The 54,816-nt window shown below is 72.2% G+C and carries 53 protein-coding genes and 1 pseudogene (2 of these 54 only partly in view); 29 read left to right on the top strand and 25 right to left on the bottom strand.

Annotated features, from left to right (window positions below; translation table 11 throughout):
• The 4 genes from ACZ6TD_RS18325 to ACZ6TD_RS18310 form a co-directional block, all read right to left on the bottom strand.
• Window positions 1–367: the 5' portion of a PIN domain-containing protein gene (locus ACZ6TD_RS18325; protein ID WP_471355254.1), read on the bottom strand. It extends 35 nt beyond the left edge of the window; only the first 367 of its 402 coding nucleotides appear in the window; its start codon is at window positions 365–367; its stop codon lies off the left edge, out of view.
• A 26-nt stretch (window positions 368–393) separates the two neighbouring features.
• Window positions 394–669 carry a hypothetical protein gene (locus tag ACZ6TD_RS18320; RefSeq protein ID WP_471355252.1) on the bottom strand — a complete coding sequence of 92 codons (276 nt, stop codon included), beginning with the start codon at window positions 667–669 and terminating at the stop codon, window positions 394–396.
• A gap of 170 nt (window positions 670–839) precedes the next feature.
• Window positions 840–2,159, bottom strand: a complete 1,320-nt coding sequence (locus tag ACZ6TD_RS18315; protein WP_471355250.1) for a cytochrome P450 — start codon at window positions 2,157–2,159, stop codon at window positions 840–842.
• Between the two features lie 81 nt (window positions 2,160–2,240).
• Window positions 2,241–2,369, bottom strand: coding sequence for a cittilin family RiPP precursor (locus tag ACZ6TD_RS18310; RefSeq protein WP_218053458.1), 129 nt, complete (start codon window positions 2,367–2,369; stop codon window positions 2,241–2,243).
• A gap of 166 nt (window positions 2,370–2,535) precedes the next feature.
• Here ACZ6TD_RS18310 and ACZ6TD_RS18305 point away from each other — a divergent pair, with 166 nt between their 5' ends.
• Window positions 2,536–3,318, top strand: coding sequence for a GNAT family N-acetyltransferase (locus ACZ6TD_RS18305; RefSeq protein WP_471355248.1), 783 nt, complete (start codon window positions 2,536–2,538; stop codon window positions 3,316–3,318).
• A gap of 92 nt (window positions 3,319–3,410) precedes the next feature.
• Here ACZ6TD_RS18305 and ACZ6TD_RS18300 read toward each other — a convergent pair whose 3' ends face one another.
• The 5 genes from ACZ6TD_RS18300 to ACZ6TD_RS18280 all read right to left on the bottom strand — a co-directional run bounded on the left by ACZ6TD_RS18300 (window position 3,411) and on the right by ACZ6TD_RS18280 (window position 9,596).
• On the bottom strand, window positions 3,411–4,541 hold the full coding sequence (locus ACZ6TD_RS18300; protein WP_471355246.1) for an ABC transporter ATP-binding protein: 1,131 nt from the start codon (window positions 4,539–4,541) through the stop codon (window positions 3,411–3,413).
• Window positions 4,542–4,567: 26 nt separating this feature from the next.
• On the bottom strand, window positions 4,568–5,638 hold the full coding sequence (locus ACZ6TD_RS18295) for an ABC transporter ATP-binding protein (RefSeq protein ID WP_471355244.1): 1,071 nt from the start codon (window positions 5,636–5,638) through the stop codon (window positions 4,568–4,570).
• Window positions 5,639–5,657: 19 nt separating this feature from the next.
• Window positions 5,658–6,635 (bottom strand): ABC transporter permease, encoded by a 978-nt coding sequence (locus ACZ6TD_RS18290; RefSeq protein WP_385204562.1) that lies wholly within the window; start codon window positions 6,633–6,635, stop codon window positions 5,658–5,660.
• A 91-nt stretch (window positions 6,636–6,726) separates the two neighbouring features.
• Window positions 6,727–8,517, bottom strand: a complete 1,791-nt coding sequence (locus ACZ6TD_RS18285) for an ABC transporter substrate-binding protein (protein ID WP_471357830.1) — start codon at window positions 8,515–8,517, stop codon at window positions 6,727–6,729.
• Between the two features lie 71 nt (window positions 8,518–8,588).
• Complete coding sequence (locus ACZ6TD_RS18280) at window positions 8,589–9,596, bottom strand: ABC transporter permease (RefSeq protein WP_471355242.1); 1,008 nt, start codon at window positions 9,594–9,596, stop codon at window positions 8,589–8,591.
• Window positions 9,597–10,119: 523 nt separating this feature from the next.
• Between ACZ6TD_RS18280 and ACZ6TD_RS18275 the strand changes: the two genes are divergently transcribed.
• On the top strand, window positions 10,120–11,376 hold the full coding sequence (locus ACZ6TD_RS18275) for a hypothetical protein (RefSeq protein ID WP_471355240.1): 1,257 nt from the start codon (window positions 10,120–10,122) through the stop codon (window positions 11,374–11,376).
• Between the two features lie 162 nt (window positions 11,377–11,538).
• Here the strand turns inward: ACZ6TD_RS18275 and ACZ6TD_RS18270 are convergent, their stop codons facing one another.
• Window positions 11,539–13,701 carry a S9 family peptidase gene (locus tag ACZ6TD_RS18270; RefSeq protein WP_471355238.1) on the bottom strand — a complete coding sequence of 721 codons (2,163 nt, stop codon included), beginning with the start codon at window positions 13,699–13,701 and terminating at the stop codon, window positions 11,539–11,541.
• Between the two features lie 319 nt (window positions 13,702–14,020).
• On the opposite strand from ACZ6TD_RS18270, the gene ACZ6TD_RS18265 reads away from it, so the two are divergent.
• The 8 genes from ACZ6TD_RS18265 to ACZ6TD_RS18230 all read left to right on the top strand — a co-directional run bounded on the left by ACZ6TD_RS18265 (window position 14,021) and on the right by ACZ6TD_RS18230 (window position 21,917).
• Window positions 14,021–14,215 (top strand): hypothetical protein, encoded by a 195-nt coding sequence (locus tag ACZ6TD_RS18265; protein WP_069864354.1) that lies wholly within the window; start codon window positions 14,021–14,023, stop codon window positions 14,213–14,215.
• A gap of 62 nt (window positions 14,216–14,277) precedes the next feature.
• Window positions 14,278–15,162, top strand: coding sequence for an N-acetyl-1-D-myo-inositol-2-amino-2-deoxy-alpha-D-glucopyranoside deacetylase (gene mshB / locus ACZ6TD_RS18260; RefSeq protein WP_471355235.1), 885 nt, complete (start codon window positions 14,278–14,280; stop codon window positions 15,160–15,162).
• Complete coding sequence (locus tag ACZ6TD_RS18255) at window positions 15,159–15,527, top strand: DUF6113 family protein (protein WP_471355233.1); 369 nt, start codon at window positions 15,159–15,161, stop codon at window positions 15,525–15,527. The genes mshB and ACZ6TD_RS18255 overlap by 4 nt, the downstream gene beginning before the upstream one ends.
• A gap of 197 nt (window positions 15,528–15,724) precedes the next feature.
• On the top strand, window positions 15,725–17,941 hold the full coding sequence (locus tag ACZ6TD_RS18250) for a peptidoglycan binding domain-containing protein (RefSeq protein WP_471355232.1): 2,217 nt from the start codon (window positions 15,725–15,727) through the stop codon (window positions 17,939–17,941).
• A 184-nt stretch (window positions 17,942–18,125) separates the two neighbouring features.
• Window positions 18,126–19,091 (top strand): ABC transporter ATP-binding protein, encoded by a 966-nt coding sequence (locus ACZ6TD_RS18245; RefSeq protein WP_471355230.1) that lies wholly within the window; start codon window positions 18,126–18,128, stop codon window positions 19,089–19,091.
• Entirely contained in the window at window positions 19,088–19,831 is a 744-nt protein-coding gene (locus ACZ6TD_RS18240; RefSeq protein ID WP_471355228.1) for an ABC transporter permease, read from the top strand. Before ACZ6TD_RS18245 ends, ACZ6TD_RS18240 begins: the two co-directional genes overlap by 4 nt.
• Before the next feature lie 88 nt (window positions 19,832–19,919).
• Window positions 19,920–21,191 carry a sensor histidine kinase gene (locus tag ACZ6TD_RS18235; RefSeq protein ID WP_471355226.1) on the top strand — a complete coding sequence of 424 codons (1,272 nt, stop codon included), beginning with the start codon at window positions 19,920–19,922 and terminating at the stop codon, window positions 21,189–21,191.
• A 153-nt stretch (window positions 21,192–21,344) separates the two neighbouring features.
• Complete coding sequence (locus ACZ6TD_RS18230; RefSeq protein ID WP_471357828.1) at window positions 21,345–21,917, top strand: response regulator transcription factor; 573 nt, start codon at window positions 21,345–21,347, stop codon at window positions 21,915–21,917.
• A gap of 114 nt (window positions 21,918–22,031) precedes the next feature.
• Here ACZ6TD_RS18230 and ACZ6TD_RS18225 read toward each other — a convergent pair whose 3' ends face one another.
• Both ACZ6TD_RS18225 and ACZ6TD_RS18220 read right to left on the bottom strand, forming a co-directional pair.
• Window positions 22,032–22,868 carry a transglutaminase-like domain-containing protein gene (locus tag ACZ6TD_RS18225; protein ID WP_471355224.1) on the bottom strand — a complete coding sequence of 279 codons (837 nt, stop codon included), beginning with the start codon at window positions 22,866–22,868 and terminating at the stop codon, window positions 22,032–22,034.
• An 18-nt stretch (window positions 22,869–22,886) separates the two neighbouring features.
• Complete coding sequence (locus ACZ6TD_RS18220) at window positions 22,887–23,903, bottom strand: GNAT family N-acetyltransferase (protein ID WP_471355222.1); 1,017 nt, start codon at window positions 23,901–23,903, stop codon at window positions 22,887–22,889.
• Window positions 23,904–24,017: 114 nt separating this feature from the next.
• Here ACZ6TD_RS18220 and fdxA point away from each other — a divergent pair, with 114 nt between their 5' ends.
• Both fdxA and dapC read left to right on the top strand, forming a co-directional pair.
• Window positions 24,018–24,344: a ferredoxin gene (gene fdxA, locus ACZ6TD_RS18215; protein WP_014054705.1), complete on the top strand. Its 327-nt coding sequence runs from the start codon at window positions 24,018–24,020 to the stop codon at window positions 24,342–24,344.
• 267 nt (window positions 24,345–24,611) lie between these two features.
• A complete protein-coding gene (gene dapC / locus ACZ6TD_RS18210; protein ID WP_471355220.1) occupies window positions 24,612–25,733 on the top strand; it encodes a succinyldiaminopimelate transaminase in 1,122 nt (373 codons plus the stop codon).
• Between the two features lie 642 nt (window positions 25,734–26,375).
• On the opposite strand, the gene ACZ6TD_RS18205 is transcribed toward dapC, so the two are convergent.
• Together ACZ6TD_RS18205 and ACZ6TD_RS18200 are read right to left on the bottom strand one after the other, a co-directional pair.
• Entirely contained in the window at window positions 26,376–27,005 is a 630-nt protein-coding gene (locus ACZ6TD_RS18205; protein WP_471355219.1) for an ATP-binding protein, read from the bottom strand.
• Between the two features lie 214 nt (window positions 27,006–27,219).
• The gene (locus tag ACZ6TD_RS18200) at window positions 27,220–28,140 is read right to left on the bottom strand and encodes a VldE C-terminal domain-containing protein (RefSeq protein WP_471355217.1); all 921 of its coding nucleotides are present in this window, start codon (window positions 28,138–28,140) and stop codon (window positions 27,220–27,222) included.
• A 125-nt stretch (window positions 28,141–28,265) separates the two neighbouring features.
• Between ACZ6TD_RS18200 and dapE the strand changes: the two genes are divergently transcribed.
• The gene (dapE, locus tag ACZ6TD_RS18195; RefSeq protein ID WP_471355215.1) at window positions 28,266–29,336 is read left to right on the top strand and encodes a succinyl-diaminopimelate desuccinylase; all 1,071 of its coding nucleotides are present in this window, start codon (window positions 28,266–28,268) and stop codon (window positions 29,334–29,336) included.
• Window positions 29,337–29,694: 358 nt separating this feature from the next.
• Window positions 29,695–30,444 (top strand): LOG family protein, encoded by a 750-nt coding sequence (locus ACZ6TD_RS18190; protein WP_020868627.1) that lies wholly within the window; start codon window positions 29,695–29,697, stop codon window positions 30,442–30,444.
• A gap of 25 nt (window positions 30,445–30,469) precedes the next feature.
• On the opposite strand, the gene folP is transcribed toward ACZ6TD_RS18190, so the two are convergent.
• Window positions 30,470–31,330, bottom strand: coding sequence for a dihydropteroate synthase (gene folP / locus ACZ6TD_RS18185; RefSeq protein WP_471355213.1), 861 nt, complete (start codon window positions 31,328–31,330; stop codon window positions 30,470–30,472).
• A gap of 137 nt (window positions 31,331–31,467) precedes the next feature.
• On the opposite strand from folP, the gene ACZ6TD_RS18180 reads away from it, so the two are divergent.
• Both ACZ6TD_RS18180 and ACZ6TD_RS18175 read left to right on the top strand, forming a co-directional pair.
• A complete protein-coding gene (locus ACZ6TD_RS18180) occupies window positions 31,468–31,965 on the top strand; it encodes a DivIVA domain-containing protein (protein WP_471355211.1) in 498 nt (165 codons plus the stop codon).
• Window positions 31,962–32,558, top strand: coding sequence for a DNA-3-methyladenine glycosylase I (locus ACZ6TD_RS18175; protein WP_471355209.1), 597 nt, complete (start codon window positions 31,962–31,964; stop codon window positions 32,556–32,558). The genes ACZ6TD_RS18180 and ACZ6TD_RS18175 overlap by 4 nt, the downstream gene beginning before the upstream one ends.
• 60 nt (window positions 32,559–32,618) lie before the next feature.
• On the opposite strand, the gene chcB is transcribed toward ACZ6TD_RS18175, so the two are convergent.
• A complete protein-coding gene (gene chcB / locus ACZ6TD_RS18170; protein WP_471355207.1) occupies window positions 32,619–33,425 on the bottom strand; it encodes a 2-cyclohexenylcarbonyl CoA isomerase in 807 nt (268 codons plus the stop codon).
• 355 nt (window positions 33,426–33,780) lie between these two features.
• Here chcB and ACZ6TD_RS18165 point away from each other — a divergent pair, with 355 nt between their 5' ends.
• On the top strand, window positions 33,781–33,948 hold the full coding sequence (locus ACZ6TD_RS18165) for a DUF3117 domain-containing protein (RefSeq protein WP_003966491.1): 168 nt from the start codon (window positions 33,781–33,783) through the stop codon (window positions 33,946–33,948).
• A 212-nt stretch (window positions 33,949–34,160) separates the two neighbouring features.
• On the opposite strand, the gene ACZ6TD_RS18160 is transcribed toward ACZ6TD_RS18165, so the two are convergent.
• Window positions 34,161–34,826, bottom strand: a complete 666-nt coding sequence (locus ACZ6TD_RS18160) for an O-methyltransferase (protein ID WP_137979415.1) — start codon at window positions 34,824–34,826, stop codon at window positions 34,161–34,163.
• 130 nt (window positions 34,827–34,956) lie between these two features.
• On the opposite strand from ACZ6TD_RS18160, the gene sigE reads away from it, so the two are divergent.
• The 5 genes from sigE to ACZ6TD_RS18135 all read left to right on the top strand — a co-directional run bounded on the left by sigE (window position 34,957) and on the right by ACZ6TD_RS18135 (window position 40,152).
• Window positions 34,957–35,772 (top strand): RNA polymerase sigma factor SigE, encoded by an 816-nt coding sequence (sigE, locus tag ACZ6TD_RS18155; protein ID WP_471355205.1) that lies wholly within the window; start codon window positions 34,957–34,959, stop codon window positions 35,770–35,772.
• Window positions 35,769–36,695, top strand: coding sequence for an anti-sigma factor family protein (locus ACZ6TD_RS18150; RefSeq protein WP_471355203.1), 927 nt, complete (start codon window positions 35,769–35,771; stop codon window positions 36,693–36,695). Before sigE ends, ACZ6TD_RS18150 begins: the two co-directional genes overlap by 4 nt.
• Window positions 36,696–37,084: 389 nt before the next feature.
• A complete protein-coding gene (locus tag ACZ6TD_RS18145; RefSeq protein WP_471355201.1) occupies window positions 37,085–38,803 on the top strand; it encodes a S1C family serine protease in 1,719 nt (572 codons plus the stop codon).
• A 99-nt stretch (window positions 38,804–38,902) separates the two neighbouring features.
• On the top strand, window positions 38,903–39,373 hold the full coding sequence (locus ACZ6TD_RS18140) for a sec-independent translocase (RefSeq protein WP_471355199.1): 471 nt from the start codon (window positions 38,903–38,905) through the stop codon (window positions 39,371–39,373).
• 119 nt (window positions 39,374–39,492) lie between these two features.
• Complete coding sequence (locus ACZ6TD_RS18135; protein ID WP_471355197.1) at window positions 39,493–40,152, top strand: hypothetical protein; 660 nt, start codon at window positions 39,493–39,495, stop codon at window positions 40,150–40,152.
• A gap of 74 nt (window positions 40,153–40,226) precedes the next feature.
• Here ACZ6TD_RS18135 and ACZ6TD_RS18130 read toward each other — a convergent pair whose 3' ends face one another.
• Genes ACZ6TD_RS18130 through ACZ6TD_RS18120 form a run of 3 tightly spaced genes read right to left on the bottom strand, consistent with a single transcriptional unit; the run spans window position 40,227 to window position 43,226 of the window.
• On the bottom strand, window positions 40,227–41,381 hold the full coding sequence (locus tag ACZ6TD_RS18130) for an Mrp/NBP35 family ATP-binding protein (protein ID WP_471355195.1): 1,155 nt from the start codon (window positions 41,379–41,381) through the stop codon (window positions 40,227–40,229).
• 41 nt (window positions 41,382–41,422) lie between these two features.
• Entirely contained in the window at window positions 41,423–41,953 is a 531-nt protein-coding gene (locus ACZ6TD_RS18125) for a DUF1003 domain-containing protein (protein WP_471355193.1), read from the bottom strand.
• Window positions 41,943–43,226, bottom strand: a complete 1,284-nt coding sequence (locus ACZ6TD_RS18120) for a magnesium transporter MgtE N-terminal domain-containing protein (protein WP_471355191.1) — start codon at window positions 43,224–43,226, stop codon at window positions 41,943–41,945. The genes ACZ6TD_RS18125 and ACZ6TD_RS18120 overlap by 11 nt, the downstream gene beginning before the upstream one ends.
• Window positions 43,227–43,426: 200 nt before the next feature.
• On the opposite strand from ACZ6TD_RS18120, the gene ACZ6TD_RS18115 reads away from it, so the two are divergent.
• Complete coding sequence (locus ACZ6TD_RS18115; protein WP_471355189.1) at window positions 43,427–44,170, top strand: hypothetical protein; 744 nt, start codon at window positions 43,427–43,429, stop codon at window positions 44,168–44,170.
• A 137-nt stretch (window positions 44,171–44,307) separates the two neighbouring features.
• On the opposite strand, the gene ACZ6TD_RS18110 is transcribed toward ACZ6TD_RS18115, so the two are convergent.
• A complete protein-coding gene (locus ACZ6TD_RS18110; RefSeq protein WP_471355188.1) occupies window positions 44,308–44,853 on the bottom strand; it encodes a hypothetical protein in 546 nt (181 codons plus the stop codon).
• Between the two features lie 85 nt (window positions 44,854–44,938).
• Here ACZ6TD_RS18110 and ACZ6TD_RS18105 point away from each other — a divergent pair, with 85 nt between their 5' ends.
• Window positions 44,939–45,898 carry a DMT family transporter gene (locus ACZ6TD_RS18105; protein ID WP_471355186.1) on the top strand — a complete coding sequence of 320 codons (960 nt, stop codon included), beginning with the start codon at window positions 44,939–44,941 and terminating at the stop codon, window positions 45,896–45,898.
• Window positions 45,899–45,952: 54 nt separating this feature from the next.
• On the opposite strand, the gene corA is transcribed toward ACZ6TD_RS18105, so the two are convergent.
• On the bottom strand, window positions 45,953–47,053 hold the full coding sequence (gene corA / locus ACZ6TD_RS18100) for a magnesium/cobalt transporter CorA (RefSeq protein ID WP_471355184.1): 1,101 nt from the start codon (window positions 47,051–47,053) through the stop codon (window positions 45,953–45,955).
• 449 nt (window positions 47,054–47,502) lie between these two features.
• Between corA and ACZ6TD_RS18095 the strand changes: the two genes are divergently transcribed.
• The 4 genes from ACZ6TD_RS18095 (at window position 47,503) to ACZ6TD_RS18080 (ending at window position 50,582) form a co-directional block, all read left to right on the top strand.
• Complete coding sequence (locus tag ACZ6TD_RS18095) at window positions 47,503–48,108, top strand: suppressor of fused domain protein (RefSeq protein ID WP_471355182.1); 606 nt, start codon at window positions 47,503–47,505, stop codon at window positions 48,106–48,108.
• A 145-nt stretch (window positions 48,109–48,253) separates the two neighbouring features.
• On the top strand, window positions 48,254–48,895 hold the full coding sequence (locus tag ACZ6TD_RS18090; RefSeq protein WP_121824791.1) for a DUF6758 family protein: 642 nt from the start codon (window positions 48,254–48,256) through the stop codon (window positions 48,893–48,895).
• A gap of 136 nt (window positions 48,896–49,031) precedes the next feature.
• On the top strand, window positions 49,032–49,886 hold the full coding sequence (locus ACZ6TD_RS18085) for a PHP domain-containing protein (protein ID WP_471355180.1): 855 nt from the start codon (window positions 49,032–49,034) through the stop codon (window positions 49,884–49,886).
• A 90-nt stretch (window positions 49,887–49,976) separates the two neighbouring features.
• Window positions 49,977–50,582, top strand: a complete 606-nt coding sequence (locus ACZ6TD_RS18080) for a MarC family protein (RefSeq protein ID WP_037952251.1) — start codon at window positions 49,977–49,979, stop codon at window positions 50,580–50,582.
• 73 nt (window positions 50,583–50,655) lie between these two features.
• Here the strand turns inward: ACZ6TD_RS18080 and ACZ6TD_RS18075 are convergent, their stop codons facing one another.
• A complete protein-coding gene (locus ACZ6TD_RS18075; RefSeq protein WP_020868604.1) occupies window positions 50,656–50,808 on the bottom strand; it encodes a hypothetical protein in 153 nt (50 codons plus the stop codon).
• A 214-nt stretch (window positions 50,809–51,022) separates the two neighbouring features.
• Between ACZ6TD_RS18075 and ACZ6TD_RS18070 the strand changes: the two genes are divergently transcribed.
• A complete protein-coding gene (locus tag ACZ6TD_RS18070; RefSeq protein WP_137979428.1) occupies window positions 51,023–51,952 on the top strand; it encodes an NYN domain-containing protein in 930 nt (309 codons plus the stop codon).
• 33 nt (window positions 51,953–51,985) lie between these two features.
• Here the strand turns inward: ACZ6TD_RS18070 and ACZ6TD_RS18065 are convergent, their stop codons facing one another.
• On the bottom strand, window positions 51,986–52,852 hold the full coding sequence (locus tag ACZ6TD_RS18065) for an alpha/beta fold hydrolase (RefSeq protein ID WP_471355177.1): 867 nt from the start codon (window positions 52,850–52,852) through the stop codon (window positions 51,986–51,988).
• A 122-nt stretch (window positions 52,853–52,974) separates the two neighbouring features.
• Window positions 52,975–54,816: pseudogene (locus tag ACZ6TD_RS18060) on the bottom strand (DEAD/DEAH box helicase); its annotated part runs 580 nt beyond the window's last position; the annotation flags it as partial.

Genomic DNA, 54,816 nt, shown 5'->3' with positions numbered 1-54,816 from the left:
CGCCGAGCCGGTCGAGCAAATGCCCGATGTCGTCGGGGTCGGAGGTGGCGATCGTCGCCTCCTGCCGCGCGGCGAGCACCGCGACGGCTCCGTCCACCGGGTCGGACGTTCCCGCACGGGCCAGCAATTCCCCGATCTCCCAGGCCGCTGTCTCGTCCATGGCCACCACATCGCACCCCTTGAGCAAGTGCGCCAGGCGCGCCTGCCGCGCTCCGTCCCGCCACACCTGGGCGATCACGGCCGCGGGCACCAGGGGCACACCGCCCGCTGTGAGATAGGCCCGGTGCGCCCTCCAGACCTTGGTCTGGGAACGCTCGGCAGCCATCAACATCCCCGCGTCATAGACGACAGGACGCAGTACGGTCATCCGCTGTCCCCCCGGCACGTGTGCGGTCAAGCCGCGTGATCGTCAGCGCCGGAGCTGCCGTTCGCTACTGGCCTCGTGACCGTGTCCATGAAGTCATCCACCCACGCCTGTTCCTCCGGCGTGGGTGGGCCGATCTCCGCCAGCACCTCTTCCGCCGCGATCAGCCCTGCCTCGATCTTGGCCGCGCGCTCGGCCGCGCGCGAGAGCCAGGCCGAGACGCTCATGCCCTCGCGGTCCGCCGCCTCCCTGGCGGCGCTCAGGGTCTCGCTCGGGATCGTGATCGTGACACGTTCGAGGCTCATACCGGCGATCATACGGGCGGCTGCCCATTCCGGACGCCCGCTGAGGGGCGGTTCATCCGAACGGGGGACGGGCAGACGGCCGCTCCCACGGCCGTCCACGGCCCCGTCCCGTCCCAGCCCCGCCCCCCGTCCCGGAGCGCTGACGGGCCGCGGGCCCGGCGCGGCCGGGGTCACCAGGGGCGCGGGATCACCTCGACGCCGACCGGCTGGAGGGCGAGGGCCGGGCGGGGGTGGACGCGGTCCGGGGTGGCCAGCTCCAGCCGGAAGCGGCGCCAGATGTCGGCCACCAGGTGGACGGTCTCGGTGGTGGCCACGGCGGCTCCCACACAGACGCGGGGGCCGAGCCCGAAGGGGAAGTACGAGCCGCGGGGCACCGAGGAGGGGCCGCCGCCCAGCCAGCGCTCGGGGCGGAACGCCTCGGCCTCCTCCCAGAAGCGCGGATCGCGGTGGGCCACCCACTGGCTGACGGTGACGGTGGTCCCGGCGGGGATGAGATAGCCGCCGAAGTCGAGGTCCTCCCGCGCGTCCCGGCTGGTCAGCCAGACCGGAGAGTAGAGGCGCAGCGCCTCGCGGACGACGGCGTGGGTGTAGGGCAGGGCCTCCATCCGGGAGAGCCCGGCGGGGGCGGTGGCGAAGGCGGCATCGGCCTCGGCCCGCACCCGCTCGGCGATCCGGGGGTGCCGGGCCAGCAGGAAGCTCGTCCAGACCACCGCGTCATTGGTGGTCTCGAAGCCCGCCATGATCAAGGTGGCCAGTTCGTCCCGGAGTTCCTCCGGTGAGGGGGCGGGGGTGCCGTGGACGAGGGCGTGCAACACGGGGGCGCGCTCCGGGTCGTTCGCGGCGGGGGAGGCGGCCAGGGCGTGCAGGGTGCGGTCGATGCGGGCCATCGAGCGGCGGATGCGCAGCTTGCGCGGGGTCGGCACCCACTCGGGCAGCAGGACCGGTGAGGTCGACAGGTCCATGATGGGCGCCACCAGCCGGGCCACTTCGGCGGTGTCCCGATCGCTGAACTCGTCCCCGAACATGAGCTGGGTGACCAGCCGCAGGGTTACGACCGCGATGTCGTCCTGGAGCGTACGGGGTTGGCCGGGGAGCCAGGTGCGCAGCAGCTTCTCGCCCTGGGCGTCGACGATCTCGGCCGCCCTGGTGGACAGCGACCGTCCGAACGCCGGTTGCAGCCGGTGCCGTTTGGCCTTCCACCGGTCGCCGTCGCTGTTCATGGTGGAGTGCGGGAAGCCCTGCCGCCGCGAGCCGCGCCGGGTGTCCGCGCTGGCCTTGGAGAACAGGGAGTCCCGGTCGACCAGCATCTTCTCCATGTCGCCGGGGTCGGTCAGCAGCACGTTGTTCTCGCCGAGCCGTACCACGTCGCCGTAGCGGCGCGAACAGTCGGTCAGGAAGCCCAGCGGATCGGAGGAGAAGGCGTGCAGATTGCCGAGGTACTTGTCCCCGGAGGGGCCCGGCAGGTCGGTGCGGTACGGAGCGGCGGTCATGGACGTCCCCTCGGATCGTGGCCGACGGCGGTGGCCGCGGCATCGCCGCCGCGGCCACCGCCTGCGCTCACCCGCGCCGGTTTAGTAGTACGAGTACGGCAGGGTGAGACGGTCCTTACGAGTGAGCCGGGCGAAGAGCGCTCCGGTGAGGATCAGCTTGCGCATGGCGAACACCTCCCTCTCGTTGGGGGCCGGACGCAGTGGGATCACTGTGCCGACATGCGCTAGACAGTAAATATTCGTCGCACAACTATCAAGAGTTGACAATTTTCATCAGAAGGTAGTGGATCGCTTAATTCCTTTTACTCCGTGAGTTATGCACGTTTACCAGTTATCGAAAGGCGTTTCATGGTGCGGATTCGCTTATGATCATGACGTGTCGCGGAACGATCTTCAGCGCATCATCGACTTCCGGATCTCCTTCGCCCGCCGACAGGCCGGTGACGTGCGGGAGGTGCCGGGTGGTTTCCTGGTGCTGCACCGGGAGTACGCACGCTCCCATGAGCACAATCAGCTCCACATCACCGGGCCCGCCGACCCCGAGGGGCTGCCCGAGCTCGCCGACGAGGTCATGGCCTTCCTGCCGCACCGCCGGATCACGGTCCATGACGAGGCCCTGGGCCTGCTCTGCGTGCCCGCGCTCGAACAGGCCGGGTACACCCACGTCACCGAGGTGCTGATGGTCCACACCGGGCCGGTGCCGGAGGCCGGGGCGGTCGATGTGGTGGAGCGGGAGCTGGGGCCGGATCCGCACGGGCTGCTGCGGCGGGCGGTGACGGCGCAGCAGTGGCGGTGGATGCCGGACGCGGACGAGAAGACCGTGCACGACCTCGTGGAGCGGCGCACCGCCCGGCGGGCCGGGGCCGAGGAGGTGCTCTTCCTCGCCGCCCATGACGACACCGGCGAGATCGCCTCCTGGGCCGATCTCTATCTCGAACCCGCCGCCGGGATCGCGCAGATCGAGGAGGTGGCGACCGCCGAGCCGTATCTGCGCCGCGGCTACGCCGGCGCCGTCCTGGCCGACGCGCTGCGCCGCGCGGCCGCCGCGGGGTGCGGGCTGCGGTTCCTCGTCGCCGACCAGGACGACTGGCCGCTGCGCTGGTACGGCCGCCGCGGGTTCACCGCCGTCGGGCGTACGCACTCCTTCTCGCGCTTCTGACGGCGAACGCGCGGTTCTGACGGCGAACGCCCGGTTCTGATACCGAACTCCCGGTTCCGAACGCGCGGTTCTGATACCGAAAGGCCGGTCCGTTACGGCTTCTTGTGCGGCAGGGCCTCCGACTCCGCCGCGATCAGCGCCGGGTCCAGCACCACGTCCTCCTCGCGGGCCTCGAGGGTCGGGTCCTCGGGGAAGTGGCAGGCGGACAGGTGGCCCTCGCGGTTGCCGTCCAGGCGGATGAGCGGCGGCTCCTCCCGCGCGCATGTGTCCTGGGCCTTCCAGCAGCGGGTGCGGAAGCGGCAGCCGGAGGGCGGGTTGATGGGGGAGGGGACGTCCCCGGCGAGCCTGATGCGCTCGCGGCGGGTGGTCTCCACGCCGCCCGGGCCGTCCGAGGCGTCCTCGGCCATCACCACCGCCGCGTCCGGCACCGCGGACAGCAGCGCGTGGGTGTACGGGTGGCGGGGGCGGCGGTAGATGGACTCGCGGTCGCCCACCTCGACCACCTTGCCCAGGTACATCACGGCGACGCGCTGCGAGAAGTGGCGTACGACGGCGAGGTCATGGGCGATGAACAGGAAGGCGATGCCCAGTTCCCGCTGGAGCTTCTGGAGCAGATTGACGACCTGCGCCTGGATGGAGACGTCCAGCGCCGAGACCGGCTCGTCGGCGACGATCAGCTTGGGCTCCAGGGCGAGCGCGCGGGCCACCCCGATGCGCTGGCGCTGGCCGCCGGAGAACTCGTGCGGGAAGCGGTTGTAGTGCTCGGGGTTGAGGCCCACGATCTCCAGCAGTTCGCGCACCCGGGCCTCGCGGCCGCCCGGCGGATCGATGCCGTTGATCTCCATGGGGCCGGAGATGATGGTGCCGACGGTCTGCCGGGGGTTCAGCGAGGAGTACGGATCCTGGAAGATCATCTGGATCTCGGAGCGGATCGGGGCGAGCTCCTTGCGGCCCGCGTGGCTGATGTCCCGGCCCCGGTAGGTGATCGTGCCGCTGGTGGGCTCCAGCAGCCGGGTCAGCAGCCGGCCCGTGGTGGACTTGCCGCAGCCGGACTCGCCGACCAGTCCGAAGCTCTCTCCGGCGTGCACGGTCAGATCGACCCCGTCCACCGCCTGCACGGCCCCGACCTTCCGCTTGAACGGGAAACCGCCCATGATCGGGAAGTGTTTGGTCAGCCGTTCGGTGACCAGGAGGGGTTCGGGTGTACCCGACTCGATGCTCATGCGTCAGCGCTCCTAAGCCCTGGTCCCTAGCCCAGCCGGGGCTTGATCTGCTCGGTGAAGAGGGTCTGTTTCCGCTCGGCGCTCAGATGGCAGGCGGCGCCGCGGCCGTCCGGCAGCGACGGCCGCTCGGTGGCGCAGCGGTCGCCCGCCACCTGGTCGGTGTAGCGGCACCGCGGGTGGAAGGGGCAGCCCGGCGGGGGGCTGAGCAGGCTCGGCGGGGAGCCGGGGATGGGGCTCAGCGGCTCGTCCACGGCGGAGGTCAGCCGCGGCATGGAGCCCAGCAGCCCCCAGGTGTACGGGTGCTGGGGGGCCCGCAGCACCTCGCGGACCGTACCGCGCTCCACGGCCCGGCCCGCGTACATCACCAGCAGGTCGTCGGCGGTGTTGGCCACCACGCCCAGGTCATGGGTGATGAGGATGATCGCGGAGCCGAACTCCTGCTGGAGGTCCTTCAGCAGGTCGAGGATCTGGGCCTGGACGGTGACGTCGAGGGCGGTGGTCGGCTCGTCGGCGATCAGCAGATCGGGGTCGCAGACCAGCGACATCGCGATCATCGCGCGCTGCCGCATCCCGCCGGAGAACTGGTGCGGATAGTCGTCCACCCGCAGCCGCGGGTTGGGTATGCCGACCTTCTGAAGCATCTCGATGGCCCGGGAGCGGGCCTCGCTCTTGGAGGCGCCGGTGTGCTTGCGGTACGGCTCGGCGATCTGGCGGCCCACCGTGTAGTACGGCGACAGGGCGGTCAGCGGGTCCTGGAAGATCATCGCCATGGTGTTGCCGCGCAGCCGCTCCAGGGTGCGCTCGGGCGCGCCGGTCAGCTCCTGCCCGTCCAGCAGGATCTCGCCGCTGACGGTGGTGGTGCGCGGGTCGTGCAGGCCCAGCACGGTGAGGTTGGTGACGGACTTCCCGGAGCCGGACTCGCCCACGATGCCGAGCGTCCGGCCGCGTTCGAGGTCGAAGGAGAGGCCGTCGACGGCCTTGACGATCCCGTCCTCGGTGGAGAACCGGACGTACAGATCGCGTACGGACAGGAAGGCGCCGTCGCCGGGAGCCGATGGTGGCGTCGCGCCGTCGTCGGGCTTGGTGAGTGTGGTCATCTCGGCAGCTCCGGGTCTGTCAGGCGAGGCGCACGCGCGGGTCGATGAAGGCGTAGGCGGCGTCGACCAGGATGTTGAACACCACGATGGCCGCGGAGCTGACCAGCATCACGCCCATCAGCATCGGCAGATCGGTGAGCTGGACGGACTCCACCGCCAGCCGTCCGATGCCGTGCAGCGTGAAGGTGTACTCGGTGACCATGGCTCCGCCGAGGAGCGATCCGAGGTCGATGCCGAAAATGGTGATGATGGGGGCGATGGCGCCGCGCCAGGCGTAGCGGAAGAAGACCGTACGGCTGGAGAGCCCCTTGGCCCTCGCCGTGCGGACATGGTCCTCCTGCAACTGCTCGACCATCTGGGAGCGGGTCATCCGGCTGTAGTTGGCCATGAAGATCAGCGAGAGCACCACCCAGGGCAGCAGCATCCCGCTGAACCACTTCGCCGGATTCTCGGTGAAGGGGTAGTAGGCGGGCTGGTCCATGATCCCCAGCCCGCTGACGAACCAGGCCAGGGCGAGCACCCCGACGAAGTAGATCTGCATCGAGGCGCCGAGCAGCGACAGCGAGCTGAAGAACTTGTCGATCCAGGTGCCGCGCCGCCAGGCCGCGATCATGCCGATGCCGATCCCGCAGACCAGGAACACGGCGGCGCCGCCGATGGCGAGCGAGAGGGTGGTCGGGAAGCGGTCGACGATGGTGCTCCAGACCGGCTCCTGGCTGACGAAGGAGTAGCCGAAGCAGGGCGCGTCGCAGTGCCCCACGGCGAAGTCCCGCCCGGCGACGATCCCCACCATGAACTTCCAGTACTGGACCGGCACCGGCTGGTCCAGGCCCAGATTCTTGTTGATCATGGCGAGCGAGGTGGGATCGCAGTTCTTGCCGCAGGCGAGCCGGGCCGGTTCGGCGGGCAGGGCGAAGAAGAGGAAGAACGTGATCGCGCTGATCAGGATCAGGATCACGATCGCGCCGAGGGACCGGCGGGCGAGGAATCTCAACATGACGTCGGTGATCTTCCGCTAGGGGCGGGTCCCGGCCGCGTCCGCCGGGGCGGACGCGGCCGGGCTCTGCGCTGCCTGGGTGCGGCCGCGGCTACTTGATGAAGACGGCCGTCGGGTCCACGGCGCCGTAGACCGAGTTGAACTTCACTCCGCCCAGCCCTGAGCCCCAGAGGGTGAACAGCCGGTTGTAGAAGGTCGGGACGGCGGGGATCTCATCGGTGAGGATCTTCTCGCTGAGCTTGATCCACTCCGAGGTGGCCCGGCTCAGATCGCTGACCTTGGCCACCTTGCCGATCTCGTCGTTGACCGACGGGACGTTGAGGTGTGAGTAGTTCGCGGAGTCGTCGTAGACGTTCTCGCCGCCGTACACCGGCGGCACCACGGTCGAGGCGGACGGCCAGTCGGCACCCCACGAGGACCGGTACAGGTCGAACTTGTTCTTGACCTTTCCGATCTGGGTGTAATAAGTCGACTGGTCGATCTCCTTCTTCTGCACCGTGAACCCGGCCCGCTCCAGGGCCCGCTCGACGACCACCGAGGCGTCCTGATGGGTGTCGCCGTTGCCGTAGGCGTAGACGAGCTCGTAGTTCTCCTTGCCCGCCTCCTTCAGCAGCTCCCTGGCCTTCTTGGCGTTGCCGCCGGGGTACTTCTTCTTCTGGAACGGGTCGAACGAGGGGTCGTAGCCCTTGAGCGTGGGGCCGACCAGCCCACCGCCGATCTCACCGGCCTTCGGACCGCCGAACTGCTGGAGGTACTGACCGCTGGGGAAGGCCCAGGCGATCGCCTCGCGCACCTTCTTGTCCTTGACCCGATCGGTGTTGATCGAAACGACATCCACATAGGGCTGCGTTTCGGTCAGCGACCGGGACATCGCCTCCTTGTCCTTGAGGACCGTGGAGATCTGCGACGGGTCGACCGCGTTGGTCCACGTCATCCCGTTCCGGTCGGCGCCCTTGTTCGCCTGGAGCCGGCGGGTGGAGTCCACCCACTGGTGGCCGAAGGAGACGTCGAACTTCTCGACGTACTGATGGCGTATCGAGTCGGTCTTGGGGTCCCACTGGTCGTTCTTGACGAACTGGATGCCCTTGCCCGGCTTGAAGTTCTGGATCTTGTACGGACCGGAGGCCAGCGGGGCCTTGTCGTACTTCTCCTTGGTGTCCTTGCCCGGCGGCACCGCGCCGATGTTGGGCATGGCGACCGCGAACGGCACCTCGGCGCGCGGCTGGTCGAAGTGGAAGACGATGGTCTTGTCGTCCGGGGTGTCCAGCACCGACTTGGGCAGGTGCTTGCCCTTGTAGGGGCCGTCCGGAAGCGCCTTGCGGTACTTCTGGCCCTCCCCGGAGAGCCACTGCTGGAGATAGGTCGGCCCGTTGGTCTGATACGGCGCGTAGAGCCGCTCGACGGCCTGGCGGACGTCCTTGGAGGTGATCGGCGAGCCGTCCTCGAACTTCAGCCCGTCCTTGAGGGTGTACGTCCAGGTGCGGCCGCCGTCGGAGGACTTGCCGGTGTCGGTGGCGAGGTCGCCGACCAGCTTGGCCTTGCCCGTCTTGTCGTCGAACTGGTAGTTCGTCAGCGTCCGGTTGTAGAGCGTCTGCATGATCAGCTCATCGCTGACGTAGATCTGCCCCGGGTCCAGATGCTCGAAGGCGTCCCGCTGGAGCACCGTGACGGTGCCGCCCTTCTTGGCGCCCGGCAGGTCCTTGGCCGGTCCGGTGGAGTCGGCGGCGGTGCCCAGGGTGATGTCCTGGGACTCCATCTTGGGCTCGTTCGAATCCTTGGGTTCCGAGCCGCCGCCTCCGCTGCTGCACCCCGCGAGCGCCAGGGCCCCCGCGGCCAGGGCGACGGCGTAGGTACGGGCTCTGCGACTGTTCTTGGACGTCATCGTGGTCACTGCACCTGCCTCATCGGACGGAAGACTTGCCGTTCACTGCCTTGGGCCCGCCGGCCCCCCGGTCACCGCGTGGTCTTCGGATCCATCGCGTCCCGGACCGAGTCCCCGAGCAGGTTGAAGGCGACCACGAAGACCACCATGGCGATGCCGGGGAAGAACATGTAGGTGATGTCGCCCTCGTAGAAGTTCGCGCCCTTGGCGAACATCCGGCCCCAGTCGGGGGTCGGCTCCACCACGCCGACGCCGAGGAAGGACAGCGCCGCCTCCGCCGTCACGAAGTTCGGCAGCATCAGCGTGGACTGCACCAGGATGGGCGTGACGAGGTTGGGCAGCAGCTCCTTGCGGACGATCCGCCACGGCGAGGCGCCGGTCACCCTGGCCGCCTCGACGAACTCGCGCTCCCTCAGGGAGAGCACCTGGCCGCGCAGCAGCCGGGCCAGCTGCATCCAGCCCAGCAGCCACAACACCATCACCAGGGCCGTGACCCGGAAATAGGTGGGCGTCTCCTTCTGCGGGCTGACGAACAGCGCGGTGACCACCGGCATGAAGGCGACGAAGAAGAGCTGCTGCGGAAAGGACAGCAGCAGATCGATGAGGCGGCCGAGGAAGTAGTCGGTGCGGCCGCCCACATAGCCCGCCACCACGCCGATCACGATGCCGGTGAGCGTGGACAGCACGGTCGCGGCCAGCCCGATCAGCAGCGAGGTGCGGATGCCGTAGACGAGCTGGGTCAGCACATCGCGGCCCAGCTTGGGCTCGACGCCGAACCAGAACTCGCCGTCGATGCCCCCGTTGGGCTTCATCGGATAGCCGGTGAGGGGGTCCAGCAGCTCGGGCCGGTCCAGGCCGTAGGTGGTGTACGGATCCTTGCCGTACAGCCAGGCGATCACCGGCGCCAGCACGGCGACGGCGAAGAAGAAGACCACCACGCACGCGGAGATCACACCGGTGCGGTCGCGCCTGAAGCGCCGCCACATCAACTGGCGGGGCGCCAGACCGGCCGGCGCCTCGCCCTCCGTGCCGCCCGGTGCGGTCTTCTCGACCACGCCGGTCTGGGATGGACTCGTCATCGCGTAGCGTCCCCCCGCACTGGTGTCACACCGTCAACTCGCGTTGTCTATGCGCGTCATGTCGCCGCCCGCTCGCCAGGGTGGTGCATGCGTGTCGGGTTGAGCGGACTTTCGCAACCGGGGAACGGCCCAGTCAAGGGTCCGGGGAGGGTGGATGTGCCGCTCATTCGAGTCTTGAGCGAAGATTTGGCAGATCGAGGTCCAGGCGTGCTTGACAGAGATCCCCCATGGGGGACAAAGCGCGGACTATGGGTAGGAAACGCGTTAACACACAGGCAACTCCGCTGTCGCAACACCGATATACGGACGCGTCAGGCTGAACCGCGTACGGCCGTGCGGGTGCCGTGGACCGGCCGGGGCGCGCCATGCCGCCCCGGCCGGTCGCACCACTTCGGTGGGCGCGGCCGGTCATGTCTCCCGGCGGTCTCCGGACGGTCACGATCCGCATTTTTCTTCCACGATCCGTATTTTTCTTCGGTTCGCGACGGTTGCCCGGGGTGCGGGGCGGGGGAGACCTACGGCTATGGGGCAGGGACGGATACTCAACAGCGGAGCGCGCGTCTTCGGGGCGCTCGTCTGCGCGGTTCTCGGGCTGATCTCGCTGGGATGGATCATCCACGACCTGGACAAGGCCGATGAGGCGAACCATCTGTGGTGGACCTGGGCGGGGCTGCCGTTCCGGGCCACCGGAGGGATCTTCGGCTCCTCCCTGCTCGACCTCGCGCTGCTGCTGGTCTACGCGGTCGTCGGGATCACCGCCCTGCGCTCGCCGGCCGCCGCAGGGGCGCTCGGCTCGGTCGCGGTCGTGACCGTCGCGGTGCGCCTGCCCAGCCTGTGGAACCTGAACTCCGACTGGCTCCAGGGCATCCCCGGCGATCTGAAGACCCGGGCGAACCTCAGCGCCTGGGCGCAGGTGGTGCTCGCGGGGCTGCTGCTGGCCGTCGTGGCCGCCGCACGCCGCCCCGCCGACCTGGCCGCCCCGTCCGGGCAGCCGGTCTCGCCCGCCGACCGGCCGCCGGGCCGCCCCTCGCCCGGGGCGGCGGTCGTCGGCGCGCTGTTCCTGGGCGCCATCGGGGCCGTCATCGCCGCCTGGCAGATCTACTGGGCTCAGGAGCGCGGCTGGGAGATCTACAAGTACCTGCTCACCGGCAAGCACACGCTGCCGACCCTGCTCTCGGCGCCCGGTGCCTGGACCGCGTGGGCGGCGGCGGCGCTGTGCCTGGCCGGAGCGGCCGCCGCGCTCGCCCGCGCCCCGCTGGCGCGCCCGCTGGGGATGGTGGCGGCGGCGCTGGCCACGGCCACGGGGATCAGCGAGGCGTCGCTCTACATCAAGCTGGACTACGTGGACCACCTCAGCGATCTGCCGACGGTGGGCGTGCTCAGCGTGCTCACCGGCTTCTTCGAGGCGATCGCGGGGCTGATCGCCCTGATCGTGCTGGCGCGGCGCGGCGTGGAGGAGGGCGCCGCGGGCGCCGGGGGCCTCGGCGGCGCCCCGGCGTACGGCGGCGGCTATGACGGCTATAGCGGCTACGACGGGGGTTACGACACCCAGGGGCCCGGGGGCTACGGGGACGGCGCCGGGGCCGGGGGCTATGGGGACGGTTCCGGATCCGGAGGCTACGGCGGCGGTTACGGCAGCGGCTATGGCGGCGGGGGCTACGGCGGCGGTTATGCCCCGCCGCCGCCCGCCACTCCGCCGCTGGTGCCCCCGCCGCCCGGCACCCCGCCCGCCGCGCCCCCGCCGCCGTCCGCGCCTCCGGCGCCGCCGCCGGGCTGGTGACCGCGGATCAGCGAGGCACCGGGGTCCAGGCCCCTGTCCGGTGCGGGTGCGCCCCGAAGGGGCGCGGGGCTGTGTCGATGTGCGGCTCCGCCGCGTGGGCGCGACCAGCCACGACGGTGCCGCGGATGATCGACGGCAGGTCAGGGCGCTCCCAGCGGAGCGCTACCGCAGCCCGAGGGACCGCTTGAGGAAATCCACCTGGAGCAGGAGCAGATTCTCCGCGACCTGCTCCTGCGGGGTCATATGGGTCACCCCGGACAGCGGCAGCACCTCGTGCGGACGGCCCGCGGCCAGCAGCGCCGAGGAGAGCCGCAGGGTGTGCGCGGCCACCACGTTGTCGTCCGCCAGACCGTGGATGATCATCATCGGCCGGGCGGTGCCGGCCGCGCCGGACAGCCCCTCGTCGGTCATCAGCGCGTTGGCGGCGTAGACCTCGGGCTGTTCGTCCGGCAGGCCCAGATACCGCTCGGTGTAGTGGGTGTCGTACAGCCGCCAGTCCGTCACCGGGGCGCCCACCACGCCCGCGTGGAAGACGTCGGGGCGGCGCAGCACCGCCAGCGCGGCCAGGTAGCCGCCGTAGGACCAGCCGCGGATGGCCACCCGGCCGAGGTCCAGCGGATAGCGCCCGGCGAGCGCCGTGACCGCCTCGACCTGGTCCTCCAGCGTGACCGCGGCCAGGTCGTCGCGTACCGCCTTCTCCCAGGCGGGGGAGCGGCCGGGGGTGCCGCGGCCGTCCGCGACGACCACCGCGAAGCCCTGGTCGGCGAACCACTGCGAGGTGAGATGGGCGTTGTGCGAGGCGACCACCCGCTGGCCGTGCGGGCCGCCGTAGGGGTCCATCAGGACCGGCAGCGGCCCGTCGCCCTCCTGGTAGCCGCTGGGCAGCAGCACGGCGCACGGGATGTCCCGCTTGCCCGCGAAGACGAGCTCGGGGCGGGCGGTGATGACGGGCCGCTCCGGGTACGCGTCGAGCTCGGCGAGGCGCTCGGCCGCGCCGTGGTCGGCGGGCCGGAGGATCTCCACGCTCACCCCGGGCCGCTCAAGGCCCGTGTACGACAGCGCGATCACCTCACCGCCGCGCACGGCGGAGTGGACCGCCGGGAAGGGCCGCTTGCCGACCGGCTCCCAGCCGCCCTGGTCGCCGCTGCCCCGGAACCAGGCGCGGTGGACGGCGATCTCGCCCGGCTGCTCGGGCAGCGGCGCACCGGCCCCGGGGGCGGCGGAGAACAGCACGTCGTCCGTGCCGATGTCGAGGACCGCGCGCACCTGGAGGGCGCTGGAGGTCAGCTTGCGGTCGCCCACCATGAGCACCCGGGCGCCGCCTTCGTCCGCGATGCGGACGAGTCGTCCATCTTCGGTCCAGGCCGGCACTCCAGGGAAAAGATCCAGCCAAACCGCGTCCTCATCCACATGGACCGTGCTGGTCCTACCGGTGTCGGTGTCCACGGCCAGGTAGAGCTGGCTGCGCTGGTCCCTGGCCTGGACCAGAAGCAGCGGCGGACCGTAGGCCGACCAATGCACCCGCGCGAGGTACGGATAGTGCTCCCGGTCCCACTCGATCTCCGTACGGGAGCCGTCCAGACCGAGCAGAACCAGCCGCACCTCGGCGTTGGCGGTGCCCGCGGCGGGGTAGGCCACCTCCGCGGGTTCCCGGCCGGGGTGGGCGGGGTCGGCGATCCACCAGCGCCGTACGGGGGCCTCGTCGACCCGGGCGGCCAGCAGGGCGTCGCTCCGCGGCGACCACCAGAAGCCGCGTGAGCGGTCCATCTCCTCGGCCGCGATGAACTCCGCGAGGCCGTAGGTGACGGAGTCCCCCTCCGGCTCCGCGAGCGCCCGATCCCCCTCGCCGTCCACGCCCGTGACCCGCAGCGCCCCGCCCGCCGCGTAGGCGATGTGGCGGCCGTCGGGCGAGGGGCGCGGGTCCACGACCGGACCGGGGACGCGCAGCTCGCGGGTGGTGCCCGTGGGCAGCTCCGTGGTGAACAGCCGCCCGGAGAGGGCGAAGGCGGCCCGCTCGACCGCGGCGTCCACCGCGTAGCCGACCACCCCGGCCGACCCCTCGCGGCTGCGCTCGCGCCGCGCCCGCTCCTCGGGGGACAGCTCCTCGTCGGCGCCGCCGAGCAGCTCGGCCGGGTCGGCGGCGGGGTACTCGCGCCGCTCGGCGAGGTCGTACACCCACAACAGGCCGGTCCGGTCGGTGCCCGAGCGGGAGCGCAGGAAGGCGACGCGTGAATCGTCGGGGGCCACGGAGAGGGCCCGTGGTGTCCCGAGGGTGAAACGTTGGGTGCGCGCGTGCTGCCGTGGGAACGAGAGCTGTCCGGTCATAGGGGGAGCGTACGGCTCAGGATCATCGTGAGGGAGGCTACGGATCGGTAGGCCGGGCGGGCGTTGCCCCTGGCACGGTCCGGCCGGGACGCCGCCGGTGTCAAGCGGCCCCGGGCGGTGGCGATATGGCGCATAACCAACGAGAAGTCGCCCCCGGGACCGGGAAGTTCGTGCGATCAGGCATGCGCCCCTGTCATGCTCCCGTGCACCGAGTCGTGTGCGCACCGCCATAGTTATGATCGATTGCGCATAGTGGGTAGCCCCCCTGTGGCATCAATATGTTGTCCGTCCGAGTGCGTGTACCTGGAGGTGAGCCGCTGTGGCGCTCTCGATCTCGATGTCAGTGCTGCTGCTGATCATCGTCTTCATGCTCGTGAACAAGGCAGGGCTGAAGGCGGTTCATGCGGTCGTCTGTGTCCTCCTCGGCTTCTACCTGGCCAGTTCCTCGGTCGCTCCGACGATCGACGACCTCACCACCAATGTGGCGGACATGATCGGCGGCGTGAAGATCTGACCCCGAGCGGGGCCGGGGCGTGCGACCCATGGGCACGTGTGTGCGAATCGTAGGCTGTGCCCATGACCGTTCTTCCCGCCCGTCGTCTGCTGCTGGTGCACGCACATCCGGACGACGAGTCGATCAATAACGGCGCGACCATGGCGAAGTATGCCGCCGAGGGCGCACACGTCACCCTGGTGACCTGCACCCTCGGTGAGGAGGGCGAGGTCATCCCGCCTGCCCTCGCGCATCTCGCCGCCGACCGCGACGACGCGCTCGGCCCGCACCGGATCGGCGAACTCGCCGCGGCCATGGACGCCTTGGGGGTCGAGGACCACCGCTTCCTGGGCGGGCCCGGCCGCTATCGCGATTCCGGGATGATGGGCGCCCCGCAGAACGACCGGCCGGACTGCTTCTGGCAGGCCGACCTGGACGAGGCCGCCGGGCATCTGGTGGCCGTCGTCCGCGAGATCCGGCCACAGGTCCTCGTGGCGTACGACACCAATGGGGGCTACGGCCACCCCGATCACATCCAGGCGCACCGCGTGGCGATGCGCGCCGTGGAGCTGGCCGCCGATCCCGGCTTCCGCCCCGACCTCGGCGAACCGCACGACATCGCGAAGGTCTACTGGAACTGCGTGCCGCGCTCGGCCGTCGAGGAGGGCTTCGCCCGGCTGCGGGCCGCGGGCCGTGACTCCCTCTTCCCCGGCGTCGCCACGGTGGACGACATCCCCGGGGTGGTGGAGGACGCGGACGTCACCGCGTTCATCGACGGCACCTCCCACGCCGGGGCGAAGGCCGCGGCGATGCGCGCCCACGCCACCCAGATCGCGGTGGACGGCCCCTTCTTCGCGCTCTCCAACGACCTGGGCCAGCCGATGTTCGTCCACGAGCACTACCGGCTCGTCAAGGGCGAGGCCGGGGCGGACCGCGAGGACGACCTGTTCGCGGGGGTGGCGGCATGACGGCCCCGCGCCTGGGCGGATATGCCCTGCTCGCCGTGGCCGGAGCGCTGGTGGGCGGCGCGGGCGCCCTGGTCCAAGCGGCGTGGTTCCCCGGCGGGTTGCTGCTCGCGCTGCTCGCGGTCGGGGGGCTGTGCTACGGCGGGGTCAAGGCCATGGGCGCCCGGATGGGCGGTGGAGTGCCCGCGGGGGCCTGGACGGTGGCCGTGTTGCTGCTCACTTCCTCCCGTCCGGAAGGGGATTTCCTTTTCGGCGCCGGACTGGGGTCGTACGCTTTCCTCCTCGGCGGGATGTTCATCGGTGTGATGTGTGCCACGCTGCCATTGGTGCCGCAACCTCCTGGCCCGCCGGTCCGACTTGGTAAGTGACGTGACGTTTTCGGCACGACGTCCACGGCACTCGGAGGCCCCTCGGACTCATGGCGAAGGGTGCGCCATCGGGCGTACCGGATGCGGTGATCCGGCGGCCGTCAAGTGCGCGTCCGCACCGCCCAGTATGGTGGTGCCGCCGCCGAGCCGCCCGCGCGAGGTCTGACGGGCGGCGGAGCTAACTGGGAGAACCTGCTTTGAGCCGTGAATCTGACAGTTCGTCCTCCGGGCCCCGGGAGGGAAGCGGCGGTGCCGTCTACCCGTCGGGCACCCCGCCGTACGGATCCCGCCAGTACCCCTCGCCGAACCCCATGCAGGAGGCCCCGCAGGGTGCCGCCGAGGACGGGCAGGCGCGTGCCGCGGCCAAGCCGGAGGAGCCGAAGACCGAGACCACGCTGACGACCCGGATCAAGATCAACATTCCGGGGTCGCGGCCCATCCCGCCGGTGGTCATGCGCACGCCCGTCGCGGAGGACGGCGTGCCCGCGCCCCGCTCCGGCGGGGATGACGACGCCCCCGAGCGCACCAGTGCCCTGCCGCGCGTCGACTTCACGCCGACGCCGGAGCGCGGGGTGCCGGCCGAGCCCGGCGGGGCCGGCGAGCCCACCGAGGGCCGGGAGAGGAAGAGCGGTAAGGACGGCGAGCGGACCAGCGACTGGTTCTCGCCCCGTAAGCCCAGGAGCGGCTCGTCGGCCACCGGGAGCACCCCGAAGCCGCCGGCGCCCCCGGCCCCGGACACCACGCAGGGGTTCCCGGCGCCCGACACCACTCAGGGGTTCCCCGCACCCGACGCCACACAGGGTTTCCCTTCCCCGGAGACCACGCAGGGATTCCCCTCGCCCGAGACCACGCAGGGGTTCCCGGCGCCGCAGCAGGGCGGCGGCCCCGCCGCCGATCTGCCGTACTTCACCGACGCCCAGGCCCCGTCCGGTCACCCCGAGCCGACCGGGCCCACCACCGGCCCGGTCACCGGCGACATGTACATGCCGCCCTCCGGGCCCGGTGCGGGCCCGCGCGACAGCGAGCTGCTGGCCCCGCCCGGACCGGGCTCCTCGGGCGGCCCGTACGGCGGTGATCCGCAGACGCCCCCGGGCGGAGTGGGCCCGCTGGCCGGGGGAGGCCCGGCCGGTCAGCCGCCGACCCCGCCGGGCGGCTCGCCGCTGTCCGGCAGCCTCGGCGCCACCACCGGCGTGGGCCCGCTGACCGACCCCGGGGCGGGGTCCGCGGACGACCTCGGAGCCGATCCGTCCCCCTCGCTGTTCCGCGACCCCGAGCCCACGCCGACCGGTGGCGTGCCGCCCGAGCAGATCTCCAGCGACACGCTGGTCAGCGGGGTGCCCGTGGTGCCCTCGGCCGAGGGCCGGGCCAAGCCGCCGTCCCCGCCCGCCCCGGGCGGCCCGGGGGCCCCGGCGCCCGGCGGCGACAGCGCCCCGGCGCCGTCCGCCCCGAAGGCCGGTAAGCCCAAGAAGAAGGGCCGGTCCAAGGTCGTCATGGCCGGGGGCCTGCTGTTCGTGATCGCGGGCGGGGCCTACGTGGCCGGTCTGGTGATGAACCACGCCGATGTGCCGAACGGCACCACCGTCCTCGGCGTCGACATCGGCGGCACCTCCAAGGAGGTCGCCGTCGACAAGCTGGACTCCGCGCTGGGCAAGCGCACCACCGCCCCGCTGACGGTGTCGGTCGACGGCCAGGAGAAGGAGATCAAGCCCTCCGTCGCGGGCCTGGCGCTCGACACCGAGGCCACGGTCCGGGATGTCGCGGGCCGGGACTACAACCCGGTCACCGTGATCGGCTCGCTCTTCGGCGGCACCCATGAGGCCGACCCGGCGGTCACCGTCGACGAGGAGAAGCTGCGGGACGCCCTGGAGCGGCTCGCGGGCGACTCCGGCACGGCCCGCGAGGGCGGCATCAGCTTCACCTCCGGCAAGGCCGTTCCGGTGTACGGCAAGGAGGGCAAGGGGCTGGACGTGGACAAGGCGGTCAAGGCCGTCTCGGACGGGTTCCGGATGCGCGCCGAGACCGGGCAGAACAAGGCCATCACCCTGCCGGTCACCATCAAGCGCCCCACGGTCAGCAAGGCCGAGGTGGACCGGAAGTTGAAGACCTTCGCCGAGCCCGCGATGTCGGGGCTGGTCACGGTCCAGACGGACGCCCAGCACTCGATCCCGTTCGGCCCGGACAAGTCGCTGCCGAAGATCCTCTCCATGCGGGTGGTCGACGGCAAGCTGGTGGAGCACTACGACCTGGCCGTCCTCAAGCAGCTCTACGGCAGCACCTTCGACGGCGTTCTGCTCGAGCGGGGCGACGGCTCCAAGAAGCCCGTCACCCCGGAGGACGTGGTGTCGGCGCTGCGCCAGGCGCTGCTCGGCAAGACGCCCAGCGAGCGCATCGGCATCGTCGGCAAGGACAACTGACCGGCCCGTCACACGCGGTCGGACGACGCGGCCCCCGCCCGGCACGGGTGGGGGCCGCGGTATGTCTGCCAGGTCAGCGTCCTTTCCTGGGCCGCGTCACGGCCCGACCCATGACATCTGTCATCTCCGGGTCACGACCGCTGACACTGCCGGGCACACCCCGCCCTCGGCCAGTCTTACGGCCATGACCGCAACGACCGCTGTTTCCCACCCCGGCACCGGGGCCGCCGCCACGGGTGCCCCGCCCGTGGTCCGCTTCGAGAAGGTGAACAAGACCTACGGCAGTGTGCGCGCCGTGACCGATCTCGATCTCACCCTGTACCCGGGGGAGACCGTCGCCCTGCTGGGCCCCAACGGCGCCGGTAAGTCCTCCAGCCTCGATCTGCTGCTCGGCCTGCGCCACCCCGACTCCGGCCGGGTGGAGGTCTTCGGCACCACCCCGCGCCAGGCCATCGTCCGCGGCCGGGTCGGCGCGATGCTCCAGAGCGGCTGTCTGATGGAGGAGGTGACGGTCCGCGAGCTGGTGGGGCTGGCCTGCGATCTGCACCCCAAGGGCCATCCGGTGGACGAGGTGCTGGAGCGGGCGGGGATCACCGAGATCGCCTCCCGCAAGGTGAACAAGCTCTCCGGCGGCCAGGAGCAGCGGGTGCGCTTCGCGTTCGCCACCGCCGGGGCCTCCGACCTGATCGTGCTGGACGAGCCCACCACCGGTATGGACGTCTCGTCCCGGCAGACCTTCTGGGGCGCGATGCGGGATCAGGCGAGGCAGGGCCGCACCATCCTGTTCGCCACCCACTACCTCGATGAGGCCGACGCCGTCGCCGACCGGGTGATCGTGCTGCACCGCGGCCGGGTGCTGGCCGACGGCTCGTCCGCCGAGATCAAGGCGATGGCCGGGGCCCGGCGGATCTCCTTCGAGCTGGACGGGCCGCCCGACGAGACGGCGCTGCGCGCCCTGCCCGCGCTGACCGGGATCGAGATTTCGGGGCGTACCGTACGGATACGGTCCGCCGACGCGGACGCGACCGTGCACGCGGTCTACGGGCTCGGGCTCTATCCGCACGGGCTCGAGGTCACCGGCCTCGGCCTGGAGCAGGCGTTCCTCGCCATCACCGACGCCGCGGCGGCAGTTGAGGAGTCCGCACGATGAAGGCGCTGGTCAAGCTGGAGATCGCGCGGACCCTGCGCAATCGCAAGTTCATGTTCTTCACGGTCGTCTACCCGTCCGTGCTCTTCCTGCTGATCGCGGGCAGCACCGACGCCGACGACCGCGTGCCCGGCACCCGGCTGTCGATGCCCCTCTACTACATGGTCGCGATGGCCTCCTTCGGGGCGCTGACCGCCGGGCTGATGGGCAACGGCGAGCGGATCGCCAAGGAGCGCGAGGGCGGCTGGACCCGGCAGCTGCGGCTCACCCCGCTGCCCGGCCGCGGCTATGTGGGGGCCAAGATCGCCGTGGGTGCGGTGGCCACCCTGCCGTCGATCGTGATCGTCTTCGTGGTGGCCGCCGTCGCCAAGGGCGTACGGCTGGACGCCGCCTGGGAGTGGCCCGCGCTGACCGCCGCGATCTGGGCGGGCTCCCTGGTCTTCGCGGCGCTCGGGGTGGCCATCGGCTATCTGGCGAGCGGGGACGCGGTACGGCCGCTGACGATGATCATCTACTTCGGTCTGTCGATCCTCGGTGGGCTGTGGATGCCCACCTCGTCGTATCCGCGGTGGCTGGAGAACATCGGCGACTATCTGCCCACCCACGCCTACACCGCGCTCGGCCAGGCGATCGAGCTGGGCGGCGCCCCGCACGCCAAGGACGTGGCGCTGCTCATCGGCTACCTCGCGGTCTTCGCGGGCGGCGCGGCATGGCTGTACCGCAAGGACACCCGTAAGGCATGAAGGGCACCGTAAGGCGTGAAGGATGCCGTAAGGCATGACCGGGGGCGCGAGGGCGTGGCCCGAGGCGTGATCCGAGGAGAGAAGAACCATGGCTGACCGGGCCGAGTGGACCGACGGCGATCCGGAGTGCCGCCCCGGCGGGCGCCGCCGGCTGACCTGGTGGGCCGACGCGATGGCGTACGACGAGGAGCACGACCGGGTGGTCTCCATCGGGCAGTCCCCCGAGAACCGCAGACAGGCCCTGGTCAAGCTGATGTGGATCGGGATCTGGATGGCCTATATGGGCGCGCCGGTGAGCGATCTGGCCGACGGCGACCACACCGCCCTGGGCACCGTGTGCGGCGGGCTCGGCCTGCTGGTCTTCGTCGCCGTCTATCTGATGCTGGTCTTCCGGCACACCGGGCGGGCGCTGAGCCGGGCCGCGGTCCTGGGGGCGCTGGGCATGATCTGCGCGCTCGCCGCCCTGCTCACCCTCACCATGGGCGACGACTGGCTGGTGCTCTCGGTCTATGTGTCCGTCGCCTTCGGGGCGGTGCTGCCGCTGCGGGTCTCGGGCTGGGCGATCCCGCTGAACACGGCGTTCATGGTGGCCATCGGGGTGCTGGTGCGCGGCTCGCACGGGCTGGTGTCCGCCCTGGTGATCCCCTCGCTGCTCGGCGGCTTCGCGATGAGCGGGGTGCGGCAGATGGTCCGCACCACCCGGGCGCTGCGCGCCGCCCGCGCCACCGTGGCCCAGCTCGCCGCCAACGAGGAGCGGCTGCGGCTCGCCCGCGATCTGCACGATCTGCTGGGCCACTCGCTCTCCCTGATCACGCTCAAGAGCGAGCTGGCGGGGCGGATGCTGCCCGACAAGCCCGAGCAGGCGGCGCGGCAGGTGGCCGATATCGAGCGGGTCAGCCGGCAGGCGCTGGTAGACGTCCGGGAGGCGGTCAGCGGCTTTCGCCGCCCCACCCTGGAGGCCGAGGTCGCCGGGGCCCGTACCGCCCTCGCCGCCGCGGGCGTCGCCGCCGATCTGAGCCGGGCCGGCATCCACCACCCCGACCTTCCGCCCGACCAGGAGGGGGCGCTGGCCTGGGCGCTGCGCGAGGCGGTCACCAATGTGGTGCGGCACAGCGGGGCGCGCCGCTGTGCGGTGACGCTCGACGAGACGGGCGACGAGCTGTGCCTGACCGTCACCGACGACGGCCGCGGCGCCACCGGCCCGCACGGCAACGGGCTCACCGGGCTGGCCGAGCGGCTCCAGCTCGCGGACGGCCGCCTGGAGACCGGCCCCGGCGAGCGCGGCGGCTTCACCCTCCGCGCCCTGGTCCCGCTCTCCCGCGGCGCCCGCGCGGAGCTGCCCTCGCAGGCCGCGCCGTAGGGAACTCGCAGGCCGCGCCGTAGGGAAGGCGGGCGGTCCGCAGGGAAGGCGGGCGGTCTGCGGGGAAGGCGGGCGGTCCGGCTGGTCCTGGCCGTCGCGGGAGCGGCTACGCTGCGGGGCGTGATCCGGGTACTGCTGGCCGAGGACCAGTCCATGGTGCGGGAGGCGCTGGCCGCGCTCCTCGGGCTCGACGACGAGATCGAGGTCGTCGCGCAGGTGGCCCGCGGCGACGAGGTCGTGGACGCCGCCCGGACCCATCGCCCCGATGTGGCGCTGCTGGACATCGAGATGCCCGGTCTGAGCGGGATCGAGGCCGCCGCCGCGCTGCACCGGGCCGAGCCCGGGATCCGGATCGTGATCCTGACCACCTTCGGCCGCCCCGGCTATCTGCGCCGCGCCATGGAGTCCGGCGCCGACGCCTTCCTGGTCAAGGACGCCCCGGCGGCGCAGCTCGCCGACGCGATACGGCGGGTGCTGCGCGGGGAGCGGGTGATCGACCCCACGCTGGCCGCCGCCGCGCTCGTGGACGGGGCCAGCCCGCTGACCGCTCGGGAGCGCGAGGTGCTGCGCGCCTCGGCGGACGGCTCGACCAACGCGGAGCTGGCCCGCGCCCTGAACCTGTCGCCGGGCACGGTCCGCAACTACCTCTCCACGGCCATCCAGAAGACCGCCGCCCGCAACCGCGCCGACGCCGTCCGCATCGCCCGCGACAAGGGTTGGCTGTAGTGACCGCGCCCTGAAGGGGCGCGGGGCTGTGTCGATGTGCGGCTCCGCCGCGTGGCCGGCCACGCAGCCGCCGCGGACGATCGACGGCAGGTCGGGGCGGGGACGGCGGAGCGCTCAGTTCAGCATCGCGCGGGCGGCGCGGGCCTGGCGGCGTATCGTCTCGGCGGCGTCGGGCTCCACCGCCGCCACGACCTCCGCGTAGTCCTCCAGCTCCTTGGCGCCGGTCAGGAACTCACCCCGCTCCACCAGGAGTTTCGCCCGCTCGTAGCGCAGCTCGGCCGGGTGGCTGGGCAGCAGCAGGGACAGCTCCAGCGCCCAGAGCCGGACATCGGTGCGCTCGGGGCGGGCGGACGCCCAGGCGCGGATGTTGTTGAGGATCCGCAGCACGATGTCCAGCGGCCCGGCCGGGGTCAGCATCGACGCCGAGAGCGGGGCGCCCGTGGCCCCCGACACCAGCGTCGCCGCGTCCTCGGCGGACAGCGGCCGCCCGCCGTCGAACGGATCGGCCAGCACATGGCCGCCGTAAGGATCGCCGAAGCCGACCACGAAGTGGCCCGGCAGCCCCACCCCGTACACCGGCGCGCCCGCCCGCCGCGCCACCTCCATCCACACCACGGACAGCAGGATGGGCAGCCCCCGGCGGCGCCGCAGCACCTGGTGGAGGAGCGAGGACTCCAGCCGCCGGTAGTCGGCCGGGCCGCCCCGGAAGCCATGGCGCTCACCGAGCAGGCGGGCCAGCGCGGCGGCCCAGTCCTCGGGGCCGCCGGGGGAGAAGGGGAGCTGACCGGCCAGCCGGTCCAGCTCGATCTGCGCTTCGTCGATTCCGGTCTCGTCCAGGCCGGGGTCGGCCTCCATGCCCACCAGCAGGCACAGCAGCGCCAGATCGGGGCGCTCTTCGCGGGCCGCGTCGGCGAACCAGCGGCGGCGGGAGACGTCGTTCATCCGTGGCATAGCCGCCTCGTACCCTGCTCAGCGCGGATCCTGCCCGGACGCGCGCCAGTGATGGTAGCTGTGATGGACGGTGAAGCCCATGCCCTCGTAGAGGGCGTGCGCCCCGCCATTGTCCGTCTCCACCTGGAGATACGCGGCCGAGGCGCCCTCGTCGAGCGCCGTGCGGGCCAGCGCCGTCATCACGGCCTTGGCCAGACCCTGGCGCCGCCGCTCCGGGGCGACCTCCACGGCGGTGAACCCGGCCCAGCGGCCGTCCACCACACAGCGCCCGATCGCGGCCGGGGCGCCGCCCCCTTCCGCCGCTATGGTCGCGAACCACACCGACGGGCCGCCCGACAGCACCGTCCGCGCCTCGGGCGAGGGCTCGCCGGACGACCGCTGGTAGCGGGCCAGCCAGGCGTCGTCGAGTCGGCGGGAGAGCGTCACCGCCGAGGTGTCGGCGTCCAGGTCCCCGATCGGGGCGAGCGCCGCGATCTCCACCAGCGAGGAGACCTCCCGTATCCAGCCGCGGCTCTCCAGCTCCGCGGCGAGCAGCTCCTGGGTGCCCTCGGCGCCCGTGCTGACCTGGATGTACGCGGGCAGCTCCCGCGCCGCGTACCATTCGGTCACCCGGCGCAGCGCCTCGTCGAGCCCCATCCCGGGGTCGCCGAGGGGCAGTACCGAATTGGCGCGCCGGGTGAAGCCGCCGGAGGCGCGCAGCGTCCACTCGCCCAGTGGCTCGCCGGTCACCGGCGGCCAGGCCCGGGCGGCGACCCGGTCCAGCTCGGGCGCGCTCGCGGCGGGGCCGCGGCGGCGGGCCGGAGCGGCGGGCACCACCTTCCCCGCCACCAGGGACGACTCGGCGATCCGCACCGGCTCACCGGTGCGCCGGGTGATGGAGAGCGTCCCCTCGGTCCACGATGTGAGAACCCCGACCACGTCGGTGAACGTGGCGCCGGGCTCACGATCTTCGGTCACAAGCCTGACCGAGACGCGTTTTCCCACGTCATCCGGGGTGATCCGGACTTCGAGACGTCCGCCAGTGGTGAAATCCACAGCTCTGTCAGCCCCTCATGTGCGCTCGGTGCCCAAGAACGGAGATACTAGGTGCGGGCATCGACGACGCCGCGCTCCCGCGCGATAGCAGCCCTAACGAGGAGGAACGACAGCGTGACCTACGTCATCGCGCAGCCTTGTGTCGACCTGAAGGACAAGGCGTGCATCGAGGAGTGCCCCGTCGACTGTATCTACGAGGGCCAGCGGTCCTTGTACATCCACCCGGACGAATGCGTCGACTGCGGGGCCTGTGAGCCGGTCTGTCCGGTCGAGGCGATCTTCTACGAGGACGACACTCCCGAGGAGTGGAAGGACTACTACAAGGCGAACGTCGAGTTCTTCGACGAGCTCGGTTCGCCCGGTGGCGCGAGCAAGCTCGGCCTGATCGAGCGGGACCACCCCTTCATCGCCGCGCTTCCGCCGCAGGAGCACGACGAGTAAACCCCTGCCCCGGCGCCATCGCCCGGAAGCAGTCGGCGGTCCCGTACGGCCTGTGGCCTGCGGGACCGGGCTGTTTCCCGGGCCTCCCCGGCGCTCCCGCGGTTTCCCGGGCCTTCCGGCGGATTTCCCGGCGCCCGCCCCGCCGGGGTTCCCCAGGGTTCCCCTGGAGTCCGCCGGGGTTCCCCTGGAGTCCGCCGGGTCCGCCGGGTCAGCCGGGTCCCCCGGGTCCCCTCGGCCCGGGCAGTTCCGAAGAAAGCGAGCCACCCCGTGCCACCCGTCTCCGCCCGCCTCCCGGTCTTCCCCTGGGACCGGCTCGAACCGTACAAGGCGACCGCCGCGGCCCACCCCGACGGCATCGTCGACCTCTCGGTGGGCACCCCCGTCGACCCGGTCCCCGAGCTGATCCGCGCGGCGCTCGCCGACGCCTCGGACAGCCCCGGCTATCCGACCGTCTGGGGCACGGCCGCGCTGCGTGACGCCCTCACCGGCTGGGTGGAGCGGCGGCTGGGCGCGGCCGGGGTGACCCACACCCAGGTGCTGCCGGTGGTCGGCTCCAAGGAACTGGTGGCCTCGCTGCCGACGCAGCTGGGCCTGGGCCCCGGCGACCGGGTCGCCTTCCCGCGGCTCGCCTACCCGACGTACGAGGTGGGCGCGCGGCTGGCGGGCGCCGAGCCCGTGCCGTACGACACGCAGACATTTGCGGCTGGCGCCGCGGGCACGGAGCTCGACCCGGCCGGGCTGAAGCTGCTGTGGCTCAACTCCCCGTCCAACCCCACCGGCCGGGTGCTGTCCAAGGACGAGCTGCGCACCGCGGTCGCCTGGGCCCGTGCCCACGGGGTGCTGGTGGTCAGCGACGAGTGCTATCTGGAGCTTGGCTGGGAGGCGGATCCGGTCTCCGTGCTCCACCCGGAGATCTCCGGCGGCTCCTTCGAGGGGCTGGTGGCGGTCCACTCGCTCTCCAAGCGGTCCAATCTGGCGGGCTACCGGGCGGCGTTCCTCGCCGGTGACGAGGCGGTGCTGGGTGAGCTGCTGAAGATCCGCAAGCACGGCGGGATGATGGTCCCCGCACCGGTGCAGGCGGCCACGGTCGCGGCGCTCGGCGACGACAAGCACGTGACGGAGCAGCGCGAGCGCTACGAGCGGCGCCGGGCCGCGCTGCGGTCGGCGCTGGAGGGCCACGGCTTCCGCATCGAGCACAGCGAGGCGTCGCTGTACCTGTGGGCGACGCGGGACGAGCCGTGCTGGGACACCGTGGGAGCCCTCGCCGAGCTGGGCATCCTGGTGGCCCCGGGCGAGTTCTACGGCGCGGCGGGGGAGCGCCACGTCCGGGTCGCGTTCACGGCGACCGACGAGCGCGTGGAAGCGGCGGTCCGCCGACTGGCGGGCTGAGGACCGGAGCCCGACTGGGGATGTCCGGCGGGTCGTGACGCCTGCGGCGGGCTGCTCCCCTACCCGCCCCTTCCCACAACTGGGGCGCAGCCCCAGACCCCGGTCCGGGGCTGCGTTCCGGGTTCCGGTCCGGGGTTGCGTTCCGGGTTCCGGTCTGGGGCTGTGTTCCGGGTTTCGGTCTGGGTTGGCGTTCCGGGTTTCGGTTGGGGGCTGTGCCTCGGGTTTCGGTCTGGGGTTGTGTTCCCGGTTCCGGTCCGGGGTTGCGTTCCGGGCTCCGGTCCGGGGCTGTGCCCCAGATTCCGGTCCGGAGCTGTGCCCCAGATCCCGGCCCGGGGCTGTGCCCCAGATCCCGGTCTAGGGTTGCGTCCCAGATCCCGGTCCGGGGCTGTGCCCCGGGCTCCGGACCGGAGGCTTCGTTCCTTCCCGCAGTAGCGATATGCGGCTCCGCTGCGTGGCGGGGCTCTGCCCTGGATCCCAGGGTCCAGGGGCGGAGCCCCGGACCGGGGGCTGGGGCGGAGCCCCAGTTTCGGGAAGGGGCGGGGAGGGGAACAGTCCGCCGGACACCCCGTAGCGGCCGATGGACCCGAAGGGGCCCGGGGAGTACGCGAACTCCCCGGGCCCCTGCGTACGTCCGGCGGACGATCAGCCGAGCAGCGGCAGGCCCTTGATCGGCAGGCCCTTGACCGGGAGGTCCGGGCCCTGCGGGGCGCTGGGCGCGGGGGCCTGCGGGGCGGCGGCCGGGGCGGCAGGTGCGGCAGCGGCGGGCCGCGCGGGCTTCACCGCCTTGCCCTTGCCCTTGGCGTGGGCGCCGCCCTTGCCCTTCCCGTGCCCGAGGGCCCGGCTCTCGCCCTTACCGGCGCCCTTACCGGCGGCCTTGGCGTGGGCGGCCCTGGCCGGGGTGCTCTTGGCGGACTTGTGGGCCTTGGCGGCCTTCACGCCCTTGGCAGGCTTGCCGGGCTGCGCGGGCTTCGCGGGCTGCGCGGGCTTGGCCGGGGTCACGTTCGCCGGGGCGGCCCGGCCCGGCAGGATCCCCTTGACGGTCCCGCCGGCCTTGCCGCTGACGTCACCCGCCGTGCTCCCGACCTGCTGCGAGGCGACGTCGGCGACCTCACCGACCGCGGCGGCGTCCAGTGAGGACAGCCCCAGGTTGGATGCCTGCGGCTGGGCCGGCTCCGCCGCACTCGCGGCGCCGGCGGCGCCGACGACGGGAGCCGCGCTCGCCGCGACCAGTAGCGCCGCGCGGGCGATCCGACGGGTGAGAGGGAGGGACATGGTGCTCCTTTGACGAGGGGACAATTGGCGTCTGCGTCCGGCGATTCGGACGCTGTGAATACCGCGTGAACCTCGCGAAGGTTGCGGTGCCCCAAGGCAAAGAGTTGGCAATGCGTCGCATTATCCGTTTCTGCGCGTAATACGCCCGGACCATTCCGCCGTGCGTGCCGCTCAATCCACCATCAGCCGCCCTGAACTGCGGTGATTCCATGCGCTATCGCATGGTGTCGATCCGTACTTCCGCCCCGGAAATCCCCTTGGCCGGACGCCAACCCGCCCCGGAATTCCGTGCGTTCCATTCGCGCTTGCCGTAAGAGACACGTTCGATGCGCAACTCGTCCGAGTGGGCCACCGCCCAGTGCGCGATCTCCCAGCCGCGCTGCCCGGCACGCCCCGGGGTCGCCGCCTTGGGCACCGGAACCAGCACCGTGTGCGGCGAGGGGGCGGCCTGCTGACCGCCGCCGTGCCCGGCCAGGGCCGGCCGCGCCTCCGTCTCGGCGCCGAACTCCCGCTTCAGCGCGGCCCGTACGCGCACCGGATCGCCCGCCTTGCCGTCGTCCGGCGGCCCCGGGCAGCTGAGGGCCGCCCCGGAGCGCCCGGTGAGGGCGCCGGTGAGCACCACCGCTTCGGTCTCGTGCTTCGCGTACGCCTGCGGGAAGCCGCTGCGCTGCACCCGCTGCGCCGCCACCGTCAGCGGCAGCCGCGAATAGCCGGGCATCCGCACCAGGTCGTCGTAGAACTTCCCGGCGGCGTAGACCGGATCGCGGATCTGCCGCACATTTCCCCAGCCCTGGGAGGGGCGCTGCTGGAACAGCCCCTGCGAATCCCGGTCGCCGTGGCGGATGTTGCGCAGCCCCGACTCCTGGAGGGCGGTGGCCAGCGCGATGGTGACGGCCCGCTCGGGCAGTCCGCGGGAGGCGGCCACGGCCTCGATCGTGGCGGCGTTCACGGTCTGTTCGGGGGAGAGCCGCACCTGGACGCCGCCTGCCCGTACGACACAGCGCGGCGGTCCCACACCGCCCGTCACCAGCTGCGCCGCCAGATATCCGGCCAGGCCCAGCAGTACGGCACAGGCGACCGCGGCCCGCAGCAGCCGGGCGCGGTGGGAGAAGACGGACAGGGGCACGGGCCACACGGTACTGGAGCCTCACGCGGCCTGTTTCCGGATCCCGGGTGCGGGGTGGGGAACGCCACGTTCGCGGGGGTGGCCGGGAGGCCGGGGCCGCCGGGCGCGCGGGCCGACCGGCTAGGGTCGCGGGTATGGCACACCCAGCACTCGACCTGTCCCTGGACGCGGCCCGGCTCACCGCCCGGCTCGTCGACTTCCCCTCGGTCAGCGGTGAGGAGAAGGCGCTCGCCGACGCCGTGGAGCAGGCCCTGCGGGCCCTGCCCCATCTGACCGTGGACCGGGACGGGGACGCCGTCGTGGCCCGGACGGACCTGGGCCGGGACGAGCGGGTCGTCCTGGCGGGCCATCTGGACACCGTGCCGATCGCCGACAACGTGCCCTCGCGCCTCGATGACGACGGGGTGCTGTGGGGCTGCGGCACCTCCGACATGAAGTCCGGTGTCGCCGTACAGCTGCGCATGGCCGCCACCGTGCCCGCGCCCAACCGCGACCTCACCTTCGTCTTCTACGACCACGAGGAGGTCGCCGCCGAGCTCAACGGGCTGGGGCGGCTGGCCAGGAACCACCCCGAGTGGCTGGCCGGCGACTTCGCCGTGCTGCTGGAGCCCACCGACGGCAAGGTCGAGGGCGGCTGCCAGGGCACGCTGCGGGTACGCGTGAGCACCCAGGGTCGGCGCGCCCACTCCGCGCGCAGCTGGCTCGGCGAGAACGCCATCCACAAGGCCGCGCCGATCCTGGACCGGCTGGCCGGTTACGTGCCCCGGCGGGCGGAGATCGACGGGCTCACCTACCGCGAGGGCCTCAACGCCGTAACGATCGAGGGCGGCCACGCGACCAATGTCATCCCCGACTTCTGCACGGTGACGGTGAACTTCCGCTTCGCCCCCGACCGCTCCGAGGACGAGGCGCTCGCCCACGTCCGCGAGGTCTTCACCGGCTTCGAGGTCGAGCTCACCGACAGCGCGCCCGGCGCCCTGCCCGGTCTCGGCCATCCGTCGGCCGCCGCCCTCGTGGCGACGCTCGGGGTGGAGGTGGCCCCCAAGGACGCCTGGACCGATGTGGCCCGCTTCTCGGCGCTCGGCGTGCCCGCCGTGAACTACGGACCCGGCGATCCGAAGCTGGCCCACACCCGCGAGGAGCACGTTCCGGTCGCCGCCGTCCTGGAGGCCGAGGAACGACTGCGGACCTGGCTGACCCACTAGTAGGGGGAGTCCGCCGCGTGGGGGCTCCACCCCAGACCCCGGGCCGGGGCTCCGCCCTCAGACCCCGGGCCGGGGCTCCGCCCTTCCCGCGGCATCGACATGCGGCTCCGCCGCAGTGGCTGGGCCCGGGGTCCAGGGGCGGAGGCCCCTGGTAACGGGAAGGGGCGGGGAGGGGGCAGCCCGCCGCAGGCGCCACGATCCGCCGCCCCCCGTAGCAGCGCCAGCAGACCGCTGAACCTGTGTGATCAGCGGTTCGGTGGGTGAGCGTGGCCCGGATTTCCGCTGTATGCCCCCCGAGGGGCCTACCCTGAAGCACAGATCTTTGACCAGATCTTGGTCTTGGCGAAGGGAGCACTCAGTGGGCAACGCCGAAGAAGAGCGAGCGCTGCGGGAGCAGCGTCTGGGCCCGGTCGTGCGCCGCCGCCATCAGATGCGACCCGAGACGACCGACCAGCGCCTCCTGGACACCCAGGGGGCCACCCACTGGGTGCACGAGGACCCGTTCCGGGTGATGCGCATCCAGTCGGAGTTCGTCGAGGGCTTCGGCACCCTGGCGGAGCTGGGCCGGGCGATCAGCGTGTTCGGCTCCGCCCGTACGCCCGAGGGGTCCCCGGAGTACGAGGCGGGGGTGCGGATCGGCCGGGCCCTCGCGGAGGCGGGCTTCGGGGTGATCACCGGCGGCGGCCCGGGGGCGATGGAGGCGGCCAACCGCGGTGCGACCGAGGCGGGCGGTGTCTCGGTCGGCCTGGGCATCGAGCTGCCGTACGAGCAGGGCCTGAACCCGTACGTCGACATCGGGGTCAACTTCCGCTACTTCTTCGTGCGAAAAACGATGTTCGTGAAGTACGCCCAGGGGTTCGTGGTGCTGCCCGGCGGGCTCGGCACGCTCGACGAGTGCTTCGAGGCGCTCACCCTCGTGCAGACCAAGAAGGTCACCCGCTTCCCGATCGTCCTCTTCGGCAGCGCCTACTGGAAGGGCCTGGTCGACTGGCTCACCAACACCCTCATCGCCGAGGGCAAGGCGTCCCCGCACGATCTGGACCTGTTCCACCTGACCGATGACATCGACGAGGTGATCGACCTGGTGACCAAGGAGTCCGGCCCCTGACCGCGCGTGTCTCCTCACGGTCCACTCAGGCCAGTCCCCGGCGGGCGACCGCCGGGGGCCGGTGTCCCGCGATGGACGACACCATGTCCAGCACCTGACGGGTCTCCGCCACCTCGTGCACTCGGTAGACCTGGGCGCCCAGCCAGGCCGATACGGCGGTCGTCGCGAGCGTGCCGATCAGCCGCTCCTTGACCGGCCGGTCCAGGCTCTCGCCGACGAAGTCCTTGTTGGACAGCGAGACCAGAACGGGCCAGCCGGTCTCCGCCAGCTCGCCCAGCCGGCGCGTGGCCTCCAGTGAGTGGCGGGTGTTCTTACCGAAGTCATGGCCCGGGTCGATCATGATCCCGTCGCGCCGCACCCCCAGCTCGACGGCGCGCTCCGCGAGCTCCAGGGTGACCCGCAGGATGTCCTCCACCACATCGTCATAGCCGATCCGGTGCGGGCGGGTGCGCGGCTGGGCCCCGCCCGCGTGGGTGCACACCAGCCCGGCGCCGTAGCGGGCGGCGACCTCGGCCAGCTTGGGGTCGACCCCGCCCCAGGCGTCGTTGAGCACATCCGCGCCGGCCGCGCAGACCGCCTCGCCGACCTCATGGCGCCAGGTGTCCACGCTGATCACCACGTCCGGATGGCGCCTGCGCACCTCGGCCACGAAGCCCACCGTGCGGCGCGCCTCCTCCTCGGCGCTCACCTCCTCGCCCGGACCGGCCTTGACGCCGCCGACGTCGATGATCGCGGCGCCGTCCGCGATCGCCTGCTCCACCCGGGCCAGGGCGGGCTCGTCCCGGAAGGTCGCCCCCTGGTCGTAGAAGGAATCCGGCGTCCGGTTCACGATCGCCATGATCACCCGGTCGTTCTCGCCGAACTCACGTCGTCCCAGCCGCAGCATCGAACTTCCCTCACGTCTTCTTCCAGGTTGCGGGCAGCGACGATAACTGTCCGAGGGGCATGGCACGATCGGGGCAGACAGTTATCGAGGCCGACGGACACAGACTCAACCATGCACCTGACGGGGAGACGATCACCGTGTTCTTGTTCTTGCTGATCGCGCTGGTCGTTGTGGTCGGCGGGGTCACGCTCGCCGTCGTCGGCGGTGGTGACGGCCCGCTCACCGACGCGCCCCCGGACCGGCTGGACGATCCGCTGCCCGCCGACCGGCCGCTGGCGCGCGCCGATGTGGAGTCGCTGCGGCTCCCCATGACGCTGCGGGGCTACCGGATGGCGGACGTCGACGATGTGCTGGGCCGCCTCGGTGCCGAGCTCGCCGAGCGCGACGCCCGGATCGCCGAGTTGGAGGCGGCGCTCGCCGGTCCGCGCCCGAAGCCCTTGTCGCCCTCCGGGCCCGGCCCCGATCCGCTGTCGGTCCCGGAGAGCGACCATGGCTTCGGGCCGAGCGGCCTCGAGGGCCCCGGCCCCGAGCGGCGCGGCTTCGAGGACGGCGGCTTCGAGGGCAGGGGCTTCGACGGGGTCGGCTTCGACGGAAACGGCTTCGAGGGCCGCGGTTACGAAGGGCATGGCGCATGAGCGAGCAGGGTGTGGTCGAGGGGCCGGACGGTCTGCCGCGCTGTCCGTGGGGCCTGGAGAGCGAGTCCATGGCCGACTACCGCGTCTACCACGACACGGAGTGGGGCCGTCCGGTCCACGGCGATGACGCGCTCTACGAGCGGATCTCCCTGGAGGCGTTCCAGTCCGGGCTGTCCTGGCTGACGATCCTGCGCCGCCGGGAGGGGTTCCGGGCGGCCTTCGCCGACTTCTCGATCAAGAAGGTCGCGGAGTTCACCGAGGCCGACGAGGAGCGGCTGCTCGCCGACCCCGGCATCATCCGCAACCGCGCCAAGATCGCCGCCACGATCGCCAACGCCCGTGCCGCGGCGGCGCTGGCGCCCGGTGAGCTGAGCGAGCTGATCTGGTCCCACGCCCCGGCGCCCGACGGCCGTCCGGTCCCGCGGACCTTCGCCGATGTCCCCGCGATCACCCCGGAGTCCACGGCCCTCAGCCGCGCGCTCAAGAAGCACGGCTTCCGCTTCGTCGGCCCCACCACGGCCTACGCGCTGATGCAGGCATGCGGCCTGGTCAACGACCATCTGGCCGACTGCCACGTCCGCGACGCGGTCTGAGCGCCCCGGCCGCCCCGGCTGGCCGCCGGCGGTCGGCGGCCGCCAGTCGGGCCGGTCCGCTCAGCGGCCGGTGAACCTCGGCTTCTCCTTGTTCATGAACGCGTTCACCGCGATGGCGTGGTCGTCCGAGGCCCCCGCGCGGCGCTGCAGCTCGTCCTCCATGGCCAGGGCCTCGGTGAGGGTGTGGCCCGCGGCGAAGGCCAGGGACTCCTTGATCGCCGCATAGGCCGCGGTGGGGCCCTCGGCCAGCCGCCGGGCGACCGCCGCCGCCTCGGAGGCCAGCTCGTCGGCCGGGACCACCCGGTGGGCGATGCCCAGGCCGAGCGCCTCCTGGGCGTCGATGGTGCGCGGGAAGAGCAGCAGATCCGCCGCCCGGCCGTAGCCGATCAGCCGCTGAAGGGTCCAGGAGACGCCCGAGTCGGCGGTCAGCGCGACCCCGGCGAAGGAGGTGTTGAAGGAGGCGGTGTCGGCGACGATCCGGTAGTCGGCGGCGAAGGCGAAGCCCGCTCCGGCGCCCGCCGCGACGCCGTTGACCGCGGCGACCACCGGCTTCGGCATCCCGGCGATCGCGGTGACGATCGGGTTGTAGTGCAGCGCCACCGTGCTCATGGTCGAGCCCTCGCCGCCGCCGTCGCGGTCGGCGGCCAGCAGGCCAATGTGCTCCTTGAGGTCCTGGCCGACGCAGAAGGCGCGCGGCCCGGAGCCGGTGAGCAGCACGGCCCGTGCCGCCGGGCTCTCCGCGGCCTCCAACAGCGCGTCGCGCAGCGCCTCCTTGGTGTCGGTGTTCAGGGCGTTCATCGCGTCGGGACGATTCAGCGTGATCGTCGCGAGACCCTCGGTGAGGTCGTAGAGCACGGTGTCGGCCATGGCGGTCCTCCGGCGGTGGGGCGAGGCGGGTGGGCGGCTCGGGCTGCGGCCGCACCGGCGGGCCCGGGAGGGGTCCGCCGCGGCGGTCAGCGCACAGCATGCCGGAGATCATGACTGACCGACATGTGACCTGCGTCAAAGAGCCGACCCTTCGTTCGGTGACGGCGGGCGTACGCTACCGCGATCCCCTCCCCGAATTGGGTGGTTTTGGGGGAGCGCCTCGCACAGGCGTTGCCGACCGATGTTGGTCATCGGGTCGTGCCATGCGGGATAATGACGGGGAAGCAACGTGTTCGATGCCGGTGACACCTGGGTTGTCGGCTGCGATGAGCTGGTTTCAGGAAGGGGAACGAGCATGGCGGCCATGAAGCCGCGGACGGGCGACGGCCCGCTCGAGGTGACCAAGGAGGGGCGGGGCATCGTCATGCGCGTTCCGCTCGAAGGCGGCGGTCGGCTCGTCGTCGAGCTGACACCGGACGAGGCCGACGCCCTCGGCGATGCCCTGAAGAAGGTTGTCGGCTGACGGCTTGCGGCCCACCATCACCCGCGCGCTGCCCCGGCGGCCGGTACGTCAGGTACCGACCGCCGGGGCAGCGCTTGTACGGGGTTCCGCCGGAGGCGGAGGACGGTTGTTCCCGGCCGCTCCCGACTGTTCCGACCGTTCCCGACCGTTCCCGACCGTGAGATTTCAGCCCCGTCCGACCGCCAGGATCCAGCCCCGTCCGACCGTGAGATTCAGCCCCGCTTGACCGCGCAGAGCAGGCCGTCGCCGACCGGCAGCAGGGACGACTGGAGCACGGTGGACTCCCGTACGGTCCGCAGCAGCTCGCGCACCCGCAGCACCTCCGTGGGCTGGGCCGCGGAGTCCACGGTCCGCCCGTTGGTGAAGACCCCCTCGAAGCAGACCAGCCCGCCGGGCCGCAGCAGCCGCAACGATTCGGCGAGGTAGTCCAGGCACTCCAGCCGGTCGCCGTCGCAGAAGACCAGGTCGTATCCGCCGTCGGCCAGCCGGGGCAGGACGTCGAGGGCGCGGCCGGGGATGAAGCGCGCCCGGTTCCCGGTGAAACCGGCCGCGCGGAACGCCTGCCGGGCGAACTGCTGCATCTCCGGTTCGGTGTCCACGGTGGTCAGCACGCCGTCCGGGCGCATTCCGCGCAGCAGATGGATTCCGGAGACGCCCGTCCCGGTGCCGATCTCGGCGACGACCTTGGCATCGGCGGTGGCAGCGAGCAGCCGCAGCGCGGCGCCGGTGCCCGCCGACACCGAGCGCAGCCCTGCTTCCCGGGCCCGGTCGCGGGCCCAGTGAAGGGCTTCGTCCTCGGCGACGAACGCGTCGGCGAACGCCCAGCTCGTCTGCCGGTTGCCGGTAATGACCCTCTCCTGTCCCCGTAGTTGGCGCAACGGTGACTGTATCCGCTGCGCACGGGAACCCGCAGATGGGACCAGGCGTTGTAGAAGCCGGGGGGACCGTATGGATCACGACCAAATGCAGGTCAAAAATGCTTATCCGGAGCTAACGGGCGAGGTGGATATGGTAGGGGCTCTACTGGACACCACCAGAGCCGACAGGGGAGGTGCGGCTGCGGCCGGTGACCGGAGAGTGCTGAGGCGCTTTCGCAGGTCAGCGGGCGAGCCGAAATCCGTGACCAACACCGCTGACCGTTCTCACCCCCGTAGCCCGAAGGGCACGGGAGGTGCGCCCCGCGCCGAGTCCGCCACCACCGCGACCTTCGCCACGGACGCGGACGCGGCGTGGACGCCTCCCACCTGGGAGGAGATCGTCAGCACTCACAGCGCACGGGTCTACCGCCTCGCCTATCGGCTCACCGGTAACCAGCACGACGCCGAGGATCTCACCCAGGAAGTGTTCGTCCGCGTCTTCCGCTCGCTGTCGACGTACACCCCGGGCACCTTCGAGGGCTGGCTGCACCGCATCACCACCAATCTCTTCCTCGACATGGTCCGCCGCCGGCAGCGCATCCGCTTCGACGCGCTCGGCGAGGACGCGGCGGAGCGGCTCCCCAGCCGCGAGCCCTCTCCCCAGCAGCACTTCAACGACACCCACTTCGACGCGGATGTGCAGCAGGCGCTGGACACCCTCGCCCCGGAGTTCCGCGCCGCCGTGGTGCTCTGTGACATCGAGGGGCTGTCGTACGAGGAGATCGCGGCCACCCTGGGCGTCAAGCTGGGCACCGTGCGCAGCCGCATCCACCGCGGCCGCTCGCATCTGCGCAAGGCGCTGCAGCACCGCGCCCCCGCGGCGCGGACCGGGCAGCAGCATGAGGTCGCCGCGGTGGCGCCGCGTGTCACGGCCCCCCGGCTGAGCGGGGAGGTCGGAATCGCGTGACCCGATCAGGCGGTCCGTCCCCCGCCGAGCAGCATCTCGGCGACCGCCTTGCGGCTCTGGTCGACGGTGAGCTGGGGCATGACGCGCGGGAGCGCGTCCTCGCCCATCTCGCCACCTGCTGCAAGTGCAAGGCGGAGGCTGATGCTCAGCGTCGGCTGAAAAACGTGTTCGCCCAGACGGCGCCCCCGGCACCGTCGGAGGGCTTTCTGGCCCGTCTCCAGGGCCTGCCGGCCGCGGGCGGCGAGGACGGTACGGGTGGCTCCCCCTTCGGGGGCTCGGGCGTCTTCGGCCCCCGCGATCTGCGCGGCGGGTCGCGGGACGTGCGCGAGCTGCGCGATGTCCGGGAGCCGGAGGAGAGACGGGAGCGGGCGTTCGCCTTCGTGCCCGCGGTGCCCCCGGGCACCGCGATCGCACCGGCGGCGTCGGCCCGTGCCTCGCGTCAGCGCGGCTTCCGGATCCATGAGGTCGAGCGCCCCGCCCCGCGCCGCAGGTTCGCCTTCGCGGCGGCCGGAGCGGTCTCGCTGGCGGCCTTCGCGCTCGGCGCTGCCCTGCCGCTGGACGCGGCCGTCGACCCCCCGGGGAATTCGGCCGACGGCGCCGACACCGCGGTCTCCCCGGTGGGCGCCGACACCGCCGTGAACGCGGGCGTGCGGGAGCGCACCCGCCAGGAGGTGGGTCTGTTGGCCACCACGGACGCCGGCACGGGCGCCCCGTCCCCGACGGCCACCCCGTACCCACCGTCCCTGCGCCAGCCCGTCGGGGCGGCGCTGAATCCGCTGATACAGCCGATTCTGTCGGTCACGGAGCTGCTGCGGACGTCGAACTCCACGCCCCCGGCCCCCCGGCCGACCCAGCTGGAGGTCCCGTCCGGCCCCGCGTCGGCCGGCTCGCCGTACCTCGGGGTCAGCGCGCCCCCGAAGTAGCGCGGAAGCAGTACGACGGCGATCGCGGCGCCCCGTTTCCGGTCGCCCGCGTCTTTGCCGATCATGACAAGGTCTTTTCGTCCGCCCTGCGCAAGCGCCGACGGACCTGATTGAATCGCCTCCGGGCAGCGCAACCCGGAGGCGGCCAGGTATGCCCGGGACGGTGCAATGCTCTGGCCCGGGTGCTTGGGTCTTCCGGCCGGGGGCACCTCCCAGCGGTAGCTGGGGGCGAGCAGAAGGGGCGCGTCGCTGTCGAAAGGGAGAGCGCGCAGGGAGCGAGGAACGAGCGACCGAGCACGGTCGACCGTCGGCAGGGGGCACCTCCCAGCGGTAGCTGGGGGAGGCTGAAGCGCCCCGGAGGCGAACCGAGCCCTAGAAAAAGGGAGATCATGGACGAGCCGATGGCCAAGGCACCTGGGCCCGAGCCGAAGCCGAAGTGGTGGAGCCGCCCGGCCGTCGCGCGACCCGGCGACCGGCCGAACGACGCGGCGGAGGGCGCCGAGGAGCGTACGGAGCCGGCCGCCGCGCAGGTGGCGCCGGAGCCGGTGGACGCCCCTGCGGAGGGCCCGGGGCCCGAGGAGCGGGCGCCCCGGCCGTTGCATGAGCCCGACCCGTACAGCACCCCGCCCTACGGCGACCCCGGGCCCTGGGCCCCGGCCCCGCCCGTTCAGCATCCGGTGGCGACCCCAGCGCAGGGCACGCATGTCCCGCCCGGGATGGCCCAGACGCCGCCCCAGGCGCCCGGGATGACCCCGCCCCACGGCACGGCCGTGGGGCCCGCCGCGGGGCCCGTACCGGGCCAGGGCGCGCCCCCGCCCCTGCCGCGGCACCCCGGGATGACCCCGCCGCACGGCACACAGCTGCCCCCGGGCCCCGGAGAGCCTCACCAGAGCCACCAGGGCGCCCCCATGGCGCAGCCCGCCCAGAGCGCCCAGTGGGGCGGCTACGACCCCTGGACCGTGGTCCCGCCGCCCGCCGAGCGCGAGCGGAAGACCGTCTCCCGCCGCGGCGCCTGGATCGCCGTGCTGCTGATCGCCCTGGTCGCGGGGTGCCTCGGCGGCGGTATCGGCGCCTACGCGGAGCGGGACCGCGCCTCCGGGGGCGTCGATGTGAAGCTGCCGCAGGCACCGGTCGAGAAGGAGGCCAGGTCCCCGGGCAGCGTCGCCGGGATCGCCGCCAGCTCGCTGCCCGGCGTGGTGACCATCCATGTGCGCGGCAGCGCGGAGGAGGGCACCGGTACGGGCTTCGTCCTCGACAAGCAGGGCCACATCCTCACCAACAACCACGTCGTCCAGCCCGCCGGCACGGACGGCGACATATCGGTGACCTTCAACAGCGGCCAGGACGCCAAGGCCGAGGTGATCGGCCGCGACACCGGGTACGACCTCGCGGTGATCAAGGTCGACGGCGTCTCCGGGCTCACCCCGCTGCCGCTGGGCAACTCCGACTCCGTGCGCGTCGGCGATCCCGTCGTGGCCATCGGCGCCCCCTTCGACCTGGCGGGCACGGTCACCTCCGGGATCATCAGCGCCAAGGAGCGCCCCATCACCGCGGGCGGCGAGAAGGAGGACGGCAGCGACGTCAGCTATGTCGACGCGCTGCAGACCGACGCCCCGATCAACCCGGGCAACTCCGGCGGCCCCCTGGTCGACCGCAAGGCGCGGGTCATCGGGATCAACAGCGCGATCCGGGCCGCCGACGAAGGCTCGGGCCTCGGCGGCGGTCAGGGCGGCAGCATCGGCCTGGGCTTCGCCATCCCGATCAACCAGGGCAAGCGGGTCGCCGAGGAGCTGATCAACACCGGGAAGGCCACCCATCCGGTCATCGGCGTCACCCTCGACATGGGCTACACGGGCGACGGCGCCCGGGTGAACACCAAGGGTGCGGGCGGCGGCGCGCCGGTCACCGCGGGCGGCCCCGGCGACAAGGCGGGGATCGAGCCCGGTGACGTGATCACGGAGGTGGACGGCGTCCAGGTGCACAGCGGCCAGGAGCTGATCGTGAAGATCCGCAGCCACCGGCCCGGGGACCGGCTCGAGCTCACCGTCAGGCGCGACGGCAAGGAGCGCGCCGCGGAGCTGACCCTGGGCTCGGCGAGCAGCGGCTGACGCCCGTTGTTGGCCCGGCCGTCTCCCGCGCCGCCCCCACCGCCAGGTACGGTATTGAGTGGCCCAGGCCGGGGCCCAGACGTCTTGAGGAGCTGCAAGGTGTTGGACATAGGACCTCTCGAGCTTGTCGCGCTCGTTGTCCTTGCGGTGCTCGTCTTCGGCCCGGACAAGCTCCCGAAGGTGATTCGGGACGTGACGCAGTTCATCCGGAAGATCCGGGAGTTCTCCGACAGCGCCAAGGAGGACATCCGCTCCGAGCTGGGGCCGGAGTTCAAGGACTTCGAGTTCGAGGACCTCAACCCCAAGACCTTCGTGCGCAAGCACGTGCTGGACTCCGATGAGCTCGGCCTGAAGGAGATCCGGAACGGCTTCGACCTCCGCAAGGAGATGGCGGAGGTCGCCGACGCGGTGCACGGCCGGGAGAGTGATCCGCAGCAGGGCTCTTCAGGGGCTTCCGGCACCACCCCGCTGTCCCTGTCCAAGGACGACTCCAGCACGCCTGACCTGCTGCGCAAGCGCGAGGAGCCGAGGCGCGAGGAGCGACCGCCTTTCGACTCCGACGCCACTTGATCCCCCCGTATGCCCGGCCTGGTTGACCCGTATGGCTATCCTCCCTTTGTCCGGGGTGAGGGTCGCCCGAGGGGGGCGGGCCGCCCACGACGCAGGGCACACGAGGAGGCCGCGCGCACATGGAGACCACGGGTCGGCTAGGGGAACGAGGGGTGGCAGCGGCCGCGCAGGGGATGCCCGCCGACGCCCGGCGGAGCGTCGACGGCTATCTGATGGCCGCCTTCCCCTGGTACGGGCTTGACGAGGCGTTCACCGGCCCCCGCTGGCTGCTGCAGGTGGGTGCGGCCGCGGACGGCATCGTCGAGTACGGCTCGACCGGCCATGGCGAGGAGCCGTCCCTGAAGGTCGAGACCGATATGGACCAGCAGCGCTTCACGGTGGTCGTGACCGTCGCCAGCCGCCCGGGGCGGGACAGCGCCGACGGCACCGGCAAGCTGGAGGCCACCTCGGTCTCCTCGGCCGCCTGGCTGGCCGGTTCCGGTCTGTTGTCGTGCACCTGGCCGACCCGGATGGAGCGGGCGCTGCGCCAGGACTGGCTGGACCAGCAGACCGCGATCGCCTGGGAGCTGGCGGACGACCTGGAGGGCGAGAGCTGGTCGCAGCTGTCGCTCCCGGTGGACGGGGTGCCGACCGACTTCCACTACCGCGAGTCGGAGTACGGCTGGGTGCTGGCCGGTACGGCGAACGAGGACGTGCACATCGGGGCGTACGGGCGCGGGATGAGCGCCTACGGCCTGGGCTTCGCCGTCGTGAAGGACATCGCCCGCTACGACGGGTAGGGCCGTACCCGGCCGAGGGGTGGTTTCCCGGGGAAACCGCCCCTCGGCCATGGGCCGTGGCCGAGCGCGCTCGCTCAGAACTTGTTGCGCGGGGTGACGCCCAGCGACATGCCCGCGAGGCCGCGCTGACGGCCGCCGATCTTGCCCGCGATCGCCTTGAGCGCGCTGCCCGCCGGGGAGTCGGGGTCGGTCAGCACGACCGGCTTGCCCTCGTCGCCACCCTCGCGCAGCCGTACGTCGATCGGGATGGAGCCCAGCACCGGCACCGTCGTACCGGTGGTCCGGCTGAGCCCGTCGGCGACCACCTGGCCACCGCCGGTGCCGAAGACGTCGACCATCTCGTCGCAGTGCGGGCAGGGCAGCCCGGACATGTTCTCCACCACGCCGACGATCTTCTGATGGGTCTGGACGGCGATCGCGCCGGCCCGCTCGGCGACCTCGGCGGCGGCCTGCTGCGGCGTGGTCACCACCAGGATCTCGGCGTTGGGCACCAACTGGGCGACGGAGATCGCGATGTCGCCGGTGCCCGGGGGGAGGTCGAGCAGCAGCACATCGAGGTCGCCCCAGTAGACATCGGCCAGGAACTGCTGGAGCGCGCGGTGCAGCATCGGCCCGCGCCAGACCACCGGGGCGTTCCCGGGGGTGAACATCCCGATCGAGATCACCTTCACACCGTTCGCCGACGGCGGCATGATCATGTTCTCGACCTGGGTGGGCCGTCCGTCGGCGCCCAGCATGCGCGGCACCGAGTGGCCGTAGATGTCGGCGTCCACCACGCCGACCTTCAGCCCGTCCGCGGCCATCGCGGCGGCCAGGTTGACCGTCACCGAGGACTTGCCGACCCCGCCCTTGCCGGAGGCCACCGCGTACACCCGGGTCAGCGAGCCGGGCTTGGCGAAGGGAACCTCGCGCTCGGCCTGGCCGCCGCGCAGCGAGGCGGCCAGCTCACGCCGCTGCTCGTCGCTCATCACCTCGAGGTCGACCGTGACTCCGGTCACCCCCTCGACCTCGGCGACCGCCGTCCGCACGTTGCTGGTGATCGTCTCCCGCATCGGACAGCCGGAGACCGTGAGGTAGACCACCACGGCGACCGAGCCATCCGCCGCGATCTCGACGGATTTGACCATGCCGAGTTCGGTGATCGGCTTGTGGATCTCCGGGTCGTTGACCGTCGCGAGCGCGGCGCGCACCGCGTCTTCGCTCGGCGCTGGGAGGGTGTCGGTAGCCATACGGAGATGGTACGGCGCCGGGGGCGGGGCGCGGACGGCCGTCAGCGGTCGCGTTCCTCACTCGGCCGGGGTTCGCCGGGGCCGCCCGGCCGCGGGGCGCTCCGGCCGCCGTCCGGCCCCTGGCGCAGGTCCGCCAGCTGGTCGCGGAGCCAGTCGCGGGTGGCGACCTCGCCCAGGCCCGTGCGCAGCGCCGCGATCTCCCTGGTGAGGAACTCGGTGTCGGCGATGGACCGTTCGTTCTGCTTGCGGTCCTGTTCGAGATTGACCCGGTCCCGGTCGGCCTGCCGGTACTGGGCCAGCAGGATCAGCGGGGCGGAGTACGACGCCTGGAGCGAGAGCATCAGCGTCAGGAAGATGAACGGGAACGGGTCGAACCGCAGCCGCGGCGGCGCCAGGGTGTTCCAGAGCAGCCATAAGGCCACGAAGACCGTCATCCAGGCGATGAACCGCCCGGTGCCCAGGAAGCGCGCGATCCGCTCCGACGCCTTGCCGAACGCCTCGGGGTCCCAGCGCGGCAGCGGGCTGCGGCGCCGCTCCTTGGGCCGGTCCAGACGGCCGCGCTCACCGTCCATCGGCGGCCTCCGGCAGGGCCATCCCGGCGTGCAGCTCGCGCTCCCGCCAGTCGGACGGCAGCAGATGGTCCAGGACGTCGTCGACCGTCACCGCGCCGAGCAGCGAGCCGGTCTCGTCCACGACGGGCGCCGCCAGCAGGTTGTAGGTGGCCAGATGGCCGGCGACGACGGGCAGCGGGGTGTCCGGCGGCAGCGTCGGCAGATCGCTGTCGACGGCCGCGCCGACGAGGGTGAACGGCGGGTCGCGCAGCAGCCGTTGGAAGTGGATGATGCCCAGATAGCGGCCGGTGGGCGTCTGGTCGGGCGGGCGGCAGACGTAGACCTGGGCGGCGAGCGCGGGGGTCAGATCCTGGTCGCGCACCCGGGCGAGCGCGTCCGCGACGGTGGCGTCCGGGCGCAGCACGATCGGCTCGGTCGTCATCAGACCGCCCGCCGACCCCTCCTCGTACGACATCAGCCGCCGCATGTCCGCCGCGTCCCGGGGGCGCATCAGGGCCAGCAGCCGCTCCTTGTCGGGCTCGGGGAGCTCGGAGAGCAGATCGGCCGCGTCATCGGGGTCCATGGCCTCCAGGACGTCCGCCGCGCGCTCCTCCTTGAGCTTGCCGAGGATCTCCACCTGGTCGTCGTCGGGCAGCTCCTCCAGGACGTCCGCGAGCCGCTCGTCGTCCAGGGCGGCCGCCACCTCGCCCCGGCGCTTGGCGGACAGGTGGTGCAGCACGTTGGCCAGGTCGGCGGGGCGCAACTGCTCGAAAGTGGCCAGCAGGTTCTCCGCGCCCTGCCCCTGCTCCTCCAGCGAGAAGCCGGTGACCGCCGACCAGTCCACGGTCAGCGCCTCGCCGCGGCGGCGCAGCGCGCGGGTCCTGCCGCGGCGGACGAAGACCTTGTCGACCTCCCAGTCCCGGCGGGCGGGAAGCTGGCTCATCGACACGTCCAGGACCGTCACCGGGTCGCCGGTCTCGACCAGCCGCACCGTGCGGTCGAGCAGTTCGCCGAGGACGAGGGTCTCGGTGGGGCGCTGTTCGAAGCGGCGCATGTTGAGCACGCCCGTGGTGATGACCTGGCCGGACTCCACACCGGTCACCCGGGTCATGGGCAGGAAGATCCGGCGGCGGCCGACCACCTCGACCACCAGGCCGAGCACCCGCGGCGGGCGGCCGGCCAGCCGCAGCATCGCCACGACATCGCGCACCCGCCCCACCTGGTCGCCGTTCGGGTCGAAGACGGCGACGCCCGCGAGATGCGAGACGAAGACCCGGGGGGCGCCTGCCGGCATGCCCTGCCTCCCCTCGTATCTGGGGCTACCTTGTCAGGCTTCGTGGCCGTTCAAGGCAATAATCCGCTCTTCACCGGGTTCAGGCTAACGTGCCCGCACCTGCCCTGCCGCCGGGCGAGGGTGCCACGGCACCCTGCGGACACGGCGGGACGGCACCGGTACGCTGCCCTACTGCACCGGCATCAGGAGGCAGAGCGGACGTGCGCACCCGGAACAGGGCGGTCGTTGCGGCGATGTGCGCGGGGTTGGCCGCCACGCTCGCCGCGTGTGGCGGCGGCGGGGAGAAGGACCCCGACGCGGGGACGAACGGCGTGGGAAAGCTCCCCGCCACGAAGATCGAGAGCAAGGCCCGTCAGGCGGCCGGCAGCGCGAATGCGGTGCGGCTCTCCGGCAATCTCGTCACCAGGGGAGCCACCTACAAGCTGAACATGCGGCTCAACGCCGACGGCGGCACGGGCCAGGTCTCCACCAAGGGCTCCAGCTTCGAGTTGCTGCGCGTCGGCAAGGAGCTCTACCTCAAGGCCGACGCGGGCTTCTGGTCGCACGACGGCGAGAGTGACGGCGGCGGCGCGGGCGACGCGGCGGGCAAGCTGGACAACAAGTATGTGAAGGTCCCCTCCGGCGACCCCTCCTACCAGCGGCTCAGCGGTTTCACCGATATGAAGCTGCTGCTCGACGGGTTGCTCGGACTGCACGGCAAGATCGCCACGGGCGACCGCGGGCAGGTGGACGGCGTGCGGACGATCACCATCAGCGCCGGTAAGGCCGGTGAGGGCGGCTCGCTCGACGTCTCCCTGGAGGGTCGGCCGTATCCGCTGCGGCTGCAGCGGGCGGGCGGCGCGGGGGTGATCCGGCTCGCGGACTGGAACAAGGGCTTCAAGCTCACCGCCCCGGAGAAGGGCCATGTGCTCGACTACGGGCAGCAGATCCCGGAGACGCCGTAGGCGCGGGTGCGCCGGTAAGGCTCCAAGGACGCGTCCTCACGGTCGCCGGAAAGGACGTGTCCTTGCGGTCGCCGGAGAGGACGTGTCCTTACGGTCGCCGGAAAGCCAGGGCGCGTCCTTTTGCGGTCGCCGACCGGCTAGGACGCGTCCTTACGGGCGTCACGCGCCCGCTTCTTGCGGCGGGCCAGCAGCTTGGGGAGCGCCGCCGGGATCGGGCGGCGGGTGGTCGCGGGGGACGGCAGAGGAGCCGCCGCCAGGGATCCGGTGGGGTGTTCGGCGAGCGCCCCGGGCGCGGGCTCCAGCCGCAGCACCCGGCACTCGCGCGCCCAGCGCTCGGCGATGTGGTCGGCGTCCGCCGCGTTCAGCCGCTTGCCCTTGAGCTCGTCGACCGCCGCGGTCCACGCCTCGCCGCCCGGGGTCAGCTCGACCACCCGCGCGGGCCAGCTCACCAGGCGCCCGCCCTTGTCCTTGCTGCGCACGGTCACGGTGGCGCCGCCGCCGTCGGCCAGTCCGAGGTCCTTGAGGGGCTGCTCGTCGGGCCCGTCCCCGACGAGGCAGACCGCGCCCTCGTGCCAGACGTGCCACAGGGCGCGCGGGGCACCCTCGGTGCCCTGGACCCAGATGAGGGCGGACTTCTTGGCCGCCTCCTCGACAAGGGCACGGTCCATCGGCGTCTGCGTCATGCCGACAGCCTAGGCCAGTCCCACTCCCGTCCCAGCCCGTGAAATGTCAGTTCCGTCGTAGGGCAACGCGCCTTACCCTGGCCGCGTGCCCACCGCCCGTGCCGCCCGCGCCTCAGCCGCCACGGCCACCTCCACCGCACCCGGTGACGGTGGCCGCTTCCACAGCCGTCCCGTGGACATCGCGCTCCTTACGGTCGCCATCGCCGGGGTCTCGCTCTCCGCGCCGCTGGCCGCCGCGACGGTGGCGCCCGCGCTCGCCATCGCCTTCTGGCGCAACGCCATGGCGGTGGGCGCGCTCACCCCGCTCGCCCTGTGGCGCCACCGCGGCGAGCTGCGCGGGATGGGCCGCCGGACGGCGCTGCTGTCGGCCGGGGCGGGGGCGCTGCTCGCGGTGCACTTCGGGGCCTGGCTGCCGAGCCTCCACATGACCTCCGTGGCCTCCTCGACCGCGCTGGTGACCACGACCCCCATCTGGACGGCGCTGCTGCTGCGGCTGCGCGGCCACCGCCCGCCCACGCTCGCCTGGCTGGGCACGGGGCTGGCGATCCTCGGTGTGGTGATCCTCACCGGGGTCGACCTGTCCGCCTCGCCGCGCGCCCTGCTGGGCGACGCGCTCGCGCTGCTGGGCGGGATGGCGGCGGCCGGGTACGTGCTGCTCGGGGCGGAGGTGCGCCGCTCGGTGAGCACCACCGCGTACGCCTACGTCTGCTACACCACCACCAGCGTGCTCCTGCTGCTGACCTGCCTGATGGCGGGCGCGGAGCTCGGCGGCTACAGCGGCACCACCTGGCTGCGGCTGGCCGCGCTGACGGTCACCGCGCAATTGCTGGGGCACACCCTCATCAACCGGGTGGTCAAGGGCCTCGGCCCGTCCGTCACCTCGACCGCGATCCTGCTGGAGACGCCGGGGGCGGCCCTGATCGCGGCCCTGTGGCTGGGCCAGATGCCGCCCGTGGCCGCCTACCCGGCGCTCGCGGTGATCCTCGGCGGGCTCGCGCTGGTCATCATCGCGGACGGGAAGGGCGCGTCGAACGAACCCGGCTGACGAGGTGCGTCAAACGACGCCGGCTGACGAGGCCCGTCCGCCCGCGGTCCGGCCCTACAGCCAGCCGTTGCGCTTGAAGCCGCGGTGGATCGCGAAGCAGATGCCCACCGTGACCACGAGCACGGTCGGGTAGCCGAACTTCCAGCGCAGCTCCGGCATGTAGTCGAAGTTCATGCCGTAGATCCCCGCGATCATCGTCGGCACGGCGAAGATCGCCGCCCAGGACGTGATCTTCCGCATGTCCTCGTTCTGCGCGACCGTGGCCTGCGCCAGATTGGCCTGGAGGATCGAGTTCAGCAGGTCGTCGAAGGCCAGCACCTGCTCGCTGACCCGCGCCAGATGGTCCGCGACATCCCGGAAGTACTTCTGGATGTCCGGGTCCACCAGCCGCATCGGACGCTCGCTCAGCAGCTGCATCGGCCGCAGCAGCGGTGAGACGGCCCGCTTGAACTCCAGGACCTCGCGCTTGAGCTGGTAGATCCGGCCCGCGTCGCCGCCCCGCCGGGAGGTCGCGGCCGAGAAGACGTCGATCTCGACCTCGTCGATGTCGTCCTGGACCGCGTCGGCGACCGCGAGATAGCCGTCGACCACCTGGTCGGCGATGGCGTGCAGCACCGCCGAGGGGCCCTTGGCGAGCAGCTCCGGGTCCTGCTGGAGCCGGTGGCGCAGGGCGCGCAGCGAGCCCTGGCCGCCGTGCCGGACGGTCACGATGAAGTTCCGGCCGGTGAAGCACATCACCTCACCGGTCTCCACGACCTCGCTGGTCGAGGTGAGTTCGGCGTGTTCCACGTAGTGGATGGTCTTGAAGACGGTGAAGAGGGTGTCGTCGTACCGCTCCAGCTTGGGCCGCTGGTGCGCCTGCACCGCGTCCTCGACCGCCAGCGGGTGCAGCCCGAACTCCTGGGCGATCCCCGCGAACTCGCGCTCGGTCGGCTCGTGCAGCCCGATCCAGGCGAACCCGCCCTCCTCGCGGACCCGCTCCATGGCCTGCGCCGGGCTCACGTGTTCGCTGACCCGCTTGCCGTCGCGGTAGACCCCGCAGTCGACCACGGCGCTGGTGACCGACGGGTCACGCGTCGCGTCGTAGTCGCTCGCGGTACGGGAACGGCGCAGGGCGGGGCGAACGGCTGCGCGCAGGTCACGGATCATCGACATGACGGGCTCCTTCACAGGCCGGCCGTCAGCGGCGGGCGCGCGGCGCAGCGCGGCGCCCGGAAGGTGGACGTACGACATCCGGTGCCCGTACGTCCGCAAAGCGGGCGGCGCTCCGTGCGATGGCGCTGACGGAAGGTTCTTCGGAACTGAACAAAGCGGTACGAAGGCGCTCTACCGTCAGATGCCCTGGATGCGAGTGGGCTTCGCGTGTTTCACCGCCCAGCGGCGGGGTACGGAAGGCTCAGATCATGAAGTCGCATACCAAGGGGAAACGACGGGAGAACTGTCGGTACTGCACGGTCGACTAGGATCCACCGCAGCCCCACCTCCTCCGGCCGGTCCCCCGTGAGGGACGATCTGTAACTCCCTGGGCAGAGATTAAGGCTATCAGTCGGCAGAACCGTTACGTCGCCGCTTTGCCTGTTCGATACGCGATCTATGCTCACCGCATGTCAGACGTTCTTCAGCTGGTCGAGGCCCGGTTGATCACCGCGCTGGGCGAGCCGGACGCCCGCGCCGCCGTCACCTTCGTCGGTACGGACCGCATCGAGGTGCTGCGATTCCGCGATGAGAGCGATGTGATCCGCTACGCCACCCTCGGCATGTCGGACCACCCGATGACCAGCCCGACCGCCGCCGTCGCCGACCCGCTGCGCGGGCCGCGCGCCGAGTTGGTGCTGACCGTAAGGACGGGCGGTTCCGGCCCCGACCTCGCCGTCCTCGACGAGGTGCTCCGCCCGCTCGCCGTGCTGGCCGCCTCGCCCCAGGTCGAGGGGGTCGTGGTGACCCCCGGCGCGTCGCTGGACCTCGGCGGGCCGCTGTGGCCGGGGGCGCCCTTCACCTCCGTCCTGGTCGCCGAACCGGGCGGCCTGGTCGAGGACTTGGAGCTGCTGGAGCCCATGGAGCCGGTGCGCTTCCTGCCGATGCTGCCGATGACCACGAACGAGGCGGCGTGGAAGCGGGTGCACGGCGCCGGCGCCCTCCAGGACCGCTGGCTGCGGTACGGCACGGATCTGCGCGACCCGGTGCGGCCCGGGGTGCCGTTGTCGGGCTGAGATCCGTACGAAAGGGCCGCGGTGCCCCCCGAGCGGGGCCGGACGGGAACCGCGGCGGGGCCGGACGGGAACTGGTGCGGCCCGTGACCTCCGGACGGGTGATCGTCCTTGACGCGGCGACGACCGGGGAGGACCGTGGGGCCCTATGAGGGGCGAACCCAGTTGCCCGAAGTGCGGTGGCCGGGTGCGAGCGCCCGGTCTCTTCGCCGACTCCTGGCAGTGCGGCGTGCACGGCACGGTGCACCCCCTCCAGCCGGTCGTCCCGCCGAGCGTCGAAGCACTCGTGGTCGTCACCAACCGCGCCCGGGTGCCCGTATGGATGCCGTGGCCGCTGCCCGTGGGCTGGCTGTTCACCGGTGTGGCCTGCGCCGGGGACGACCGCAGCGGCGGCCGCGCCACCGCCGTGGCCTGCTCCGGCCCCGGACCGCTGGGCGGCCCGGGTGAGCTGCTGCTGATCGCCGAGGAGCTGGGCGTCGGCCTCGGCGCGCGTTTCGCGGGCCTCCCGGGGCCCGATCCGGGCCCGGGGATGCGGGTGGACAAGCCGCCGCACGTCAAGGTGCTGGCCGCCGGGCGGCCCACCCCGCTGTGGCATGTCGAGGGCACCCCGGACGACCGCGCGGTCTTCGCGGGCGAGGCGTGCGGGCTGTGGCTGTGGGCGGTCGTCTGGCCCGAGCAGACCGGGCTGCTGATGTACGACGAGATGGTGCTCACCGATCTGCGGGACGCGGGGGCGGAGGTCGACCTGGTGCCCTGCGGGGCGCTCTCCCCGAGGCTGCTCTCGCCCTGAGTCCTTTCGCGGCCTGCTTCCGCCTCCGGCCGATGGGTCATGCACAGGTCAGGGCCCGCCGACCCGGGCAGGTCCGGGCGTGGTTATGCTGGGGCGTCCCCTCGGTCCATCCCGAACGCAGCTTGGAGTCCGTGCCGTGCGCATCGATCTGCACACCCACTCCACTGCGTCGGACGGTACGGACACCCCCGCCGAGCTGGTACGGAACGCCGCCGCCCAGGGTCTGGACGTCGTCGCGCTCACCGACCACGACACCGTCGGCGGCTACGCGGAGGCGACGAAGGCGCTGCCCTCCGGGCTGACGCTGGTCACCGGCGCCGAGCTGTCCTGCCGTCTGAACGGGGTCAGCCTGCACATGCTGGCGTACCTCTTCGACCCGGCCGAGCCCGAGCTGGCGCGTGAGCGCGAGCTGGTGCGCGACGACCGGGTGCCCCGGGCCCGGGCGATGGTCGCGAAGCTGCGCGAGCTGGACGTGCCGATCACCTGGGAGCGGGTGGCGGAGATCGCCGGGGACGGGGCCGTCGGACGGCCGCACATCGCCACCGCGCTGGTCGAGCTGGGCGTCGTGGAGACCGTCTCGGACGCCTTCACCCAGGACTGGCTGGCCGACGGCGGCCGGGCGCATGTGGAGAAGCACGAACTGGACCCCTTCGAGGCGATCCGGCTGGTCAAGGGCGCCGGCGGGGTCGCGGTCTTCGCGCATCCGCTGGCCGTCAAGCGCGGCCAGTGCGTCCCGGAGAGCGCGATCGGCGAGCTGGCGGCGGCGGGCCTCGACGGTATGGAGGTCGACCATATGGACCACGCCGAGGACACCCGTGCGCGGCTGCGCGGTCTCGCCGCCGAGCTCGGCCTGCTCACCACCGGCTCCAGCGACTATCACGGCAGCCGTAAGACCTGTCGGCTCGGCGAGTACACGACCGATCCCGAGATCTACGGGGAGATCGTGCGCCGGGCGACCGGGGCCTTCCCGGTGCCGGGCGCGGGCGGCTGAGCCCCCGCTTCTTCCTCTGCTCCGCCTTCCCTCCGTTTCCCGTACCGCATCAGCACCGCACCGCTGCTCGTTCCCGCAAGGCCATTCACCGTGTTCGACGTCGCCGTCTTCGGCTCCCTCTTCCTCACCCTGTTCGTGATCATGGACCCGCCGGGCATCACGCCCATCTTCCTCGCGCTGACCTCGGGCCGCCCCGCCAAGGTCCAGCGCAGGATGGCGGGCCAGGCGGCGGCCGTCGCCTTCGGCGTCATCGCCGTCTTCGGCATCGGGGGTCAGCAGATCCTCGACTATCTGCATGTCTCGGTCCCCGCGCTGATGATCGCGGGCGGGCTGCTGCTCCTGCTGATCGCGCTCGATCTGCTCACCGGTAAGAACGACGAGCCGACCCAGACCAAGGACGTCAATGTCGCGCTCGTGCCGCTCGGCATGCCGCTGCTGGCCGGGCCGGGAGCGATCGTCTCGGTGATCCTGGCCGTCCAGCACGCGCGCGGGATCGGCGATCAGGTGGCGGTGTGGACCGCGATCGCGGCCATGCATGTCGTGCTGTGGGTCACCATGCGCTACTCGCTGCTGATCATCCGCGTGATCAAGGAAGGGGGAGTGGTGCTGGTCACCCGGCTGTCCGGCATGATGCTCTCCGCCATCGCGGTGCAGCAGATCATCAACGGTGTCATCCAGGTGGCCCACACCGCCTGACACCCACGAGCGCCCCCGTACCGACGGTACGGGGGCGCTCGACGCTCTGTGCTGCTGGGAGGGCCTTACGGCACTACCGGGCGGCGGTGTCGGCTGGACGGATGTAGATGCGCTGGCCGATTGCGGCGGCCTGCTGCACGATCCGGTTGACGGAGGCGGCGTCCACGACGGTGCTCTCGATGGCGCTGCCATCGATGTCGTCAAGGCGCATGATCTCGAAGCGCAAGGCTTCTCCCTTCGTCTGATCCTCCTGAAGGAGAACTGATGTGTACGGAGTCGCGCAGCGTCGCTGCCGCGCCCTCCTGTACGTGTTCAACCAGAGGGTCCCCCGAAAACATTCCCTACGCTAATAAAATTTTTTCGCAGCCTAAGTATCCGCTGGTAGCCGGGGCAGGGTCCGGTTGTGCCCCTCACAGAGCCGCCCGGAGAATGAACCGCGTATGAGTGACGTCATGCCTCCGGGCCAACCAGACCTCGCCTCGATCGTCGCGGGCATCGAGCGCACGAACGAGCTGCTGCAGCGCGTACTCGCCGAGGTCGCGACCACGCCCTCGACCCACGCGATCTTCGTGGACGCGGGGTACGTCTACGCGGCGGCCGGGCGCCTGGTCGCGGGCACGGAGGACCGCCGGGCGTTCGAGCTGGACGCCGAGGGGCTCATCGAGGCGTTCATCGACAAGGCGCGCACGATCTTCCCGGACAGCAGGCTGCTGCGCGTCTACTGGTTCGACGGCGCCCGGCGCCGGATCCACACCCCGGAGCAGCAGGGCATCGCGGAGCTGCCCGACGTCAAGGTCCGGCTCGGCAACCTCAACGCCAACAACCAGCAGAAGGGCGTCGACTCGCTCATCCGCTCCGACCTGGAGTCCCTCGCCCGCCACCGCGCCATCGGCGACGCCGTGCTGATCGGCGGCGACGAGGACCTGGTCTCCGCCGTCGAGGCGGCCCAGGGCTACGGGGCACGCGTCCACCTCTGGGGCATCGAGGCCCTCGACGGGCGCAACCAGGCCGAGCCGCTGCTGTGGGAGGTCGACAGCCAGCGCACCTTCGACCTCGACTTCTGCAAGCCGTACGTCACCCGGCGGGCCACCGGCTACGAGCCGAACGGCGACGCGCCCCTGTGCGGGCCCGCCCCGACCCGGGACGAGGTGCGCTTCGTCGGGGCGCAGATCGCCGCCCAGTGGCTGTCCTCACGCGGCCGTGAGACCCTCGCCGAGCTGCTGCCCGGCCATCCGTATCTGCCCGGCTCCGTGGACCAGGAGCTGCTGATCGACGCGGAGGGGCTGCTGCGGCTCTCGCTGCGCGCCCACGCCGATCTGCGGCGGGCCCTGCGGGACGGCTTCTGGGAGCATCTGCAGGCCCAGTACTGAGCCCGCGGGGTTTCGTTTAGGGGGGCCTCGGGCTCAGCCGACGTCGCGCCAGAAGGAGATCAGGGCGTCGGCGGTGGGATGGGCCCGCTCGGCGTTGGGGGAGTGCCCGGCGCCCTCGATCACGGTCCGGCGGGCGGCCAGCCGTCCGGCCATCTCGTCCATCAGCGGCACCGGCCAGGCGTAGTCCGCCTCGCCCGACAGCACATGGACGCGCAGCCGCAGCGCCGCCAGCTCATCGACCCGGTCCGGCTCGTCGGACAGCTGCCGCCCGGTGACGATCAGCTGCTCCGGTACGGTCCCGAGCCAGCGCTGGTGCAGGAACTCCGCCACCCCGGGCGGCGTCGACGCATCGGCCGCCTCGGGCGGATCCAGCTCGCGCATCGCCTGCCATACGGACTCCATGTCCATCACGGTCAGCGCGTCGATCAGCAGCTTGATCCGGGCGCGCTGCGGGGCGGAGATGGCCGCCGGGCCGGAACTCATGATCGTCATCGAGGCGAAGGCCCCCGGGTCGCGCAGTGCGGCGGCCCGCGCGATCAGCCCGCCGAGCGAATGCCCGAGCACATGGACGGGGTCCTCGGTCGCCGCGCTCAGGGCGGTGACCTGCGCGAGCAGGTCCTGCGCCAGCTCGTCCTGGGCGTACGCGGCCTCCTTACGGGGGCCAGGGCTCTCGTGCTGCCCCCGGCCGTCGACGGCGACGGCCCGGAATCCGGCCGCGGCGAGCGGCTCCAGCAGCGCGATGAAGTCCTCCTTGCTCCCGGTGAACCCCGGGACCAGCAGGACGGTCCCGCGCGCCGCCGAAGCGGGCCGCGCGTCATGGACGGCGAACTCGCCGCGCGCGGTCCGGAGGCGGTACGCGCGGGCGCTCGCGGGCAGTGTGAGAAAGGGCGGCCTGCTCATGGGACGAGGCTATACAGCGCGCGGGAAACGGCACATGAACGCCCAGGGGCCCGTACCGCGGTGTCGCGGAACGGGCCCCTGGGCGTGTTGTCGCTGTGGCGTGCTGCCTTCGTGCTGCTGCGTCAGCCCTCGACCGTGGCCTCGACGGCCTCGGCCGCCTTGGTACCCGTACGGCGCCGGGGCTTGGCGGGCGCGGCCTCGGCCTCGTCCGCCGCCGGTGCCGCCGTGGCGGCCTTGGCGCGCGTACGGCGCCGCGGCTTGGCGGCTTCGTCGCCGTCGGCGGCCTCGGTGGTGCCTTCGGCGGTCGTGACAGCGGCCTCCGCGGCCTTCGTCGCCTTGGCGCGGGTGCTCCGCGGCTTAGCGGGAGCCTCGGCGGCCTCCGCCTCCGGCTGCGCGTCGACGGTGTCGGCCTTGGCGGCGGCGCGAGTGCGACGCCGGGGCTTGGCCTCCTCCGTCGTCCCTTCGGCCGTCTCGACGGCGGCTTCGGCCGTCTCGGTGGCCTTACGGGTGCGGCGGCGCGGCTTGGCGGGGGCCTCGGCGGTCTCGGCGGCGTTCACCGGCTCCGTCGTGCCCTCGGCCGCTTCGACGGCGGTGACGGCGGTCTCGGCCGTCTCGGCAGCCTTACGGGTGCGTCGCCGTGGCTTGGTCGCCTCGGTGGTGCTTTCGGCCGTTTCGACGGCGGCTTCCGCCGCCTCGGTGGCCTTACGGGTCCGGCGGCGCGCCTTGGCGGGGGCTTCCACGGCCTCCTGTGCCTCCGCCGTCGTCACCGCCGCTTCCGCGGCCTCGGCGGCGTGCGTGGACTCCTCCGTAGCGCCCTCGGCGCTCTCAGCCGTCTCGACAGCCGCTGTGGCCGCCTCGGCGGCCCTCGCGCCCCGCGTGCGGCGGCGGCGCGGCTTGGCGGCGGCCTCGGCGGGCTCCGCCTCCGGCTGGGCCGCCTCCGCCGTGTCGACGGCGGCCGTGGCCGCCTCGGAGCCGGTCGTCGCCATACCGCCGCGCGTACGGCGGCGTCGGCGGGGCCGGCGGGGTTCGGTGGCACCCTCGGCGGTGTCGGCGGCGGACTCGGCCGCCTCCGCGCTCTCCGGAGTGCCCGCGCCGTCCAGGGTCACACCACCACGGGTACGGCGCCGGACCCGGCGGCTGCGCGCGGGGCGCTCCTCCGCCACGGCCGGGGCGGCGGCCCGGCCGTGGCGGCCTCCACGGCCGCCGGTCTCGCCCAGGTCCTCGACCTCCTCGGCGGCGAGCCCGGCCCGGGTGCGCTCGGCACGCGGGAGCACACCGGTGATGCCCTGGGGGATGCTCAGCAGCTCGTAGAGGTGCTCGGAGGTGGAGTACGTCTCCTCCGGGTCGTTGAACGGCAGGTCCAGCGCCTTGTTGATCAGCTGCCAGCGCGGGATGTCGTCCCAGTCGACGAGCGTGATCGCGATGCCCGAGGCGCCCGCGCGACCCGTACGGCCGATGCGGTGCAGATAGGTCTTCTCGTCCTCGGGCGACTGGTAGTTGATCACATGCGTGACGCCCTCGACGTCGATGCCGCGCGCGGCGACGTCGGTGCACACCAGCACGTCGACCTTGCCGTTGCGGAAGGCGCGCAGCGCCTGCTCGCGCGCCCCCTGACCGAGGTCGCCGTGGACCGCGCCGGAGGCGAACCCGCGGCGCGAGAGCTGATCGGCGATGTCGGCGGCCGTGCGCTTCGTACGGCAGAAGATCATCGCGAGGCCGCGGCCCTCCGCCTGCAGGATGCGCGAGACCAACTCGGGCTTGTCCATCGAGTGGGCCCGGAAGACATGCTGGGTGGTGTTGGCGACGGTCTGGCCCTCGTCGTCCGGCGCGGTGGCGCGGATGTGCGTGGGCTGCGACATATAGCGCCGGGCGAGACCGATGACGGCGCCCGGCATGGTCGCCGAGAACAGCATGGTCTGGCGCTTGGCCGGGAGCATGTTGATGATCTTCTCGACGTCGGGCAG

The sequence above is a fragment of the Streptomyces yongxingensis genome, from assembly GCF_055597465.1.
Note: the sequence above shows the minus strand (reverse complement) of the source record. Positions and strands in the feature narration are given on the sequence as shown.

What these genes read in the sequence shown, in the direction of transcription:
- ACZ6TD_RS18320 (WP_471355252.1), bottom strand. Translation starts at nt 669, where the DNA reads ATGAGCCTCGAACGTGTCACGATCACGATCCCGAGCGAGACCCTGAGC.
- ACZ6TD_RS18315 (WP_471355250.1), bottom strand. Translation starts at nt 2,159, where the DNA reads ATGACCGCCGCTCCGTACCGCACCGACCTGCCGGGCCCCTCCGGGGAC.
- ACZ6TD_RS18300 (WP_471355246.1), bottom strand. Translation starts at nt 4,541, where the DNA reads ATGAGCATCGAGTCGGGTACACCCGAACCCCTCCTGGTCACCGAACGG.
- ACZ6TD_RS18295 (WP_471355244.1), bottom strand. Translation starts at nt 5,638, where the DNA reads ATGACCACACTCACCAAGCCCGACGACGGCGCGACGCCACCATCGGCT.
- ACZ6TD_RS18290 (WP_385204562.1), bottom strand. Translation starts at nt 6,635, where the DNA reads ATGTTGAGATTCCTCGCCCGCCGGTCCCTCGGCGCGATCGTGATCCTG.
- ACZ6TD_RS18285 (WP_471357830.1), bottom strand. Translation starts at nt 8,517, where the DNA reads ATGACGTCCAAGAACAGTCGCAGAGCCCGTACCTACGCCGTCGCCCTG.
- ACZ6TD_RS18280 (WP_471355242.1), bottom strand. Translation starts at nt 9,596, where the DNA reads ATGACGAGTCCATCCCAGACCGGCGTGGTCGAGAAGACCGCACCGGGC.
- ACZ6TD_RS18275 (WP_471355240.1), top strand. Translation starts at nt 10,120, where the DNA reads ATGGGGCAGGGACGGATACTCAACAGCGGAGCGCGCGTCTTCGGGGCG.
- ACZ6TD_RS18270 (WP_471355238.1), bottom strand. Translation starts at nt 13,701, where the DNA reads ATGACCGGACAGCTCTCGTTCCCACGGCAGCACGCGCGCACCCAACGT.
- mshB (WP_471355235.1), top strand. Translation starts at nt 14,278, where the DNA reads ATGACCGTTCTTCCCGCCCGTCGTCTGCTGCTGGTGCACGCACATCCG.
- ACZ6TD_RS18255 (WP_471355233.1), top strand. Translation starts at nt 15,159, where the DNA reads ATGACGGCCCCGCGCCTGGGCGGATATGCCCTGCTCGCCGTGGCCGGA.
- ACZ6TD_RS18245 (WP_471355230.1), top strand. Translation starts at nt 18,126, where the DNA reads ATGACCGCAACGACCGCTGTTTCCCACCCCGGCACCGGGGCCGCCGCC.
- ACZ6TD_RS18240 (WP_471355228.1), top strand. Translation starts at nt 19,088, where the DNA reads ATGAAGGCGCTGGTCAAGCTGGAGATCGCGCGGACCCTGCGCAATCGC.
- ACZ6TD_RS18235 (WP_471355226.1), top strand. Translation starts at nt 19,920, where the DNA reads ATGGCTGACCGGGCCGAGTGGACCGACGGCGATCCGGAGTGCCGCCCC.
- ACZ6TD_RS18230 (WP_471357828.1), top strand. Translation starts at nt 21,345, where the DNA reads ATGGTGCGGGAGGCGCTGGCCGCGCTCCTCGGGCTCGACGACGAGATC.
- ACZ6TD_RS18225 (WP_471355224.1), bottom strand. Translation starts at nt 22,868, where the DNA reads ATGCCACGGATGAACGACGTCTCCCGCCGCCGCTGGTTCGCCGACGCG.
- ACZ6TD_RS18205 (WP_471355219.1), bottom strand. Translation starts at nt 27,005, where the DNA reads ATGTCCCTCCCTCTCACCCGTCGGATCGCCCGCGCGGCGCTACTGGTC.
- dapE (WP_471355215.1), top strand. Translation starts at nt 28,266, where the DNA reads ATGGCACACCCAGCACTCGACCTGTCCCTGGACGCGGCCCGGCTCACC.
- folP (WP_471355213.1), bottom strand. Translation starts at nt 31,330, where the DNA reads ATGCTGCGGCTGGGACGACGTGAGTTCGGCGAGAACGACCGGGTGATC.
- ACZ6TD_RS18175 (WP_471355209.1), top strand. Translation starts at nt 31,962, where the DNA reads ATGAGCGAGCAGGGTGTGGTCGAGGGGCCGGACGGTCTGCCGCGCTGT.
- chcB (WP_471355207.1), bottom strand. Translation starts at nt 33,425, where the DNA reads ATGGCCGACACCGTGCTCTACGACCTCACCGAGGGTCTCGCGACGATC.
- ACZ6TD_RS18165 (WP_003966491.1), top strand. Translation starts at nt 33,781, where the DNA reads ATGGCGGCCATGAAGCCGCGGACGGGCGACGGCCCGCTCGAGGTGACC.
- sigE (WP_471355205.1), top strand. Translation starts at nt 34,957, where the DNA reads ATGGTAGGGGCTCTACTGGACACCACCAGAGCCGACAGGGGAGGTGCG.
- ACZ6TD_RS18145 (WP_471355201.1), top strand. Translation starts at nt 37,085, where the DNA reads ATGGACGAGCCGATGGCCAAGGCACCTGGGCCCGAGCCGAAGCCGAAG.
- ACZ6TD_RS18135 (WP_471355197.1), top strand. Translation starts at nt 39,493, where the DNA reads ATGGAGACCACGGGTCGGCTAGGGGAACGAGGGGTGGCAGCGGCCGCG.
- ACZ6TD_RS18130 (WP_471355195.1), bottom strand. Translation starts at nt 41,381, where the DNA reads ATGGCTACCGACACCCTCCCAGCGCCGAGCGAAGACGCGGTGCGCGCC.
- ACZ6TD_RS18125 (WP_471355193.1), bottom strand. Translation starts at nt 41,953, where the DNA reads ATGGACGGTGAGCGCGGCCGTCTGGACCGGCCCAAGGAGCGGCGCCGC.
- ACZ6TD_RS18120 (WP_471355191.1), bottom strand. Translation starts at nt 43,226, where the DNA reads ATGCCGGCAGGCGCCCCCCGGGTCTTCGTCTCGCATCTCGCGGGCGTC.
- ACZ6TD_RS18110 (WP_471355188.1), bottom strand. Translation starts at nt 44,853, where the DNA reads ATGACGCAGACGCCGATGGACCGTGCCCTTGTCGAGGAGGCGGCCAAG.
- corA (WP_471355184.1), bottom strand. Translation starts at nt 47,053, where the DNA reads ATGTCGATGATCCGTGACCTGCGCGCAGCCGTTCGCCCCGCCCTGCGC.
- ACZ6TD_RS18095 (WP_471355182.1), top strand. Translation starts at nt 47,503, where the DNA reads ATGTCAGACGTTCTTCAGCTGGTCGAGGCCCGGTTGATCACCGCGCTG.
- ACZ6TD_RS18090 (WP_121824791.1), top strand. Translation starts at nt 48,254, where the DNA reads ATGAGGGGCGAACCCAGTTGCCCGAAGTGCGGTGGCCGGGTGCGAGCG.
- ACZ6TD_RS18070 (WP_137979428.1), top strand. Translation starts at nt 51,023, where the DNA reads ATGAGTGACGTCATGCCTCCGGGCCAACCAGACCTCGCCTCGATCGTC.
- ACZ6TD_RS18065 (WP_471355177.1), bottom strand. Translation starts at nt 52,852, where the DNA reads ATGAGCAGGCCGCCCTTTCTCACACTGCCCGCGAGCGCCCGCGCGTAC.